Here is a 57,671-nt window from a genome sequence, read left to right as displayed (position 1 = left end):
ATTTTCCCGGTAAGCGCAATGTAAATACCGTGGAATGTTTAAACAAGTTACAGAGTATATTGATATGTTATGAGGATAGTATGAGAAATATAGATGAAATCAATTTGTGGCCATTCAAAATCATGATACTGGATTTCGAACGCATATAAGCTGTAAGCGCCAGAGGGGCTTACGCGTAAACAAAAAAGGAAATGTGACAGTGTAAAAACAGATCACATTTCCTCTTATTTTATCAAAGCTAAAATAAAGTCAGGCCTCTTTTTTCTTATAGGAAAGATTCCTGAAGCTGCTGCCGTCAGAAGCTGTGCTTCGGGTAACTGCCGGTGTATCGGCTACGGTATTCCGGTCTGCACTGATCAGCCATACAGCATAGAAGGCAGGAACCAGACAGAGCCATACGCCTGAGAGACCGCAGGTCATATACAGGATCAGAGACAAAGCTGCACCTGTATGAAAAGAAAGCAGCGTCATTCCGTAGAATTTTGCTTTATCGCACTGTGCGCTGTCCTTTTTCATAAGGAACTGAGTGACAGCTGTGGTGAACTGGCGAAGGTTGTTGGTGGAAAAGATCGTGGAGCTGTTATATCCGCCGGGAGCCTTGAAGGTACACCACTGGAAAGGCATTGCAAAGAACACGGGGTAAAGAGCCACAACCGGAGACATTCCGGAAGGAAAGAATCCCAGGAGCAGGATCGCAAAGATATCGATCCCGATACTGATAAAACGAAGATCTGCGGAAAAATGCTCTGGGATCCAGACCGTAAGGATAACAGCAGCCATATATATGAGAAGCGCACCCACACGCAGAAGCATATCCGAAAAATTCCTGCCTATGAGATCCCGCACAACACCAATAAGATTGGCTGTCTGGGCATTGCCGAAAAGATCTGCTCTTGACACAATGGCATAAAGCCCCAGGTATCCACCGATAAAAGATAAGGTGTAATGTATCAGAAAACGATATTTCATTTCCGTATGCATATGTAAAGATTCCTTTCATTAAAATAGGCAGATTCCATATGTCTGCCGGACTTTGCCACCCATTATAATACAGCCTGTAAAAAAAATCAAAAATTTTTTTAATTTTTTCTTGCATTTCAGGAAAACAGGTGTTAGTATATATTTCAAGCGCGCAAATACTGTGTATGAGTGCGCCTGTGAAACTGCAGATATGAGACTAATTTACGGAAGGAGGATTTCCAGTGAAAGTAAGATCATCTGTAAAGCCGATCTGCGAGAAGTGCAAGGTCATTAAGAGAAAGGGATCCATCAGAATCATCTGTGAGAACCCGAAGCACAAACAGCGTCAGGGTTGATTTCCATATCGGGACTTCTTTGGAATGTTTGTGAAACGTGCGGCTGCAGTATGAAACACCCGGCAGGGTTGTTCTACTGAACAGATAATAAGCATGTATTGCCTAATACCGAGAGGCAACAGCGGTTAAGATCCGCAATTTCGGAAAGGCTGTGATTCGCCAATTACAGCTGGGTGTTTTACCGAGGCACCCCAATTAGGAAACTAGAAAAGAAAGAGGCAGGTCGATATGTCCCATTTCACCTTGCGAGAGCAAGTGACATACGATATGCGGAACTTTCAGAAACAGAAAATGGAGGAAACAGTACATGGCTCGTATAGCTGGTGTAGACTTACCAAGAGAGAAACGTATTGAAATCGGTCTTACCTACATTTATGGAATTGGTAGACCAAGCGCAGACAAAATTCTTGCTAAAGCAGAGGTTAATCCTGACACACGTGTCAGAGATCTGACTGATGACGAGGTTAAGAGACTGAGTGCTGTTATTGATGAGACAATGACAGTAGAAGGTGATCTGAGAAGGGAAATCGCCCTTAACATCAAGAGACTGCAGGAGATTGGATGCTACAGAGGTATCCGTCATCGTAAAGGACTCCCGGTTCGTGGTCAGAAGACTAAGACAAATGCGAGAACTCGCAAGGGACCGAAGAGAACTGTTGCAAACAAGAAGAAATAATTTATAGATATAACTAATTAATTTCAATAAAAGGAAAGTGTAGGTTAGTTTTAAAATGGCAAAAGTTACAAAGAAAACGACAAAACGTCGTGTCAAGAAAAACGTTGAACACGGACAGGCACACATTCAGTCTTCCTTCAACAATACAATCGTCACACTGACAGATAACGAAGGAAACGCTCTTTCATGGGCAAGTGCCGGTGGTCTTGGATTTAAAGGTTCAAGGAAATCTACCCCTTATGCAGCACAGATGGCAGCAGAGACTGCAACAAAGGCTGCTTTAATTCATGGATTAAAAACAGTAGACGTTATGGTAAAAGGCCCGGGCTCAGGCCGTGAAGCTGCAATCCGTGCGCTTCAGGCATGCGGACTTGAAGTAACCAGCATTCGTGACGTAACTCCGGTTCCTCACAACGGATGCCGTCCACCAAAACGCAGAAGAGTCTAATTAGGAGGTAGTTGAAATGGCAGTAAATAGAGTACCTGTTCTGAAAAGATGCAGATCCCTTGGCCTGGATCCGATTTACTTAGGAATTGATAAGAAGTCCACAAGACAGTTAAAACGTGCAAACCGCAAGGTGTCTGAGTATGGTCTTCAGTTAAAAGAGAAACAGAAAGCAAAATTTATCTACGGAGTTCTTGAGAAACCTTTCCGTAACTACTACAAGAAAGCCGACAGAATGCAGGGCCAGACAGGTGAGAACCTTATGGTTATGCTTGAGAGCAGACTTGACAACATCGTTTTCCGTATGGGATTTGCCAGAACAAGAAGAGAGGCTCGTCAGATCGTAGATCACAAGCACGTACTTGTTAACGGAAAATGTGTAAACATTCCGTCCTACCTGTGCAAAGCAGGAGACACAATTGAGATCAGAGAGAAGAGCAAAGGCTCTGAGAGATATAAAGGAATCCTTGAGATCACTGGCGGAAGACTTGTTCCGGAGTGGATCGACGTTGATCAGGAGAACCTGAAGGGTGTAGTTAAAGAGCTTCCTACAAGAGAGCAGATCGATGTTCCTGTAAACGAGATGCTTATCGTCGAGCTGTATTCTAAATAATTAGTAACTGTTTACTGTGTCTACAGTTATAAAAATTGGTAATACCCTCGAATGTTGATTAACCCAGAAGGAGGGAACCTTATAGTGTTTGATTTCAATAAACCAAAAATCGAAATTACCGAAATATCCGAAGATAAGAAGTTTGGAAGATTCGTTGTAGAGCCTCTGGAAAGAGGTTATGGTACTACCCTTGGCAATTCTTTAAGAAGAATTATGCTGTCCTCCCTTCCGGGAGCTGCAGTAAGCCAGGTGAAGATCGATGGTGTACTTCATGAATTCAGCTCCATTCCGGGCGTGAAGGAAGATGTGACCGAAATCATCATGAATCTGAAATCTCTTGCCATTAAGAATCACAGCAGTGACAATGAGCCGAAGACCGCATACATTGAGTGTGAGGGCAAAGGTGTTGTTACAGCAGCTGATATCCAGGCAGATCAGGATATTGAGATCATGAACCCGGATCAGGTGATCGCAACCCTGAACGGTGGAAAAGACTGCAGACTGGCCATGGAGCTTACCATTACCAAGGGTCGTGGCTATATCAGTGCAGACAAAGGCAAAACCGATGACATGCCGATCGGTATGATCGCAGTGGATGCGATCTACACACCGGTAGACAGAGTCAACATGATCGTAGAGAATACACGAGTTGGTCAGGTAACTGACTTCGACAAGCTTACACTGGATGTCTATACCAATGGAACACTTGATCCGGATGAGGCAGTCAGCCTTGCAGCGAAGGTTCTCAGCGAGCATTTAAACCTGTTCATTGATCTTTCCGAGAATGCTAAGACCGCAGAGGTTATGATCGAGAAAGAAGACAATGAGAAGGAAAAGGTCCTGGAGATGAGCATTGATGAGCTTGAGCTCTCTGTTCGTTCCTACAACTGCCTTAAGAGAGCCGGTATCAATACGGTTGAAGAATTATGCAACAAGACTTCTGACGATATGATGAAGGTTCGTAATCTGGGCCGCAAATCCTTAGAGGAAGTACTTGCAAAACTCAAAGAGCTGGGACTTCAGCTCCAGCCTACAGAGGAATAATCCGGAAACAGAGTAATGAGTGGGGTGTCAGCAGCAGGGCAGTAAGACCGAACAAGCATGTCCTGGTGTCCCACAGATGGAGGATAATAAAATGGCAAAATATAGAAAATTAAGCAGAACATCTAACCAGAGAAAAGCACTTCTCAGAAATCAGGTTACAAACCTTCTTCATCACGGAAAGATTGTGACAACAGAAGCTAAGGCTAAAGAGATCCGTAAGATCGCTGAGGGACTTATCGCTATGGCTGTACGTGAGAAAGACAATTTCGAGACAGTTACAGTAACAGCTAAGGTTGCTCGTAAAGATGCTGACGGAAAACGTGTAAAAGAAGTCGTAGACGGCAAAAAGAAAACAGTTTACGATGAAGTTCAGAAAGAGATCAAGAAAGATGCTCCTTCCAGACTTCATGCACGTCGTGAGATGATGAAAGTTTTCTATCCTGTAACAGAGGTTCCTGCTAAGGGCGCTGGCAGAAAGAAAAATACAAAAGAAGTTGACATGGTTGACAAGATGTTCAGCGAGATCGCTCCGAAATACGCAGATCGTAACGGTGGTTACACAAGAATCGTTAAGATCGGACAGCGTAAAGGCGATGCAGCAATGGAAGTTCTTATCGAGCTTGTATAATTTACTTCTGACCGATTTAAAGGACATTTGCAGAAATGCAGATGTCCTTTTTTTATATTCCAAAAAACTCGAAAAAATGCATAAATGGTGGGTTTTCGACCATAAATTACATTAAGATATCATAATTTGAATAACAAATCATGGTATAATATATAGAACAAAAAGTAACAATGATGGAGTAAAAGGGGATACATAAATATGACGATGATGACCATTGCCATTTGTGATGATATGCAGGCGGATGCGAGAAGACTTCACAAACAGCTTGAGCGGATCGTTCCAGGGTCAGAAATTCGGATATTTAAAAGCGGTGAGCTTTTATTGGAAGAATTGGAAAAGAAAAGGAAACCTTATGATGCAATCTTTGTGAACATTGATTCAAAGAAAGTAGACGGACTGGAAACAATACGGAAGATACGTGAAAAAGAAATGTCAGTGGCAGTGCTTTTTATGAGTAGAAGCGATGAATATTACAGAAATGCTTTTGACCTGTTTGCATATAACTATTTACTGAAACCTGTAACCGAAGAAACTTTGGAATATGTAATGGAACCACTGAAGAAGCGACTTAGCGGCGGGAATGATGAGCGGGTGATCCATTTTCAGTATCGTGCCCGTGTGTATACTTTACGCTACAGTCAGGTTAGCTATATTACCAGCAGTCTCCATATCGTGAATTTCCATAGGACAGACGGAAGTATACTCCAGTGCAGAGGTAAGCTGAAAGACTTCGAAAAACAGCTTGACGACGGTACATTTTTGCGGTGTCATCAGAGCTTTATAGTAAATATGGAACGGGTCACAGGCGCTGAAAATGACAGCTTCCATATCGGAGAGCATGTAATACCGATCTCCCGATCCTATAATCGGAATGCACACGAGAAATATGATGAATATCTGAGGCTTCAGCAGGAATATGACGAGGAAGAAGAGGATTAACTTGATTATTATCCTTTTTTAGCGTACAATCGGTAATGTATGAAATACGACTACACGTATGCGAAAGGATGATAAACATGGTCGGTGGGACTTTTGGTATTACCGGACAGAAACAATATAGGAATGATTTGGGACAGGTTCCCGGATATGATAAATTTGCAGAAGATAAAAAGGAAAGCAGCGAGGAAATGTTTTCCTTTACGTCTTGTGCATTTTTTTGTTGCCTGAGATGATGCGACGTTTTATACTGACATTGGAAATACTGTTTGTATCACTTTTTCTTCTGGGAGGTAGTTTCCCGGAAACAGAAACTGCCCGGAATACATCAGGAGGATTTAGCTGGAAGGACTACAGGACCATTGCACATGCTCTGGGAGGTATGGACGGAAAGGATTACCTGAATTCCAGAGAGGGATTTCTGTTCATGTATGAACAGGGAGTTCGTCTTTTTGAATTGGATCTTTCCAGGACATCCGATGGAGTATGGGTCTGCAGGCATAACTGGAACGATCCCATGGGACAGTGGGATGGCAACGGAAAAAAAGTCCTTACAGAAAAGGAATTCAGACAAAGTAAAATATATGGGAAATACACCCCCATGACACTGGAGGATTTTTTCCTTCTTCTGAAAGATTATCCGGATGCATATGTGCTGATCGATTCCAAACAGTATTCTCTTCGCAATTATCAGAGAACACTGGAGGATTACAGTGATTATGTGGAAATTGCCAGGAATGCAGGTGCCGGTGAGACGCTGGATCGGATCATTCCGGAAATCTACAATGAAGCAATGTTTCCCGGAACGGCCATGCTCTATTCTTTTCCTTCCTATGTATATTCACTGTGGCAGGAGTATTCTGTGGAAGAGCTGGAGTATATTGCATCCTTCTGTAAAGAAAAGGGAATTCCGGCAGCAACAGTATACTGGGAGTATTGGTCAGAAGAAACGGAGAAGATCTTTGAAAAAAACGGGATCAGTCTGTATGTTTATACGGTCAATGACCGTGACCAGGCCAGAAGATACATTTCGCAGGGAGCAGAAGGAATCTGTACCGATTTCCTGACAGCGGAAGATCTGTGGTAAGAGAAATAAAAACAAAGGAATCAGAAGATTATGAAAATAAGAACAACCATTGCTGTGATGGCAGCAAAGATCACAGGACATGTCTGTAAGCTTATGGGCCGGCAGGGTGTGACCTGGGCCGGTAAGGTCGCGATGAAGATCTGTCCGGATATCCTGGAAGAGCTTTCTTCTCAGGTAAGAGAAAAAATATTTGTAGTATGCGGAACCAACGGAAAGACCACAACCAATAACATGCTGTGCGCAGGCCTTGAGGCAGAGGGAAAAAAGGTCATCTGCAATCATACCGGTTCCAACATGCTCAACGGAGTTGTGGCAGCCTTTGTATTGGGGGCAAAATTCAGCGGAAAACTGGATGCGGATTATGCCTGTATCGAGGTGGATGAGGCATCCACAAGACATGTGTTCACAAGGATCAGACCGGATTATATGGTTATGACCAATCTGTTCCGTGATCAGCTGGACCGTTATGGCGAGATCGATATCACTATGAACATCCTGGAAGAAATGATGAAAAAGGTTCCGGATATGAAGGTCATTGTCAATGGTGATGATGCACTGTCTGCATATCTTGCCATGGACTGCGGAAATCCTTTTGTAACCTACGGGATCAGCAAACCGGTGATCGAGAACAAAACAAACGAGATCCGTGAGGGCCGGTTCTGTAAGTGCTGTGGAGAAAGGCTGATCTACAGCTTCTATCATTACAGTCAGCTGGGAGACTACAGATGTCCGAAATGCGGCTTTAAACGTCCGGAGATCGACTTTGATGCCACAGATGTGAAGGTGAATGATCAGATTGCCTTTACAGTGGAGGATAAACGGATCGTGGCCAATTATAAGGGATTCTATAATGTGTATAATATTCTGGCTGCCTATGCGGGAATTCGTACCGCAGGCTTTAAGGCGGAGCATTTTAATGAGATGCTCCGGAAGTTTAATCCGGAAAACGGACGCAATGAACAGTTTCGGATCAAGGGCACCAGTGTTGTTCTGAATCTTGCCAAGAATCCGGCCGGTTTTAACCAGAACATTTCAGCTGTGATGCAGGACGGATCACCAAAGGATATCATCATTGTGATCAATGATAATGCACAGGATGGAAAAGATATCTCCTGGCTCTGGGATGTGGATTTTGATCTTTTCGGAGGGGACAATATCAATTCCATCACAGTCAGTGGTATCCGGTGTCAGGATATGCGCCTCCGTCTGAAATATGTGGATATCCCGTCCATACTGGAAAATGATGTGGAGACAGCCATCCGCAAACGAATCGGGGATGGATGCGGCAATCTTTATGTACTTGTAAATTATACGGCGCTGTTTGGCACCAGAAATATCCTGAAGAAACTGGAGGGTGAGAAATGAAGATAACGATAGGGCATTTATATCCGGATCTTCTGAACCTTTACGGTGACAGAGGAAATATCCAGTGTCTGATGAAGCGCTGTCTCTGGAGAGGAATCGAGGCAGAAACCATAGCTTATGAACTGGATGACAGAATCGATTTTTCCAAACTGGATATCGTACTTCTTGGCGGTGGCTCCGACAGAGAACAGATGCTGGTATGTGAAAAGCTGAAGGAAATCCAGAAGGATTTCAAGGCGTATGTGGAAGACAATGGAGTTGTGATCGCAATCTGTGGAGGGTATCAGCTCCTTGGAAATTATTATAAGACGGATCAGGGAATGATCGAGGGTCTGAAGCTTGTAGATATGAGCACTGAGCAGGGAAAAGGCCGCCTTATTGGAAATATTGTGATGCAGAGCGCTCTTTTTGATATGCCCATCGTAGGTTTTGAAAATCATGGAGGGCGTACCACCATCGGAAACAACAGATCCCTGGGAAAGGTTCTGTCAGGATACGGAAATGACGGACAATCCGGTGAGGAAGGGGTTGTATACAAAAATGTGATCGGTACGTATCTTCACGGACCGCTTCTTCCCAAGAACCCGCAGCTTGCAGATCTTCTGATCAGCCGTGCACTGGAAAAGAAATACGGTAAAAAGATCGAACTTGAGAAACTGGATGACAGCGAGGAACAGGAGGCAAACTCCTATATTTTCCATCGCTTTGTAAAAAACGAAGGATAAGAGGGCAGTATGGCAAAATCAAACAATCAGAAGGCGAAGATCCTGTACCTTGAAAAAATGCTGCGGGAAACAGGGGAGCATCGGGTAATATCTATGCAGAAGATCCTTGAGAATCTTGAGAAACAGGGAATCCGTGCAGAGCGAAAGAGCATTTATGATGATGTGGAGGTATTACGTTCTTTTGGAATGGATATCCGTTATACAAGAGAACGGCCGGGTGGGTATTATCTTGCCGGTGAGAGTGCCGGAGAGGAACAGCCGTCTGAAGAACCCGGGCTGACTGCGGAAGCTAAGGAGATTCATGAAACTAAAGATATTCATGAGACCTCTGTGGCAGGGTACCGGAAGCTTCTTGAGGCTTCAGCCGGAACCATAAAAAAAGAAATAAAACTTCTCTGTACCGGAGCTGTACAGGCGGAGGTGCGTGACTTTTTCGGCACAGATGCAGAATATAAGATGAAAGATAGCGGAGATCTGACGGTAACTGCAGAGTTTCCGGAAAATGGAAAATTCTACGGCTGGCTGACCGGGATGGGCGGCAGTGTACGTATCCTGAAACCCAAGAAATCTGCAGCCGCCTACAGAGACTATCTGAAATCACTGGCAAAGGACTATAAAGGCTTATAGGAGAGATTTGATCATGAAGAAAAAAACAGCAATCCTGCTTGTGGGAGCTTTTGTCTTTACAGCAGCCTTTTCCGGCTGTGGAAAAAACAAAGAGGCGACAGAGGCAGCCAATGAAAGTGTGGAGTCTGAAGACCCGGAAGGAAAAGCCAAAAACAGCAATGATGCAGAGGAAGAAGAAAAAGAAGAAGCAAAAGAAACTGCGGCAGCAGATAAGAAAGTAGGTGTGTTTCTGCCTTCCTCAGCAGATGATCCCCGTTGGTCTGCTGATGGAGAAACTCTTCAGAATACACTGGAAGATGATGGATATGATGCAGAGATATTTTGGGCAGATGAAGACAGTGATACGCAGGTATCACAGATCCAGTCCATTCTGGACGATGAAGAGCTTTCTGCACTTGTCATCGCACCTTCAGATGCGTACAGCCTGAACGATGTGCTGGAGCAGGTGTATGAGAAATCTATCCCTGTGATTTCTTACGATCAGCTGATCATGGATACAGATAAGGTCAACTATTATGTTACCTTTAATACAAGAAAAGCCGGAAAAATGGTGGGAGATTCCATCATAAAAAAAATGGATCTGGAGAAAGCCCGGGAAGAAAAGAAAACTCTGACCATTGAGTTCCTTATGGGCTCTCCGGATGATCGTGACGCACTGTTCTTTTATAATGGCGTGATGGAGAAGCTTCAGGAATATTTCGACGACGGAACACTGGTATGTACTTCAGGAAAGCTGACCTTTGATGATACTGCAGTGATGCGTTCCGGAAGAAATACCGCAAAGAATGATATGGCGGAGATCCTTTCTCAGAATTATACAGAGGGTGCGCCGGATATTATCTGCACAGGTGCTGATGACCTTGCACTTGGGGCTGTGGATGCCCTGGAGGATGCAGGACATGTGTCTGGAGAGGATGGCTGGCCTATGATCACAGGAGGCGGCTGTGAGGCAGAAGCAGTGACCGCTGTGATCCAGGGAAAGATTGAGGATGATCTGCTGTTTGATAACCGTGTACTGGCAAATGACTGTGTGACGATGGTGGATGCTCTTCTGAAAGGGGAGAAGCCGGAGATCTCCGATTATGAGCAGTATGACAATGGGACCAAGATCGTGGGAACTGTGACCAGTGATATCCAGCTGATCGATGCAGATAATTATCAGATGCTTGTGGATGACGGATATTATGAAGAAAAAGAGATCATGCCGGAGGCAACTGCCACACCAACGCCGACAGTGACATCGGAAGCTACGGTGACGGAAGAACCGGATATAGATGAAAATACACCGGAAGCTGCATCGGCTTCATCGGAAAAGGAAGAAACGGAAATTTCCGGAACACCGACACCGGAGGAAACAGTAACTCCGACACCTTCAGAGAAAGCGGAAAAGGGTGCAGATGCATAGATCAGAAATGATATCATGATCTGGCTGTGATAAAAATAAAAATACTCCCGGAAACAATGTATATAAGTTTCCAGGAGTATTTTTTATGATAAATCTTATTCACGGAAAGTAAGTTTGCCATCAGCAATGGAATCAATGATAGCAAGGGATTCCAGATGGATACCCATGTCACGGATGGTCTGTCCGCCGGACTGGAAGCCTTTTTCGATAACGATTCCGGCTCCTTCAAGAGTTGCGCCGGATTTCTTAACGATGTCGATCAGACCGAGAAGTGCACAGCCATTGGCAAGAAAATCATCGATCAGGAGTACGTGATCTTCCGGTCCGAGAAATTTCTTGGAAAGGATCACATCGTAAACTTTCTTGTGGGTGAAAGACTCTACCTTGGTGGTGTACATCTCGCCGTCAAGGTTCACACTCTGTGCTTTCTTGGCAAATACAACCGGTACATGGAAATACTGTGCCGCAATACAGGCAATACCGATACCGGAAGCCTCGATGGTAAGGATCTTGGTGATTGGACAGTGGTCAAAACGTTTCTTGAATTCTTTGCCGACCTCGTTGATCAGGTCAATATCCATCTGATGATTCAGGAAGCTGTCCACTTTTAAAATATTTCCTTCTTTTACTACGCCGTCTGTCAGAATTCTGTCTTTTAAAAGCTGCATGAAATTTATCTCCTTTGATTTATCACATTAATATATGTTTACTGCCCACGGACAGAGCAGTAATATTTTTAATATGTATCATACGACAATATTTGCGTGAGTGCAATTATTTTTGACAAAAAAACATAAAATTATTATAATGGATAGGATGACTAAGAAAGGAACAGGCACAGATGAAAGAGTACGAAGTAATCTGGGAAATTTTTAACAAATGTCCGAGAAATCAGATGCGTGATGTATTTGTGGAAGAAGTGGAGATTGCAGATCCGGAAGCGTATGTGAAACAGAAATTTCAGGGGAAGGATGTCTCCTACGAGAAGACAGTACTGGAAGACGGAACCATCATTTTTGACATTCAGACATCTATGATCCGGCAGCGCTGTTCTTTCACGGAGATCTGAAGGAGGAAATACACATGAAAGAAACACATGTGCACGTTCTCGAGGATGGAACCGTTCTTGAACATACCCACGGGGATCAGGAACATGTGCATACTCACGATGGCACACATCCTCATCATCACAGCCACGCACAGACCAAGGCCGTACTCAACAGACTTTCCAGGGCCATCGGGCATATGGAATCCATTAAGCGTATGGTGGAGGAAGGACGTGACTGCAGCGAAGTGCTGATCCAGCTGTCAGCCGTAAAATCTGCGATCAATAATACAGGCAAGATCATCCTGCAGGATCATATAGAACACTGCATCGTGGATGCAGTGGAGCATGGAGACAGGGATGCTATCAAGGAACTGGAAAAAGCGATCGACAGATTTATGAAGTAAGGTAAGGAGTTCATGAGAGATCGTGAATGAGAAAAATATACGGACAGAGAGCCAGTTCTGTCTGTGTAAATACAAAGAATGAGAGGAATCTATTATGGCAAAAGAGTGTAGCAATACATCCTGCAACAAATCAAGCTGTGAAGGCTGCGGACAGAAACAGCCCCAGAGCCTCATGGCAGAACCAAACGTTTTTTCTGACGTAAAACATGTGATCGGAGTTGTCAGCGGAAAGGGAGGCGTGGGTAAATCCTTCGTAACAGGCTCCCTGGCAAACCTGATGGCTTCCAAGGGATATAAAGTGGGCATTATGGATGCTGATATCACCGGTCCGTCCATCCCGAAGATGTATGGCATCAAGGGCAATGCACAGGGCAGTGACAATGGGATCTATCCGATGCCAACTGCAAACGGAATCGAGGTTATGTCTGTAAACCTTCTTCTCCCGGATGAGGAGACACCGGTGATCTGGAGAGGTCCGGTCCTTGCAAATATGGTAAAACAGTTCTGGAGTGATGTGATCTGGGGTGAATTGGATTATCTTTTTGTAGATATGCCGCCAGGAACCGGAGATGTTCCGCTGACAGTATTCCAGTCCCTGCCGATCGAGGGTGTCGTGATCGTTACTTCTCCGCAGGATCTGGTCCGCATGATCGTCAAGAAGGCCTATAACATGGCTGATATGATGAAGGTTCCGGTCCTTGGAATCGTGGAGAACTATAGCTATGTGAAATGTCCGGACTGCGGAAAAGAGATCAAGGTCTTTGGCGAGAGCCATATCGATGAGATCGCTGCAGAACTGAAGGTTCCGGTCCTGGGCAAGATGCCGATTGACGTGAAGCTTGCAGAGCTTGCAGACAGCGGTCTGTTCAGTAAGATCGAGAATGAGTATATCACTGCGGCAGCAGACGTGATGCCGAAGGCTGAAGCGTAAGTAATAAGAATAATATCTGACCGATATCAATAACAGAAAAGACCACCGGAATTGAGTACATAAGGATCGTAATAATCTTATGGCAGATTCTGGTGGCTTTTTTACTGAATCAGGGAAGTATCCTGCTTCGATCGCGAAAAGCAGTAAGCGGAAGGAACTTGATCGTATCAGATCTGGGAAAAATATTTAAGAAAGCACTGGGCAGCCTGGGAAAGCTGCAGTGCTTCATGATGAGCGATCACGGCACTTCTTGCGGGCAGAGGTGTTTTCAGATGGACAGGTTCCAGACCCGGACGGTTGCGGAGCATATAATCCGGGATACAGGCAATACCAAGTCCGATCTCTGCAAGATCGATCAGCAGATCGTTGCTGTTCAGTTCAACCTCAGGCAGCAGTTTCAGTCCCTGGGCTGCAAACACCTGATGAAGATATTCGCTGGTGGTACTCTTTGGAGCGAGCATCAGGATGGGATAATCCAGAAGATTTTCCATGGAAAGAGGCGATTTGCCCATGGTGAAATAGTCCGGATTTGCCACGAAGATATCCCGGAATTCCAGCACAGTCTGAAGCTTGGTGTGGGCTGAAAGCCGGGAATTCGGGTAGTTGGTGACGATCAGCTCAGCCTGGCCGTTTTCCAGAAGCTCCGCACATCCGATGGAGGTACTGTTGATGATCTTGATCCGTACCTCCGGATGATCCTTGTGGAAACGGCGGAGATAGGGGATGAGAAAATAGCGGCACAGAGTATCGCTGGCACCGATCCGCAGCTGACCGGTAAGATTTCCTTCTCCGGAAAGGACAGCCTCTCCTTCGTTGAGCATGGAAAGGGCCGGCTTTACATGCTGGAGGAGAAGCTCTCCCTCCGGAGTCAGGATGACCCGTTTGGTACTGCGCACAAACAGAGTATGGCCCAGCTTTTTTTCAAGGTTTTTGACGGCCTGGCTTACTGCAGACTGTGAGATAAAAAGCTGTCTGGAAGCCTCCGAAAAGCTCAGCGTCGTGGCCACGTAATAAAACACTTTGTAAAGTTCAAGATTGATATCCATATGTGAAAAATCCTCCGCTTATAAATGATATAAGATATATTAATTTTACTAATGATATTTCCTATGATACTATATTTTCAGCAGAAAAGAAAGACTGAAATGCTTTCTGCACGTTTACCATCCTTATTATCGGATATAGAGAAAGGAGCCTTCTATGAGCAACGTAAGACGTGTGTATGTAGAAAAGAAACCTGCCTTTGCAGTAAAAGCAAAGGAACTGAAACATGAGATCAAACATTATCTTGGTATCAGCACTGTGACAGCAGTCCGTGAGCTGATCCGTTATGACGTGGAGAATATCTCCGATGAAGTATTTGAGAAAGCCTGCAAGACCGTATTTGCAGAGCCGCCGGTAGATGATCTGTATCTTGAAAAATTTGATGTGGCAGAGGGCGCACGTGTATTTTCCGTAGAATTCCTTCCCGGACAGTTTGACCAGAGAGCCGATTCTGCAGTGCAGTGTGTACAGTTCCTGGATGAGAATGCAGCACCGATCATCCGTTCAGCAACTACTTATGTAATCGAAGGAAACGTTACAGATGCAGAGTTTGAGGCGATCAAACATCACTGCATCAACCCTGTGGATTCCCGTGAGACAGGTCTTGAGAAGCCGGAAACACTGGTAACAGTATTCCCGGATCCTGAGAATGTGAAGATTTTTGACGGATTCAAGGATATGGCTGAGGCTGATCTGAAGGAGCTGTACGCTTCTCTGAACCTCGCCATGACATTTAAGGACTTCCAGCATATCCAGAATTATTTCAGAAATGAAGAGAAACGCGATCCTTCTATGACAGAAATCCGTGTTCTGGATACCTATTGGTCTGATCATTGCCGTCATACTACTTTCTCCACAGAGCTTACCAGCGTGAAGTTTGACGAAGGTGATTATAAGACTCCTATTGAAAAAACATACAAAGAATATCTGGATGCCCATAAGGATATGTACAAGGGCCGTGATGATAAGTTTGTCTGCCTGATGGATCTTGCACTTATGGCAATGAAGAAACTGAAAGCAGAAGGCAAGCTTGCAGACCAGGAAGAGTCTGATGAGATCAATGCCTGCAGTATCGTGGTACCGGTGGACGTGGACGGGAAAGAAGAAGAGTGGCTGATCAACTTCAAGAACGAGACACACAACCATCCGACGGAGATCGAGCCTTTTGGTGGTGCGGCAACCTGCCTTGGCGGAGCCATCCGTGATCCGCTTTCCGGACGTACCTATGTATACCAGGCAATGCGTGTGACAGGTGCAGCAGATCCTACCGTATCCGTAAAGGAAACTCTGAAGGGTAAACTTCCGCAGAAGAAGCTTGTCCGCAGCGCAGCCCACGGCTACAGCTCCTACGGAAACCAGATCGGTCTTGCAACCGGTGCTGTAAAAGAAATCTATCATCCGGACTACGTTGCAAAACGTATGGAGATCGGTGCGGTTATGGGTGCGGCTCCGAGACGTGCGGTTATCCGTGAAAATTCCGACCCTGGAGATATCATCATCCTTCTTGGCGGACGTACCGGCCGTGACGGTATCGGCGGTGCAACCGGTTCCTCCAAGGTCCACACAGAGGCTTCCATCGAGGTCTGCGGCGCTGAGGTGCAGAAAGGTAACGCGCCTACCGAGCGTAAGATCCAGAGAATGTTCCGCAGAGAGGAAGTCAGCCATATCATCAAGAAATGTAACGACTTCGGCGCAGGCGGTGTTTCCGTTGCCATCGGCGAGCTGGCACCGGGACTTCAGATCGACCTCGACAAGGTTCCGAAAAAATACGCAGGTCTTGACGGCACTGAGATCGCCATCTCTGAGTCTCAGGAGCGTATGGCTGTTGTAGTTGACCCGAAAGATGTGGATACTTTCCTGAAATTTGCAAATGAAGAGAATCTCGAGGCAATTCCGGTTGCAGTTGTAACGGAGGAGCCACGCCTTGTCCTTAACTGGAGAGGAAAAGAGATCGTAAATATCTCCCGTGCATTCCTGGATACCAACGGTGCACATCAGGAGACCTCCGTTGAGGTTGAGATCCCGTCAAAGGACGGAAATCTTTTCGAGGAACGTCCGGATGTAACAGATGTAAAGAAAAAATGGATGGATACTCTTGCTGACCTGAATGTATGCTCACAGAAGGGTCTTGTGGAGATGTTTGACGGCTCCATCGGCGCAGGCAGTGTATTTATGCCTCACGGTGGCAAATATCAGCTGACAGAGACACAGTCCATGGTTGCAAAGGTTCCGGTACAGAACGGAAAAACAGAGACTGTTACCATGATGAGCTACGGCTTTGATCCATACCTTTCCTCATGGAGTCCGTATCATGGAGCTGCCTACGCAGTAACCGAGTCTGTTGCCAAGATCGTTGCAACCGGTGGTGACTATAAGAAGATCCGTTTCACCTTCCAGGAATACTTCCGTCGTATGACAGAAGATCCTAAGAGATGGAGCCAGCCGTTCTCCGCACTGCTTGGCGCTTATGCGGCACAGATCGGATTCGGCCTTCCTTCCATCGGCGGTAAGGACAGTATGTCCGGAACCTTCAATGACATTGATGTTCCTCCGACACTGGTGTCCTTCGCAGTGGATGTTGCAAAGGTAAAAGATGTGATCACACCGGAGCTCAAAAAAGCAGGAAGCAAGCTGGTATGGCTCCGTGCACCGAAGGATTCCTATGATCTTCCGGATTACCCGGCTCTTATGGAGCAGTATGATAAATTACATCAGGATATCCAGGCAGGCCGTGTGATCTCCGCATATGCACTTGACCGTCATGGAATCGCTGCCGCAGTCAGCAAGATGGCCTTTGGTAACGGCATGGGTGTAAAGATCGAGCATAACCTTGATCCAAGAGATTTCTTTGCTCCGGCATTCGGCGATATCATCTGTGAGGTTCCGGATGGAAAAGTCGGTGAGCTTGCCATTACCTATACTGTGATCGGTGAGGTTACGGATAATGCGAAGTTCACCTACGGTGATACAGAGATCACTCTGAAAGAGGCGCTTTCCACATGGGAAGGAACTCTGGAGAATGTATTTAAAACAGCAGCAGGAACCGAGGACGTCAAGGCAGATGACGGTTCCCTTTACAAAGCAGACAGCATCTATGTATGCAAACATAAGGTTGCAAAACCGCGTGTATTTATTCCGGTATTCCCTGGAACAAACTGCGAGTATGACAGCACCCGTGCATTTGAGAGAGCAGGCGCCGAGGTAGACGTAAAGGTATTCAAGAACCTTACAGCAGAAGATATCCATGATTCTGTAGAGCTCTTTGAGAAAGCCATCGATCAGGCACAGATGATCATGTTCCCGGGCGGCTTCTCAGCCGGAGATGAGCCGGATGGATCCGCGAAATTCTTTGCTACCGCGTTCCAGAACGAGAAGATCAAGGAGGCAGTTATGAAGCTCCTCAATGAGCGTGACGGTCTTGCTCTTGGTATCTGCAACGGATTCCAGGCACTGATCAAACTGGGACTGGTACCGTACGGTGAGATCTGTGGACAGAAAGAGGATTCTCCGACACTGACCTACAACACCATCGGACGTCACGTATCCAAGATGGTTTACACCAAGGTTGTCAGCAACAAGTCTCCATGGCTTCAGAAAGCACAGCTTGGCGGCGTATACTGTAATCCGGCTTCTCATGGTGAGGGACGTTTTGTCGCAAACGATGAGTGGCTGAAGAAACTCAAGGAAAACGGACAGATCGCAACGGAGTATGTACCGGTAGATGAGACCGGATATGAGGGTGAGTTTAATGTAAACGGCTCTTATATGAACATCGAGGGAATCACAAGCCCGGATGGACGTGTTCTCGGAAAGATGGCACACAGTGAGCGTCGTGACGCAGGTGTGGCTGTCAATATCTACGGAGAGCAGGATATCAAGATTTTCGAATCTGGTGTTGAGTACTTCAGATAATACCAGGGGGAAAAGGTCAAAAAGTCGTTCGTGCTTGCACGATAAGACTTTTGAACTTGGACCCCGCCAAACATGAGGAAGTAGCAATTTACGTAGTAAATTAGCGGATTCCGAATGTTTGAGGATTGCGTGAGCTGCGTGCAGCGGAGCAATCCGGGAGTATCAGGTTATGGGCAATACTTTGCCCATAACATCCTTACAGTGGCAGGGGATTTCAGACCTCCCTGCCACTGTAAAAATACAAAAAAGCATATATTTTTTAAAAAATTAAAAAAAGTGAAAAAAACTGTTGACACAAGTCACAAACCATTATATAATAGCAAAGCGAGTTGCGGAACGGAAGAGTTCCTAAGACGAACAACTGTTATGGGATCTTAGCTCAGCTGGGAGAGCATCTGCCTTACAAGCAGAGGGTCATAGGTTCGAGCCCTATAGGTCCCATGTTACAAAAGAATATGGCGAGATAGCTCAGTTGGCTAGAGCACACGGTTCATACCCGTGGTGTCGAGGGTTCGAATCCCCCTCTCGCTACTTAACAAAAGGTCTGAAGATTCAATTTTATTGGGTTTTTGGACTTTTTTTGTTATAAAATTCCGGCTGCCTGTGGTAAGACCAGATGTGAAAAGTTAAGATTGACATTTTACATCGTTTTTTTTATCATAGTAAAAGAATAGACATAACGAATCATTTCGGGAAATGAGGATTGTATAGTGAAAAAAAGAATGCTTTTTGTTTTCAACCCCAAAGCAGGAAAAGGAAGAATCAAGATGCATCTGCTGGACATTGTGGATATCTTTAATAAAGGTGGGTACGAAGTGATCATCCGTGCCACGCAGGGACCGAAGGATGCTTATGAACAGGTGAAGGAATATGCAGATCAGGTAGATCTGATCGCCTGCAGTGGAGGTGACGGTACACTGGATGAGGTGGTTACCGGAATCGTGGAAGTGGGCAGCCAGACACCGATCGGGTATATCCCTGCAGGAAGCACCAATGATTTTGCCAACAGTCTGTTTATGCCGAAGAGTATGACTGCAGCTGCCTCCATGATCATGGAGGAGCAGATCTATCACTGTGACATCGGTAAATTTAATAACCAGACATTTGCCTATGTGGCTGCGTTTGGACTGTTTACCAATGTTTCCTATGAGACAGACCAGGATCTGAAAAATATCCTGGGACATGTTGCCTATGTGCTGGAAGGGATGAAGCAGCTTTTTGAGGTGAAATCCTATCATCTGAAGGTAACCTCCGATGAGCTGACAGTGGAGAATGATTTTATCTACGGTATGATCAGCAATTCCAGATCTGTAGGCGGATTTAAGAATCTTACCGGAAAAAACGTGGATATGAATGACGGACTGTTTGAGGTGACACTGATCACCAATCCGAAGAATCCGCTGGAGCTTCAGGAGATCATGACTGCGCTTCTTACTGCAGAGGATAATACAGATCTGATCTATTCTTTTAAGTCTGCGCATGTTGTGATAGAGTCAGAGGAGGCTGTTCCGTGGACGCTGGATGGAGAGTTCGGTGGAGATCAGACCCGTGTGGAAATCGATAATCTTCATGAGGCCATGAACCTTTATCTTACCAGCAGTAAGAAACAGAAAAAAAGCCGGCTGAACCAGAAAATGCAGGAGATCAAGGAGATTACCCAGAAGAGCGAAGAATGATCCGAGTATCCGAAGACAAGGTGATCATACAGAGGTGAAAATGTCTTTCCTCATAAGAAAGACTGGATATACAGGAACGAAAAGGAGGAAGAAATGGGAGATTATATCAACGTAAAGGAAATCTTTGGCTGCGATGTATTTAACGATTCTGTTATGCAGGACCGTTTGCCGAAGAAGGTATACCGCGAACTGAAAAAGACAATAGAAGAGGGTAAGGAGCTGTCCATGGAGATCGCTGATGTGGTTGCACATGAGATGAAGGAATGGGCTATTGAGAAAGGTGCTACTCATTATTGTCACTGGTTTCAGCCGCTGACAGGTGTTACTGCCGAGAAACATGACGCATTTGTCACAGCGCCAAGAGAGGACGGCAAGGTACTCTTAAGCTTTTCTGGCAAGGAGCTGATCAAGGGTGAACCGGATGCATCCTCATTTCCATCCGGAGGACTTCGTGCAACATTCGAGGCAAGAGGCTATACAACATGGGATTGCACATCACCTGCCTTTGTACGTCATGACGCAGCCGGCGGGATCTTATGTATCCCCACAGCATTCTGCTCCTACACAGGAGAGGCGCTTGACCAGAAAACACCGCTTCTTCGTTCCATGGAAGCGGTCAATACACAGGCGCTTCGACTTCTTCGTCTTTTCGGAAATACAACATCAAAAAAAGTAACTCCTTCCGTTGGAGCTGAGCAGGAGTATTTCCTGGTTGATAAGGAGAAATGGCTCCAGAGAAAAGACCTGATCTATACAGGAAGAACTCTTTTCGGTGCTATGCCGCCGAAGGGACAGGAGATGGATGACCACTATTTCGGAACCATCCGTCAGAGAATCTCCGCATACATGAAGGAAGTCAACGAGGAGTGCTGGAAGCTGGGCGTAACAGCAAAGACACAGCACAATGAGGTTGCACCTGCACAGCATGAGCTGGCACCGATCTACGCACCGGTAAATATTGCAGCAGATCACAACCAGATCATGATGCGTATCCTCAAAAAAGTTGCAAGCCGCCATGGTATGCGCTGCCTGCTTCATGAGAAACCGTTTGCAGGAGTTAACGGTTCCGGTAAGCACAACAACTGGTCCCTGACAACGGATGACGGGATCAACCTTCTTGAGCCGGGAAAAACTCCTCATGAGAATATCCAGTTCCTTCTTGTTCTCACCTGTATCCTGAAAGCCGTTGATGAGCATGCAGATCTTCTGAGAGAGTCTGCAGCAGACGTTGGAAACGATGAACGTCTCGGAGGAAACGAGGCACCGCCGGCAGTTATCTCCGTATTCCTTGGTGAGCAGCTTCAGGATGTTCTGGAGCAGCTGATCAGCACAGGTACCGCCACACACAGTAAGACCGGCGAGATCCTGGATACCGGTGTTAAGACACTTCCGGATTTTATGAAGGATGCTACAGACCGAAACAGAACATCACCGTTTGCGTTCACAGGAAACAAATTTGAGTTCCGTATGGTTGGTTCCCGTGATTCCATTTCCGAGTGCAACGTAGTTCTGAACACGATCGCAGCAGAAGTATTCCGCGATGCATGCGACCGTCTGGAAGCAGCAGACGATTTTGATACTGCAGTACATGACCTGATCAAGGAGTATGCGATCCAGCATCAGCGTATTGTATTCAACGGAAACGGATATGCACCGGAGTGGGAGGCAGAGGCAAAGAGACGTGGACTTCCGATCCTTCCGTCCATGGTAGATGCCATTCCTGCGCTGACTACAGATAAGGCTGTGAAGCTTTTTGAATCCTTTAATGTATTTACAAGAGCAGAGCTTGAGTCCAGAGCAGAGATCCAGTATGAAGGCTATGCAAAGGCTATCAACATTGAGGCCAAGACCATGGTGGATGTAGCTACCAAGCAGATCATCCCGGCAGTGATCCGTTATACAACGGTTCTTGCAGAGTCCATCAATTCTGTGAAAGCAGTGAGCGCAGCGCTTGATGTCAGTGTACAGACAAGTCTTCTGGAAAAATCCTCCGCACTTCTTGCTGAGACCAAGACAGCTATGGATAAGCTTTCCGGACTGATCGCTGAGTCGGAATCCCATGAAGAGGGACGTGACCGTGCTGTATTCTTCAGAGAGAGCGTGGTACCGGCAATGCAGGCTTTAAGAAAACCTGTAGACGAGCTTGAGATGATCGTAGATAAAGATATGTGGCCGATGCCATCCTACGGTGATCTGATCTTTGAGGTATGATCGGTTAAATAAAATACAGGAAATAAGAGATGTTCCCTGGGTGCAGCGGCATCTTTGAAATCAAATGACGGGACAGATGTAAGATCTGTCCCGTTTTTTACCTGGTGGAGAAAAAATCTGTAAGCGGTTATCCGTCATAGGATCATATAATAACTGCGGATGAGGATATCTGCGGTATTCAATCAGATTCAGGAGTAAGTATATATGATAGAATTAGAATTTTTAAAAGAACAGAACGTTTCCGAAAGCCTGATCCACGGCATCGAGGAATTTCGAAAAAATTATAACGTTGATAAGGGGGCTGCAGCCAGAGTTACCAGACCGTCTATACCGTTCTACGGAAAAGAAATCCTGGAAATGGCCATTGCAGGACTTTTGGAAGGAGAAAATCTTCTTCTTGCAGGCCCAAAGGCCACGGGAAAAAATATCCTGGCAGAAAATCTGGCATATGCTTTTGGCCGCCCGGTTTATAATGTATCTTTCCATGTCAATACAAACAGCGGAGACCTGATCGGAACGGATACCTTTGTAAACAATGAAGTCTGCCTCCGAAAGGGCAGCATCTATCAGTGTGCCGAGTATGGTGGCTTCGGTATTCTGGATGAGATCAATATGGCAAAGAACGATGCGGTCTCTGTCCTTCATGCAACTCTGGACTATCGCCGCTCCATTGATGTTCCGGGCTATGACCGGATCGACCTTCATCCTGCGGCACGTTTTATCGGAACCATGAACTACGGATATGCAGGAACAAAGGAGCTGAACGAAGCTCTGGTTTCTCGTTTCCTGGTGATCGATATGCCAGCGCAGACAGAAGAAACCCTGGGATTTATTTTCCGCAAAATGTTCCCGGAGGCAAAGGAAAAGGCAGTGGAACAGTTTATCGGTGTATTTATGGATCTTCAGAAGAAATCCGTAAACAGTGAGATCTCCACAAAAGCGCTGGATCTTCGAGGACTTCTGGCTGCCATGAAGATTGTTCGTGCAGGACTTTCTCCCCTGGCAGCAGTGCAGATGGGAGTGGTGAACAAAACCTTCGATATTTTTGAAAAGGAGATCGTGGACGATGTAGTCCGTACAAGGATCCCGGAAGAGTGGACAAAGGACGATGTCTATGCATAAAGATCTGACAGAAGAACTTTCTATAGAAGATTACAAGATGGAGCTGGAAAACCGGATCCGTAATCTCCTCTGGACGGTAAGCGGCGACTATACACTGGATGTGAAGCCGGATGTATCGCTGTTTCTCCGCTCAAAAGAGATCGCTCTTTACGATGGGATCAAACAGGGGGCTTTTGCCAGATATTTTGACAAAAATCTGCTTGGCCTTTATCTTGTAAAAAAAATCTATCTGGATGCCTCTGAGACGGAGCTGACCGGGCTGACACAGCTCTGTATCGAAGCGGCAGTGGGAGAGCGGATCTGTGAAGAGCGCCCCGGGGTTCGCCGCATGAGAAAAAAAGCTCTGGAAGATATCCTGGATCAGGAATATGAAACCCTGCCTTTCTACGATAAGCTGTTAGACAGGCTGAAAATTGCAGTATTCCGTGATGTACTTACAGGAAGCGTACAGCCTCTGGAGAAAAAACTGTCTGTATTCCGGGATCAGATCTATGCCTGCGCAGAAAGCAGAGACACCATGGAACTGATTCGGATCATCGACAGCCTCTATAATGCGGTCATCGATCCGGACTTTGAGAAGAAAAACGGTTCCCTTGAACGGGTAATGGCGGTGACGCTGGAAGAACTGACGGAATTTGGATGGGAAGACTATCTTAATGAAGAGATGTATGAGGAAGCTCTGGAAAATTACGTGGAAAAGCTCACAGACCGGATGACAGATATTGAAGATTCCTCACTGACACAGGATATGGAAGAAAAACGTAAGGTGAAAAACAAGATCACGGTGATTTCAGAGGAAGCTCTTCAGAAAGCTCATACCTATGTGGAACTGAATTTTGGAAAAACCTATCTCACACCTGCGGAAGAAAAAAGAATGAACCATCTTATGTGCCGGGGAATACACGGAGACTGCAGCCTGTATTTTACAGAAGGAATCCTGAAAAATCCGGTTCGTGATAATTATCAGTACCAGTATGCAAAGCGTCTGCGTAATAAGAACATATGGGTCTATCATGACAAGCACAGAATTGCAAAACGAAATATTGCCATATTGACTGAACTCCTGAAAAAAGCACTGGTGATCCGAAGTGAAAACCAGGAAGTCCTATCAGACCGGGGAACTATCGTTCCTTCCAGGCTGTGGCGTATAGGCAGAAGCGGTGAGGCAAATCTTTTTAAGAGGATTCTTCGTGGAGACAATACGGATTTTGTGGTGGATATACTGATCGATGCCAGTGGTTCACAGATGAGCCGACAGGGAGATGTGGCACTGCAGGCTTATATGATCAGCTCTGCCCTGAGTAATGTGGACATTCCTCATCGGGTTATGAGCTACTGCACATTCTGGGATCATACGATCCTGCACAGGTTCCGGGAATATGATGATCCGGTTTCGGCGGATGAGGATATTTTCAATTATGTGACTTCCTCCAATAATCGGGACGGGCTTGCCATAAAAGCAGCGGGATACAGTCTTTTGCAGAGGGAAGAGGAAAAAAAGATCCTGATCATCTTAAGTGACGGACGCCCCTACGATGTGATCATAAACCGCCCCAATGCAAAAAATCCGGCCCCTTATCAGGGAAAATATGCCATTTCAGATACTGCAACAGAGGTGCGGCGTCTTCGGAGCCAGGGCGTCAGTGTTCTGGGGGTATTTGCAGGTGAAGAGAAGGATCTTCCGGCGGAAAAGAAGATTTTTGGAAAGGATTTTGCCTATATCCGGGATATCGGAAATTTCTCGAAGATCGTAGGGCGATATCTGACAAAACAGCTGGAAACGGACAACTGAAAAAAAAAAGTATTTTATTTTAAATGTATAATATTCAATTGTAAGGAATAAGGTCACTATGTTAGCATAAAAGCTGCATAGTGACCAATTATTTGCTTATAATTATACAGAAAATTGTAAATAATATATAATATCTCAGATATAATTTCTTGCAAAATACTGCGAAATTTGCTATACTATATAACGTTACTAATTTACTAGATAAAGGGAGAGGAAATATGAACAAAAACACAGAGTTCAAACCTTACATTCCTGCGGAGAAAATCACTCCGGAGCTCACAGTTACATCTGTGATCATGGGATGTATTCTTGCTGTCATCTTCGGCGCAGCCAATGCTTACCTTGGTCTTCGTGTTGGTATGACAGTATCTGCCTCCATTCCGGCGGCAGTTATCTCCATGGGTGTTATCCGCGTGATTCTTCGCAGAAACTCCATTCTGGAGAGCAATATGGTCCAGACTATCGGTTCAGCCGGTGAGTCTCTTGCAGCAGGTGCTATCTTCACCATGCCTGCACTGTTCCTCTGGGCAGAGGAAGGACTTACAAGCAAACCAGGCATCGTTGAGATCACTCTGATCGCACTTTGCGGTGGTATCCTTGGTGTACTTTTCATGGTACCCCTTCGTAATGCCCTCATTGTTAAAGAGCATGCAACTCTTCTCTATCCGGAAGGAACTGCCTGCGCAGACGTTCTTCTTGCCGGTGAGGAAGGCGGAGCAAATGCTTCCACAGTATTCTCCGGTATGGGACTTGCAGCTGTCTTCAAATTTGTTGTTGATGGACTGAAGCTTCTTCCGGCAGATGTTTCTGCAGCATTTAAATCCTTCAAGGGTGAGATCGGTATGGAGGTTTATCCGGCACTTCTCGGTGTTGGTTATATCGTAGGACCGAAGATCGCATCCTACATGTTTACCGGTTCTCTTATCGGCTGGATGGTCATCATTCCGCTGATCTGCCTGTTCGGACCTGATACATGGATGTATCCGGCAGCAGAGGGAACGACCATTGCCCAGCTTTACGCAAACGGCGGAGCATCAGCGATCTGGTCTACTTATGTTAAATATATCGGCGCAGGTGCTATCGCAACAGGTGGTATCATTTCCCTGATCAAATCCCTGCCGCTGATCGTTACAACCTTCCGTGACTCCATGAAGAGCATGAAGGGAAGCAAGAACACAAGCACAGAGAGAACCGCACAGGATCTTCCGATGCAGTTCATCCTTCTCGGTGTTATAGCAATGGTATTTATCATCTGGATCGTTCCGGCAATCCCGGTAACTCTTCTTGGTGCATGTATCATCGTAGTTTTTGGATTCTTCTTTGCAACAGTATCTTCCCGTATGGTAGGTCTTGTAGGAAGCTCCAACAACCCGGTTTCCGGTATGGCTATCGCTACTCTTCTGATTGCTACATTTGCGATCAAGAGCTCCGGTAAAACAGGTATCGACGGAATGACAGCAGCGATCGCTGTTGGTTCTGTTATCTGTATCATCGCAGCGATCGCCGGTGATACCTCTCAGGACCTTAAGACAGGATACCTTCTCGGTGCTACACCTAAGAAGCAGCAGATGGGCGAGATGCTCGGTGTTGTTGTTTCCGGTCTTGCTATCGGCGGTGTTCTGTATCTTCTGGATGCAGCATGGGGCTACGGTACAGCAGAGATCCCTGCGCCACAGGCTCAGCTTATGAAGATGATCGTTGAGGGAATCATGGGCGGAAACCTTCCATGGGGACTTGTATTTGTAGGTGTATTCCTTGCAATCTGCCTTGAGATCCTCCGTATCCCGGTAATGCCTTTCGCAATCGGTCTTTACCTTCCAATCTACCTGAACGCAACCATCATGATCGGTGGTATCGTTCGTGGATTACTTGACAGCAGAAAAGGTGTTGACGAAAAAACCAAGACAGCTCAGTCCACAGATGGTACCCTGTACTGTGCTGGTATGATCGCCGGCGAGGGTCTTGTTGGAATTCTTCTTGCGATCTTTGCAGTTGTCGGTATCAGCCTTGATATGTCCGGCGTTGTAAACCTTGGAAATATCGGCGGCGTTGTGCTGATGATCATCATGATCCTGTCACTGCTTAAATTCTCTATCTGGAGAAAGAAGAAAGCCTGATGAGAAAAAACAAAAAGGATAAGAAACAGGATATCAACTATCTTGATCTGATCCCGGAAACAAACCAGTCGATCCGGTGGCACCGGGACCTGAAGCAGCGGATCATTCTTGAGATAGAGAATAAGGGTATGTTCAATACCATCGCGCAGAAGGTTTTTGGCAAGCCAAGGTTTTCCAAGGTTCATCTTGATGAAATGGGAACTTTTATCTGGCCTGAGATCGATGGAGCCAAAACCGTGCAGGAGCTTGCCCTGCTGGTGAAAGAGCATTTCGGAGATAAGGCAGAACCGCTTTATCCGAGAATCGTAAAATACTTTCAGATAATGGAAAGCTATGAATTTGTTCATTTTATAAATAAAAAGACAGAAAAATAGCATGGAGAACGGGAACGGACGCAGAATAGTGTACGGTCCCGTTCTTTTTATGACACGTCAGTGCGGGAAACTGATGCAGTTGTCATATGATACTATAGCATTTCCGGGATTTTCACAGCGGAATAGAAATATTGAGGACACTTCAAGACAGAAATTCCGGGAATTGCTGTAAAAAATGAAAGGAGCACTTTATGAGTCTTGTGAAAAAAAAGGACTGGTATCTGGATTATCTTCTGATCATAGTAGGAACCGGGCTGATGGCACTTGCCATCAATTCCGTTTTTGATGCAACCGGGCTGGTAACAGGCGGCTTTTCCGGTATAGCGATCCTGGTGAAGCACTGGACCGGTGAGATCATAGATGGCGGGGTTCCGCTGTGGCTTACCAATATCACGCTGAACATTCCGCTGTTTTTTCTGGGATGGCGGATCAAAGGCTTTTCCTTTGTAAAAAAAGCTCTGATCGGTGAGATCTCCCTCTCAACCTGGCTTGCCATTCAGCCGGTGTGGAATATTGCGGGAGATGATCTCCTTCTGGCTGCTGTATACGGTGGTGTGATCCTGGGAATCGGCATTGGAATGGTTTTCCTTGGACAGGGAACCACAGGCGGAACGGATATGATGGCAGCACTGATCCAGAAGTATATGCGTCATTATTCCATCGCACAGATCATGCAGTTTATTGATGGACTTATTGTGATCGTAGGAATGTATGTGTTCGGTATCCAGCGGGCCCTGTATGCCATCATTGCGGTTTATCTGGTAACAAAAGTATCCGACAGTCTGATCGAAGGTCTGAAGTTTTCCAAACAGACATTTATCATCACGGAGAAGCCGGATGAGGTTGCCAGAGTCATTATGGAAGACCTGGATCGCGGAGCGACAGGGATCTGTGGCAAGGGGATGTATTCCGGTCAGGAGAAGACGATCATCTTCTGTGTGGTAAACAAAAAGGAAATTGTGAAGCTGAAAGAGCTGGTAGATGATATTGATCCCAACGCTTTTGTGATCGTTTCCGATGCAAGAGAAGTTCATGGAGAAGGTTTTATAGAGAAAAATTAGGCGGATTTCAACAAAAATTTGTAAATTTTTTCAGTTTTACTCTTTCATTTTTGGTGATTTTGTATTAAAATAGCCATAGATAGAGAGGGAAAGACAGAAGATAAGCATACACATAAGTGAGAAGGGATTGAACGGAATGATATCGAATCAGGTGTTACAGAATACGCTCGAGGGACTTAAAGAAATATCAAGGACGGAATTTTGTGTCATTGACACAGACGGCAAGGTACTTGCGTCTACCTTTTCTGATTTTGAGATCCAGCCGGCAGATATCCAGGCTTTTGTAGAATCCCAGGCGGACAGCCAGCTTGTCAAGGGATTTCAGTACTTTAAGGTCTGTGATGATTATCAGTTGGAATATGTCCTGGTAGCCCACGGAGATGATGAGGATACTTATATGGTAGGCAAGCTTGCAGCCTTCCAGATCCAGAATCTGATCGTTGCGTACAAGGAGCGTTTTGACAAAGACAGCTTTATCAAGAATCTTCTTCTTGATAATCTTCTTCTGGTGGATATTTACAACAGAGCGAAGAAGCTTCATATTGAAGCAGATGTCCGTCGTGTAGTTATGATCCTGGAACTGAACCAGGAGAAAGATCACAGCTCTGTAGAGAGCGTGAAAAGCCTTTTTGGCGGAAAGAGCAGAGATTTTATCACTGCTGTTGATGAGAAGAGCATCATTATAGTCAAGGAACTGGAAGAGGGAGAGGGCTATCCGGAGATGGATAAGCTGGCTCATACGATTATGGATACTCTGGATCTGAATAAAGACGGTGAGGATGTCCACATGGCATACGGTACCATTGTCAATGAGTTGAAAGAAGTTTCACGTTCCTACAAGGAAGCGCGTATGGCCCTTGATGTAGGTAAGATCTTCTTCGGAGACAGGGAAGTTATCGCATACAGCTCACTTGGAATCGGACGCCTGATCTATCAGCTGCCTATTCCTCTGTGTAAGATGTTTATCCGCGAGATCTTTGACAACAAATCTCCGGATGATTTCGATGAGGAGACACTTGTCACCATCGATAAATTCTTTGAGAACAGTCTGAACGTATCTGAAACTTCACGTCAGCTGTATATCCACAGAAATACGCTGGTATATCGTCTGGATAAACTCCAGAAGAGTACAGGCCTTGATTTGAGAGTGTTTGAGGATGCCATTACATTTAAGATCGCGCTGATGGTTGTTCGATATATGAAATATATGGAAACCTTAGAGTATTAATAGCATTCGGAATGCAAGATGATAGTTTGCTATATTAAGGTAACATATTAGAACTTTTAAACTGCCGCTTATTCCTTCCCGGAATAGGCGGCAGTTTTTGTATGAGCGTTTTTCATCATGGAATATTGTGTAAATGTCCCTCCTGTTTGGAAGCATTCACGAAGTGTGTTACTGAGAACGGAGTGAGCAGTAACGAATTCACATGAACTTCACAGATAACATCCATGACTCTATTGTAATTTTGGTATTTTTACGTTAAAATAAATAATTTGAAGAGGGCTGTTGATTACTGTTCACTGGTAATATTCCGCGGAGCGCATTAATGAGAATGGAGTGAACAGTAACAGTTGTAGGGCCCGGGAAATTTATTCTTGCATTTAAACAGAAAATATATTACAATAATGTTACAAAAAAATTAAGAAAATTATGCTTTTATAATATAGAGGAGGATATATATGATCGATCTTGTAGATGTGAGCAAATCTTACGGCCCGGGTCTTCCGGCTGTGAATCATGCGAACTTACATGTTGACAAAGGGGAATTCGTATTTGTAGTAGGAAGCAGTGGCTCCGGTAAATCCACACTGATCAAGCTTCTGATGAAAGAACTGGATTCTACCAGCGGAACGATCACAGTCAGCGGGGAACGTCTGGAGAAGATGAAACACAGACGCGTTGCCAAGTATCGCAGAAAGCTTGGGGTAGTATTTCAGGATTTCCGTCTTTTAAAAGACCGTAATGTATATGAGAATGTAGCATTTGCGCAGCGTGTTATAGGAAGACCTACCCGTGTGATACGCAAACGTGTGCCGGAGGTTCTCCAGGAGGTAGGACTTGCAGGAAAGTATAAGGCATACCCGGATGAGCTTTCCGGTGGTGAGCAGCAGAGAGTTGCTCTTGCCAGAGCACTGGTAAACCGCCCAGACATCCTTCTGGCAGATGAGCCGACCGGAAACCTGGATCCGAAAACCTCTGAAGAGATCATGGCTCTGATGGAGCAGATCAATGACAGAGGAACCACAGTTCTGGTAGTTACCCACAATAAGGACATCGTCAATGCCATGCGCAAGCGAGTAGTCACCATGCACAACGGCAAGATCATCAGCGATGAGAAAGAGGGAGGATATCATGAGGCCTAGTACGATCTGGTATACCCTGAAGCAGGGCTTTAAGAATATAAAAAGAAACTGGATGTTTTCCCTGGCATGTATCATCACGATGGCAGCCTGCATTTTTCTGGTAGGCATTTTCTATTCCATCGTGAACAACGTCGGTAATATTGCCCATAAGGTGGAAGAAGAAGTACCGATCACAGTATTCTTTGATGAGGGCACTTCAGAGGAAGAGATCCAGGCGATCGGCGATGCTATTCAGTCCAGGCCGGAAGTGGCCAGGATGGACTATCAGTCCGCAGATCAGGCATGGGAAGAATACAAACAGAAATATTTTGGAGATGAAGATGCGGCAGATGGATTTAAAGATGATAACCCTCTTGCCAATTCATCCAATTATCAGGTATATCTTAATGATATTACCAAGCAGACAGAACTGGTGAATTATATCCAGGGACTGGAACATGTCCGGAAGGTAAATCAGTCTGAACAGGCATCCAGGACACTTGGTTCCATTAACAAGCTGGTTTCTTATGTGTCGATTGCCGTGATCGCAATCCTTTTGATCATTTCCATATTCCTGATCAGCAATACAGTATCTATGGGTATTTCTGTCCGCAAGGAAGAAATCGGAATTATGAAATACATAGGAGCTACAGATGCTTTTGTACGACTGCCATTCCTTCTGGAAGGTATGATCCTCGGTGTGATCGGTGCGGCGATACCGCTGATCTGCCTGTTTTTCCTGTATAATTCCGCTGTAGAGTTTATTCTGACAAAATTCAATGTATTGACAGGAATCGTGGATTTCATTCCAATCTGGCAGATTTATGAGGGTCTGGTTCCTATGGGACTTGGACTTGGTGTGGGAATCGGTCTTTTGGGAAGCTTTTTCACAACAAGAAAACATCTCAGAGTATAACCAAATAGCAGAGAATCTTATGTATCCGCATGATGTGTGATCATAAGATATACAGCGGCTGTCGGAATATCGGCAGCCGTTTTCGGTATATAAAAACCGGACGGCGCACAGAGGAGTACAGAAAATCTGTGATCTTATCGGCTTTACCGGCTGTGCAGAAGAAAGGAAAAATATGAAAAATAAAGAATTCAAAAAAGGTATAGCCATTGGAGTGGCAGCAACGCTGGTTGTGACAGGCGCTGTTTTTACCAGCTATCAGAAAGTACTGTTTCCGAAAGGCAATGCGCTTTCCGATGTGAAAACGGTTCAGAAGCTGAATTACCTGGAAGAACTGATCGATGAAGAATATCTGGATGAAAAAGACGAAAGCAGCCTGCGTGAGGGGCTTTATGTTGGCCTGCTTGCCGGCCTGAAGGATCCGTACTCCACCTATTACACAGCAGAACAGTATAAAGAGCTGAATACTTCCAATGAAGGCTCCTACGTAGGGATCGGTGCCGTTCTTCAGAAGGATGACACCGGAGGGGCAAAGATCATACAGCTTTATGAGGGTGGCCCTGGAGAACAGGCGGGACTGAAAAAGGGAGATGTGATCAAGGCAGTAGATGGAGCTGATGTTACAGACAAAGAAACTTCCGATATTGCTGCCATGGTCCGTGACAGTGAGAAAGATTCCGTAATGCTGACCATACAGCGGGAAAACGAAGAGAAAACCCGGGATGTCAAAGTGGAGATCCGGGATGTGGAGATCCAGACGGTTTCCCATGAGATGCTTTCCGGAGACACCGGCTATATCCGGATCTCCGAATTTTCTGAGGTGACCAGCGATCAGTATAAAAAAGCATTTGCAGATCTGAAGGAACAGGGAATGAAGAAGCTGGTTGTGGATCTCCGTGATAATCCGGGCGGTCTTCTTACTGCAGTCTGCGGCGTGCTACGCCAGATTCTTCCGGAAGGACTGATCGTCTATACAGAGGACAAAAATGGAAAAAGGGAAGAGGAGACCTGCGACGGAAAAAATGAACTGGACATGCCGCTGGCTGTTCTGGTAAACGGAAACAGTGCCAGTGCATCGGAGATCTTTGCGGGGGCGGTAAAGGACTACGGGATTGGAACGATTGTAGGAACAACTACCTATGGGAAGGGCGTGGTGCAGACCATCCAGCCTCTTACCGATGGCAGTGCGGTAAAGATCACCATCGCAAAATATTTTACGCCAAAGGGCAATGATATCAACAAAAAAGGAATCACTCCGGATGTGGAAGCAGAGCTTTCCGGAGACATCACAGACTGGACAGAACTTACACATAAAGAAGACGCGCAACTTCAGACAGCCCTGAAAGAGATAGGACAGAGCTGACGCGTTCGGAGGGGAGAAAAAATGATAACTTTACAATTATTGCAGCAGATCGTCGTATTTTTTCTGATGATGTCCTGTGGATTTACAGTGGTAAAATGCGGACTTATCGATGCAAAAAGCAGCAGGACACTTTCAGTCATCTGTATCTACATCATCATGCCCTGTGTAATGATCAATGCTTTTCAGATCGAATATTCCAGAAGCATCCGGAATGGCTTCCTTCTGGCAGTGGCAGCAGCCATCCTGATCCATATTTTTCTTCTGGTATTTGTACAGATCATCGGCAAGCCACTGAAATTAAGTGTGGTAGAAAAAGAATCCATCATCTATTCCAATTCCGGAAATCTGGTGATCCCTCTTGTAACGGTAGTCCTTGGGGAAAAATGGGTGATCTATGCCAGTGCTTTCCTGAGTGTGCAAATGATCCTGATGTGGACCCACGGACAGTCGCTGATGGAGGCGAAGGCCGGCATCAACTGGAAAAAAATCCTCTGCAACATCAATCTGATCGCTATTATCCTTGGAATCGTTCTGTTCTTCACGCAGATCAGACTGCCGGTGATCCTTGGAAACACCATGAGCCAGATTTCAGCCACCCTGGGACCTGTATGTATGATCATGCTTGGAATGACCATGACGGAGGTAAAATGGAAAGATATTTTCAGTCATTCCAGGATCTATCTGATCACAATCTTGAAAATGGTGGTGACTCCGCTGCTCATACTGTTGTTTTTGAAGTATCTGCCCTTGGCTTCAATGGTAAAGGATGGAAAAACCATTCTGCTTATCAGTCTGATGGCAGTGATCACACCGTCGGCAACAACGGTTGTACAGCTGGCACAGCTCTACGATCAGGACCCGATCTATGCCAGCACCATCAATGTAATGACAACGCTGGTAAGTATCATAACCATGCCACTGATGGTCATGTTGTATCTTGCCTGAGCATCTCAGGGAATCGTTACGGATAACTTTGTGTCAGGCAACATGCTTTGCGGATATTACCTGTGAACAGTGATCGGAAATCCTGCCCTCATAATTGTAAAAACAAAATAAAAGTGATAGAATCAAATCATATGAGGGCAGAAGAACTATATCTGCTCATAGTGAAAAACATAGCACAGGATCATCAAAACAGGAGGATAGCATAAATGGAACGACATGCTTTTGCAATGAAAGTAAAAGAAGGAAAAATGAACGATTACCGTAAGACCTTAGGCGAAATCTGGCCGGAGCTTACCGCATATCTGGATCGCAACGGCATTCATAATTTCAGCATCTGGAATGCTGCAGACCTGATCTTCGGATATTATGAAAATGCAGACGGAGCTGTGATCTCTCCAAAAGAGGAGAAAGTAAAAGCAGCACTGACTGAAAAAATCCAGGATACATTTACCTGGATCTCCACTCCTGGAAAAGACATGCGTCTGATGTATCATAATTTTGGTGTTGTGAGAGAAAACAAAGAGCTGATCCGCCACAGAATGTTCATGACAAAATTAAAAGACGGCTGTGAGGAAGAATACAAGGCTCGTCATGACGGACTTGTAGCACAGAGAGGCGATACAATAGATCCGGGCCCGGACAGTAACTTCAGCATCTGGAGCTCAGGCGGATATATTTTTGGATACGATGAGATCGACACCACCATGGAAGTGGAAGAAACACCGGAAGCAAGAGAGGCGACCATCGCATGGGAGACACGTCAGCTGGGGATCATGGACTGGATCACCAACGATGTGGACTGGATGACAAAAGAAGTACATCCGTCCAGTGTACGTCTTGCATGGCATAATTAAAAAAATGGGGAAATAAAAAGGAAGGAGGCCGGGGCTTTGTTTGGAGGTAGCCCCGGCAGTATGAAAAAGAAAAAAGTGTTATCAAAGGTAGTACCCTTTGCACATCTAATAATATACTCACATTTTGTGGTCATTCTGTGACGTCATTCTGAAAAAAGTATGAACAAAAAAGAAAAATTAGCTGAACTGAAATCTTAACAATTCTTAAAATTCCCATATTTAGTTGAAACCATACGCCCCGACTGTTATACTGTGAGTAACAGAAAACATCAGGAAAAAATACGTTTTCTTCCTGAGATCAATAAAATAATGAGGCGTGAATTTATGAAACGTTTTTGGAAATATGTAACAGGGGTTGTACCTGCGTACGGGCTTTTTCCCCTTGTTTTTTCATTTGTATTTAACTGTCTTGTATATTCCGGTTCAAGGGCAATTGCAGGCGGTTGGTACCATCACAACATAGAAAGTAGTCTTGACCTGCGGCTCCCGTTTGTGCCGCAGTTTTTAATTGTCTATTTCGGATGTTATATATTCTGGGCAGTGAATTATATTCTTGCGGCAAGGCAGGAGAAGGAACAGGTTTACCGTTTTTTTACCGCAGATCTTATATCCCGCTGCGTGTGCCTGATCATATTTCTGGCATACCCCACCACCAACACAAGACCGGTGATCGAGGGGAGCGGTTTCTGGGATCTGCTGGCAGGATGGCTTTATTCCATTGATGCGGCGGATAACCTGTTTCCATCCATTCACTGCCTGGTAAGCTGGTTCTGTTTCCTGGGAATCAAAGACCAGAAAAGAATTCCGGCATGGTATAAAGGAGTATCTTTTGTGCTGGCAGTTCTGGTTTTTCTGTCCACCCTTTTTACCAAGCAGCATGTTCTGGTGGATGTGGCCGGTGGCGTGATCCTGGCACAGATATGTTTTATGCTGGGACAGAAAACGGAGATCTGGCATATTTATGAACGGGTCGGAAGTAAAATTGAGAAGAAGATCAACAGATATATAGAAGGTGCCAAGAGATGAAAAGCAGAAAAAAGATCATATTTAACGGAGTATTCCTGGCGGTCGTTTTTGCCCTGACCATCTACGGCGTTTTTCACGGAGAAGATCTGTCTTCCATGATGGATGCCATACACAGGGCTGACAAACGGTGGCTGATTCCGGGAATTGCACTGGTAGCGTTTTTTATCTGGGGAGAATCCATCATCATCTGGTACATGATGAGATCCAGTGGAATCCAGCTGAAAAAGAGAACCTGTTTTCTGTTCTCTTCCGTGGGATTTTTTTTCAGCTGTATCACACCGTCCGCCAGTGGCGGACAGCCCATGCAGATCTACTACATGAAAAAAGAAAAGATTTCCATTCCGGTGTCAACGGTAATTCTGATGATCGTAACCATCACCTATAAACTGGTACTTGTGGTGATCGGTATTGGAATCGCAATTTTCGGAAGGGGATTTCTCCATAAATATCTGGAAGGGATCCTGCCGGTGTTTTACCTGGGACTGGCACTGAATATTTTCTGCGTTACATTTATGACCATCCTGGTGTTCCATCCACTTCTGGCAAAAGCGATCATGGTAAAGGGAATGAAACTTCTGGAACGACTTCATCTGGTGAAGAAAAAAGATGGGCGTCTGAAAAAACTGGAAGATTCCATGGATACTTACCGAAATACTGCGGCATATCTGAAGAATAATCCTTTTGTGATCGTTAAAGTTATTGGAATCACTTTTATCCAGCGTATGGCACTGTTTGCGGTGACCTGGTTTGTATATCAGGCTTTTGGACTTCACGGCACCGGATTCTGGGAGATCCTTTTTCTCCAGGCCGTGATCTCGGTATCTGTGGATATGCTGCCGCTTCCGGGAGGAATGGGAATCAGTGAGACGCTGTTCCTTAATATTTTCAGCCCGGTGTTCGGGGGACTGCTGCTTCCGGGAATGGTACTTAGCAGAGGGCTTGGATATTATGGGGAGCTTCTGATCAGTGCGGCGTTTACAGTGGTGGCCCAGCTGACTATTGGAAAAAAGTAATTGAAAGAGAAAAATGAGGTGTGCAAATGATAGGATTTTATGATTACACGGTAATAATGACTTACATAAGCGTAGTGTCTTCCATGATCGGAATCTTCTGCGCTGTGACGGACCATATTTCAGCAGCAGTGTGCTGTCTGGCATTTTCCGGGTTGTGTGATATGTTTGACGGAAAGATTGCGCGAACCAAGAAGAACAGAACGGAGGAAGAGAAGTGCTTCGGGATCCAGATCGATTCTCTTGCGGATATTGTCTGTTTCGGAATCCTTCCCATTGTGCTGGGATTTAAGCTTGGCATGTATCATATTTACGGAATTGCCATTCTTCTGTTCTACGGTCTTGCAGGCCTGATCCGTCTGGCATATTTCAATGTTATGGAAGAAAAACGCCAGAATGAAACCTCCGAAAACCGGAAATATTATCAGGGACTTCCCATCACATCCATGTCCGTGATCCTGCCACTTCTGTTTGTGGTTTCCCTGCTTTTTCCGGAGTATAAATGGTTTGTGGTGCTCCTCCATATCACAATGCTGGCAGTAGGACTTCTGTTTATCCTGGATTTTAAATTCCGTAAGCCAACCAACCGGGAGCTGGTGATCATCGTTGCGGTAGTTGCAGTGGCAGTCCTTCTGGTTCTTTTCTATAATGAGGGATGGTGGAAATTCAATTATCTCTATAAACTTTCCATGGAAAGAGGCGGTAATTTATGATCCGGACGGCAGACCGAAAGGGAAACATTAAAAAGGAAGATTCTTTTCAGAATAATTTGCTGGAAAAAATCTACGGTTCTGTGGCCGGGCGTATGATGATCCGGCCGCTGGTTACCCCGGCTGTTTCCACGGTTGTGGGAAAGCTTCTGGATTCCAGGATTTCGGCAGCAGCAGTGGAACCGTTTATCCGGCTCAATCATCTGGATATGAGTGATTATGAAACGCGGAAATATATTTCCTACAATGATTTTTTCAAGAGAAAGATCCGGGAGGGTGCCCGCAGGATCGATATGGAACCTGGGCATTTTATCAGTCCCTGTGACTGCCGGGCCAGTGTATATCCTGTGGATGAAAAAGCCTGTCTTCATATCAAACAGACCCGATATACAGTGGAGGAACTTTTAAGGAACCCTTCCCTTGGGAAAAGATATCAGGGTGGCTATGTGTGGGTACTTCGTCTCTGTGTCCAGGATTATCACAGATATATTTATCCGGACAATGCAGCAGAGTCCCGGCGTATCAGAATCCCCGGGATTCTGCATACAGTCAACCCTGTGGCAAATGATGCCTATCCTATCTATAAAGAAAACAGCCGGGAATATTCCCTTCTGAAAACAGAAAATTTCCGCACGATGTTGATGATGGAAGTAGGCGCTCTCTTTGTGGGGAAGATCGAAAACCGGCCAAGAAGGGCATCTGTGAAACGTGGAGAGGAAAAAGGCAATTTTGCTTTCGGTGGTTCCACCATTGTGCTGATCACCGAAAAAAATGCGGTAAAGCCGGATGAAGATATTTTAAACAATTCCCGTGAAGGAATTGAAACAAGAGTATTCATGGGAGAAAAGATCGGAGAATCCTTTTAGAGGGTTCTCCTTTTTTGCGGATAAAATTAAAAAAATGAAATTACGTTCACACACACAACACAAACCTGTGATATATTATGAGCAGTAGCAAAGCGGAATGGAAATATCCGCTTTAGAATGAACCGGAAGTAAAAGCTCAGCTTTTTGTAAAGAGGGATGATACAGAGCATTTCGGGCTGTCAGCAGCTGTCCGGAACAGCGACTGAGAAACGGAGGAAGATAGAATGGATGCATTAAAAATTCTTGTAGTAGATGACGAGAGCAGAATGAGAAAACTGGTAAAGGATTTTCTCACCAAAAAGAATTTCCAGGTACTGGAAGCCGGTGACGGTGAGGAGGCCATGGATATTTTTTATAAAGAAAAGGACATTGCGCTTCTGATCCTGGATGTGATGATGCCGAAGATGGATGGCTGGGAAGTATGTCGTGAGATCCGCAAAAATTCCAAGGTTCCCATCATTATGCTGACAGCAAGAGGAGATGAGCGTGATGAGCTTCTGGGATTTGAACTCGGGGTGGACGAATATATCTCCAAACCCTTCAGCCCCAAGATCCTTGTAGCACGTGTAGAAGCCATTCTTCGAAGAACGGGACAGAGCAACCCGGATGAGATACTTTCAGCAGGTGGGATTGTCATTGACAAGGCAGCGCATCAGGCAACGGTAGATGATAAACCGATGGATCTGAGCTTCAAGGAATTTGAGCTTCTGACTTATTTCCTGGAGAATGAGGGAATCGCTCTTTCCAGAGAAAAGATCCTGAATTCTGTGTGGAATTATGATTATTTCGGAGATGCCAGAACCATTGATACTCATGTCAAAAAACTGAGAAGTAAAATGGGCGATAAGGGCGAGTATATCAAGACAGTCTGGGGGATGGGCTATAAGTTTGAGGTAGGAGAATGAAAAAACCGAAGGAAAAAATAAAAAAGATCCACAGTCTCCGCCATCAGATCACAGCATACTTTATCGGTCTGCTGTTTTTATCCATTCTGACTATTACCGTGATCAACGGAGCCTTTCTTGAAAAATATTATGTGACAAAAAAGATCGATGTACTTCTGAATCTCCGAACAACTCTGGAAAATACAGATATTGACAAGATGATGAACAGCAATAGCTCGAAAGGTATGGAGAGTATTCCCGATGAGATCCAGAGAGCCTGCTCCAGAAACAATCTTTCCTGGGTTATCATTGACAGCAGCAATACCAGCTGGCTTTCCTGGGGCGAAAATGAAAAAATGCTTCAGAGCAAGCTGTTCGGATATGTCTATGATCTGGATGAGGACGGAGATAAGAGCCGGACCTTGAAGCAGGGTGACAATTATACCATCCAGCAGTCGCATGACCGTTTTGCGGGAATGGATTATGTGGAATGCTGGGGACAGCTGGATGAGGAACATTATTTTATCATAAGGACACCCCTTGAGAGCATCCGGGAGAGCGCTGATATTTCCAATAAGTTTTACTTTGCGGTAGGTCTGATGATCATAATCTTAAGTGGTCTGGTCATTATGGTCGTGACCAGGAGGATCACCCGTCCCATCAGTGAGCTTACGGAACTTTCCAGAAAAATGTCAGATCTGGATTTTGAGGCAAAATACGAGAGCAAGGTCGGCAATGAGATCGATGTTCTGGGAGATAATTTCAACCGGATGTCCTCACAGCTGGAGACTACCATCAGTGAACTGAAATCTGCAAATAATGAACTGCAGCGTGACATTGAGGACAAGATCAAGATCGACAAGATGCGAAAGGAATTTCTGGATAACGTGTCCCATGAACTGAAAACTCCCATTGCCCTGATCCAGGGCTATGCAGAAGGCTTAAAAGAAAATATTTCTGATGATCCTGAGAGCAGAGAGTTCTATTGCGATGTCATTATGGATGAAGCCTCCAAGATGAATAAACTGGTAAAAAATCTTCTTACGCTGAATCAGCTGGAATCTGGTAAAGACGCAGTTGTGATGGAGAGGTTTGACATCGTATCCCTGATCCGGGGTGTGCTCCAGACCATGAATATCATGATCGGACAGAAAGAGGCAAACGTGATCTTTGAGGCGGAGAAGCCGGTTTATGTATGGGCCGATGAGTTTAAGATCGAAGAGGTTGTGACAAACTATGTAAGCAATGCCCTGAATCATCTGGATGGTGAGAAAGAGATCGAGATCAAACTTCAGGATGAGGATAACCGTGTGAAGATCAGTGTATTTAACACAGGAACTCCGATCCCTGAGGCAGATGTGCCAAATCTCTGGAATAAATTTTATAAAGTTGATAAAGCGAGAACCAGGGAATACGGTGGAAGCGGTATCGGTCTGTCCATTGTAAAAGCTATCATGGAAAGCATGAACCAGGAATACGGCGTGCAGAACTTTGACAATGGGGTGGAATTCTGGTTTACCCTGGATCGGAAATAATGAAACTTTAGTGTGATAATGCGAAAAAACGGGCGGCAGCAGAGAAAAGTCTTTGCAACCGCCTGTTTTTGCGTTATACTAAATCAATGTAAATCGAAGGTGAGAGAGGAATATCGAGATACAAAAGAGCAGGAGGAAGCATTATTATGATAGGAATCATTGACTACGATGCAGGAAACATAAAAAGTGTGGAAAAAGCACTTCAGTATCTGGGACAGGAGACTGTCGTCTCAAGAGATCCCCAGGTGCTTCTGAAAGCAGATAAAGTAATTCTTCCAGGTGTTGGAAGTTTTGGCGATGCTATGGAGAATCTCAATAAGTACGGACTTGTTCCGGTAATACATGAGATCGTGGAAAAAGGAACTCCGTTTCTTGGAATCTGTCTTGGACTGCAGCTGCTTTTTGAGAGCAGTGGTGAGACTCAGGGAGTGGAAGGCCTTGGAATCCTGAAGGGAAAGATCTTACGGATCCCGCCAAGCCCGGGACTGAAGATCCCGCATATGGGATGGAATTCCCTGCATCTTCAGAACAGCGGAAGATTATTTAAAGATATTCCAGAAAACACATACGTTTACTTTGTACATTCCTATTATCTTCAGGCAGAAGATGAAGAGATCGTGAAAGCCACCACGCAGTACAGTACATGTATTCACGCATCTGTGGAGAAGGGGAATGTATTTGCATGCCAGTTCCACCCGGAAAAAAGCAGCCGGTGGGGCTTGAAGATCCTTGAGAATTTTGCGGCACTTGAGGCAGGCACCGGAAAGGAGGCATAATCATGTTTACAAAAAGAATCATTCCATGTCTGGATGTAAATAAAGGACGTGTAGTAAAAGGCGTGAATTTTGTTGATCTTAAGGATGCCGGAGATCCGGTGGAAATTGCCAAAGCTTATGACGCAGCCGGTGCGGACGAGCTTGTTTTTCTTGATATCACGGCTTCCTGTGAAGAGCGTGATACGGTGGTAGATATGGTAAGAGCTGTTGCTGCCAATGTATTTATCCCCTTTACCGTAGGTGGAGGAATCCGTACTGTGGATGATTTCCGGAAACTTCTCCGTGAAGGTGCAGATAAGATCTCTGTAAATTCCGCAGCCATCGACCGCCCGGAGCTGATCCATGAGGCTGCACAGAAATTCGGAAGCCAGTGTGTGGTAGTTGCCATTGATGCCAAGAGAAGGCCGGATGGCGGCTGGAATATCTACAAACATGGCGGAAGACTGGATACCGGTATCGATGCTCTTACATGGGCAAAGAAGGTGGAAGAACTTGGCGCAGGTGAGATCCTTCTTACCAGCATGGACTGTGACGGAACCAAGGCAGGATATGATATTGAACTTACAAGAGCTGTTGCAGATGCGGTTTCCATTCCGGTGATCGCTTCCGGTGGTGCCGGAACTCTGGAGCATTTTTATGATGCACTGACTGAAGGCGGAGCAGACGCGGCACTGGCAGCATCTCTGTTCCACTACAAAGAACTGGAGATCCGGGAAGTGAAGGATTACCTTGCGGAAAAAGGAATTTCCGTGAGAAGATAAGTTGGATGAGAGGTGAAGGATATGGCTCCTATAGCGGGAGACTGGCAGGAGGCGCTGAAAGGTGAGTTTCACCAGCCTTACTATGCCAAACTTTATAAAACCGTGATGACAGAATACAGAACAAGAAAGATTTTTCCGCCTCCGGAAGATCTGTTCAATGCGTTTCATTTTACGCCGCTGCATCAGGTGAAGGTTGTGATCCTGGGACAGGACCCCTATCACAATGACGGACAGGCCCACGGGCTTTGTTTTTCCGTAAAAAAAGGTGTGGAAACACCGCCATCCCTGGTGAATATTTATAAAGAACTTGAGGATGATATGGGATGTTACATCCCAAACAACGGTAATCTGGAAAAATGGGCAAAGCAGGGCGTGCTTCTTTTGAACACAGTGCTGACTGTACGTGCACATCAGGCCAATTCCCACAGAGGGATCGGCTGGGAACAGTTTACCGATGCGGCCATCCGGATCCTGGACCAGGAGGATCGCCCGATCGTGTTTCTTCTCTGGGGGCGGCCTGCTCAGATGAAGGCATCCATGCTTCATAATCCGAAGCATCTGATCCTGGAAGCACCACATCCAAGTCCCCTTTCTGCCTACCGGGGATTTTTCGGATGCAAGCATTTCAGCAAGGCTAATGAATTTTTGAAAGCCAATGGGGTAGAACCTGTTGACTGGCAGATTGAGAATATTTAAGTTAAGGAAAGTAAAATGGGTAAAAAAAATGATAACACACTTGTGAAAAACGCATCTTTTCTTATGGTTGCGGCGCTGATCTCCAAGATCATCGGAATGCTGTACAAGAGTCCGCTTTCAACTACACTGGGAAGTCAGAGCTTTGCACTTTTCCAGTTTGCACAGAATGTATATTTTATTCTGCTGATGATCGCGTCCTTCAGTATTCCTCAGGCTGTATCCAAGATCATGGCGGAGAAGATCGCTTTTCACAGATATAAGGATGCACAGAAGGTATTTTACGGTGCATTGATCTATGCGGCAGTTGCCGGCGGTATCGTGGCGCTGATCTGTGTATTTGGTGCAGGAATCCTGGTTCCGGACAGTATGGCTAACGCCCGTCTGGCACTGCAGATGCTTGCGCCCACAATTTTCATGTCCGGTCTCTGCGGTGTATTCCGTGGATATTTCCAGGCATACCGCAATATGATGCCTACATCGATCTCGCAGATCATTGAGCAGATCTTTGTGGCAACCTTTGCGCTTCTGATGTCACATGTATTTATCCAGCATTTTTCCGCAACAGGAGATATGGATCTGGTCCATCGCTGGGGTGCGGCAGGTGCTACCATGGGTACCGGAGCAGGTGTGGCTTCTGCGCTGATCTTTATGCTGATCGTTTATGGGGTAAACCGTAAGATCATCCGGAAAAGGATCGTCAATGACCGCCATTCTATAAATGAGAGTATGGGTCATGTAATGAGTAATATCGTGCTCATCATCATGCCGATCATTCTCAGTGCTTTTATTTATAATGTAAACGGATATATCAACAGTTATATGTATTCCGGTATCATGGATATCAAGGGTGCTGCCAAGGACGTGATCCAGACCTTGTATTCCGAGTACGGATATTATATGACGCTGATCAATATCCCGCTTACCCTGGCAAGTACAGCACCGACATCTATGATCCCTGAGGTTTCCGCACATTATGCAATGCACGATATTGAAGGTGCAAATATGAAGACAGACCGTGCCACATGGATCAGTATGCTGATATCCATTCCGGCGGCAGTAGGTCTTGCAGTTCTTTCCGGACCGATCACGAGACTGATCTTCCCGGGAACCAATGGCGTAGGCGGACAGCTTCTGATCCTGGGAGGAATCACCATTATCCTGAATGGCAACTCCAATATCACCAACGGTGTACTTCAGGGAATCGGCAAGCCGAAGCTCCCGATGATCCATGCAGCCATTGCACTGGTGGCAGATGTGATAGCCATGGCCCTGCTTCTGGTATTTACCAATCTTGGTGTTTATACCATTGTCATCGCCCAGATCGTTTATGCAGTTGTGATGTGTCTTCTCAATGACCGTTCCATCAAGAAATATATGGGCTATAAGAATCCGTGGAGAAGTGCTTATTTAAGCCCGTTCCTGGCATCTATCCCGATGGGAGTTGTTGCGGGAGTGGTGTATTACGGATTGTATGCACTGATCCATTCCAATGTGATCTGTCTTGGTATTTCCGTGATGCTGGCAGCAGGTGTATACTTTATTGTATATCTGTTTGTAAGCAAGCCCGGTGAAGATGAGCTGGGTATGATGCCTGGTGGAAGATATATGAAGAAGCTGGCGAGAATGATGAAGATCATCTGATCTGTAAGTCCGATCAGTAAACGGCAATACAGTTATTCGGTGCAGAACTCAAAGTGAACATAGCTAGCACAGGAAAAAATACTCACAGATTTGTTCCGGCAGATTTCCAGCCGGAGGATCTGTGAGTATTTTTTCATTATATCAGATTTCAGGGAATGCAGACTTTCGAAGAAAAGTTTCTTTTCAGTCTTTTCTCTGTGAAAATAGTCTTATGATCTCCAGAGTAACGTTCACAGCGGCATCCATTCCTTCTGCTGTAATGTGCTCATAAGGCCCGTGATAGGCATGTCCGCCGGTTCCGAGATTCGGGCAGGGCAGTCCCATAAAGCTTAACTGTGCACCGTCTGTGCCGCCGCGGATAGGCAGGATCAGCGGTGTGACACCGCAACTGTGGCAGGCTTCTTCTGCCAGAGATATCAGCCATGGGCAGGTATCGATGATCTCTTTCATATTGCGATACTGCTGGGTGATGGTAAGAGTTACGGTACCTTCCCCCCATTTTTCATTGAGGATCTCCGTGATATGTGTGAGCGTTTTCTGACGGATCTCAAAAGAAGCGGCATCGTGATCCCGGACAATATACTGAAGCTCAGCCTGGGAAACATCTCCTTTCATGGAGCACAGATGGAAAAATCCTTCGTAATCATCTGTATTCCTGGGAGTATCTGCCGCCGGAAGCATGGAGTTAAATTCCATGGCAACGAGGGCTGCGTTGATCATGGTATTTTTGGAAGAACCGGGATGTACATTAACGCCCTGGAAGGTTACTTTTGCACTGCAGGCGTTAAAGTTTTCGTACTGGATCTCGCCTTCCGTATCACCGTCTAGGGTATATGCATAATCCGCACCGAATTTTTTTACATCAAAGTGTGCCGGTCCCATGCCGATCTCTTCATCCGGAGTAAAAGCAACGCAGAGAGGTCCGTGAGGTATTTTTTCCGTAAGGATATGCTCCAGCGCAGTGAGGATCTCTGCAATGCCGGCCTTGTCGTCTGCGCCTAGGATCGTGGTTCCGTCTGAGGTGATCAGGGTACGCCCGGCAAGTGAAGCAAGATGGGGGAACATTTCCGGGGAAAGAGTTCTGCCGCTTGTGCCGAGAGGAAGCTCTTTTCCATCGTAATCTTCTGTGACCACCGGTGTGACTGCATGGTCGCAGAAATCGGAAACCGTATCCATATGAGCGATAAAGCCCAGTGCTTTGCAGTGCTCCAGACCTTCTGTAGCAGGAAGATGTGCATAAACGTAACAGTGTTCATCCAGAGACACATCAGAGATCCCAAGGCCTTTCAGTTCCTCCACAAGAAGCCGGGCCAGGTCAAACTGGCACTGGGAAGAGGGGGAAGAAGAGCTTTCTTCATTGCTGGGTGTGGATATTTTTACATAGGATAGAAGTCGTTGGTATGCTTTCATAGAAGAATATTCCTTTCTGAAAAATTCCTTCCGGAACAGACGGCAGCTGTATTTATGGAATCCGCCTGTTTTTACGGAGATAATAACAGTATAACACACAATACCTGCATATTTATGTAAAAAATCTCCCACGATGTGAAAACCTGTGCTATAATCTGTGAGATAATAAAAAACAGGAGGATTTGAGAGTGGAAAAAAGAATCATACAGGTCGAAGAAAAAGTACCTGCAAAGATGCTGATACCGTTAAGTATCCAGCATATGTTCGCCATGTTCGGAGCATCCGTACTGGTGCCATTCCTTTTTGGTATCAGTCCGGCTATTGTGCTTCTGATGAATGGTGTGGGAACACTCCTTTTTATTTTCATCACAAAAGGAAAGGCACCGGCTTATTTGGGCTCCAGTTTTGCCTTCCTTTCACCGGCTCTTCTGGTGATCAGCAAGTATGGATATGAGTATGCCCTTGGTGGTTTCGTTGTTCTGGGTATTGCTGGTATGTGCGTGGCATTGATCGTCCGCCAGTGCGGAACAGACTGGATCGATATCGTGCTTCCTACAGCGGCAATGGGACCGGTAGTGGCACTGATCGGTCTGGAGCTTGCGGGAAATGCAGCAAGTACGGCAGGACTTCTGGACGAGAAGGTAGATCCGAAGAATGTGATCGTATTTCTGGTCACACTTGGAGTTGCGGTATTCGGGCAGATCCTGTTCCGGGGCTTCCTTTCTGTTATTCCGATCCTGATCGCGATCATTGTGGGATATGTGGCAGCAGGTGTATGCGGGCTTCTGGATTTTACACAGGTAAGGGAAGCGGCATTTTTGGCTCTTCCCAACTTTACATCTCCGAAATTTAATTTTGAGGCCATTATGACGATCTTTCCGGCATTGCTTCTGGTAACCTCCGAGCATATCGGCCATCAGATCGTAACCGGAAAGATCGTTGGAAGAAATCTTCTGAAAGATCCGGGTCTCCACAGATCCCTGTTTGCAGATTTCTTCTCTACCACAGTTTCCGGATGCCTTGGTTCTGTGCCGACAACTACTTACGGTGAGAACATCGGTGTCATGGCAGTGACAAAGGTTTACAGTGTACAGGTGATCGGTGGTGCGGCAGTGCTTTCTATCTGCTGTTCCTTCCTTGGTAAACTGGCAGCTCTGATCAGTACCATTCCCGGTCCGGTGATCGGTGGGATTTCCTTCCTTCTTTACGGAATGATCGGAACCTCCGGCCTTCGTATGCTGGTTGACAATCACGTGGATTACAGCAAGTCCAGAAATCTGACGCTGACAAGCGTTGTCTTTGTTGTAGGTCTTTCCGGAATTGCCCTGAAGCTTGGAAATGTTGAGCTTACCGGTATGGTGCTGGCATGTGTGGTTGCCATGGCATTAAGCCTTGTATTCTATATTCTGGACAAACTGAAGCTGACCAACGATCAGTGACAGGAAATATATTGCATAAAAAGCAGATGAAGAGGGAAATCTTTTTATCTGCTTTTTTGCATTCAGAGAGGAAAAAGAAATCATGTATGGGAAGTTTTTTGTCGGATTTTCAGAGATCCTGTCAACAAAAAAACAGAAGGATTTTCAAGTATCTTATTGACAATCATTCCGTTTTATAATACTATGTAATACAGAAAACACGAACAAAGGTTCGAATTAAAGGAAACCTGATTAGAAAGAGAATAAAGAATAGGAGATTACATAATGATCAGTGAAGAGAAGCAGAAGGCGCTGGAAGCGGCTCTTGGAAATATTGAGAAACAGTTCGGTAAAGGCTCTGTCATGAAGCTTGGAGATTCCAGTTCCCATATGCAGGTGGAGGCAGTTCCCACAGGATGCTTAAGCCTGGATATCGCCCTTGGTGTAGGGGGTGTTCCCAAGGGACGTATCGTGGAGATCTACGGACCGGAGTCCAGTGGTAAGACAACGGTAGCTTTACATATGGTCGCTGAAGTGCAGAAGAGAGGCGGAATCGCAGGATTTATCGATGCGGAGCATGCTCTTGATCCTGTTTATGCCAAGAGTATAGGTGTTGATATCGACAACCTTTATATTTCACAGCCGGATAACGGAGAGCAGGCGCTGGAGATCACAGAGACTATGGTACGTTCCGGTGCAGTGGATATCGTGATCGTGGACTCTGTTGCAGCCCTGGTCCCCAAGGCTGAGATTGAAGGAGATATGGGAGACAGCCATGTAGGTCTGCAGGCCCGTCTGATGTCACAGGCACTCCGTAAACTGACGGCTGTTATCAGCAAGTCCAACTGCGTGGTGATCTTTATCAACCAGCTTCGTGAGAAGGTTGGAGTGATGTTTGGCAATCCGGAAACTACAACCGGTGGACGTGCGCTGAAATTCTATGCATCTGTCCGTATGGATGTACGCCGTGTGGAAACATTGAAGCAGGGTGGTGAGATGGTTGGAAACCACACCCGTGTGAAAGTAGTTAAGAACAAGGTGGCTCCGCCATTTAAGCAGGCAGAGTTTGATATCATGTTCGGAACCGGTATTTCCAGAGAGGGAGATATCCTGGATCTGGCTGCAGAATGCTCCATCGTAAACAAAAGCGGAGCCTGGTATGCATATGAAGGGGATAAGATCGGACAGGGACGTGAGAATGCCAAATTATTCCTGAGAGAGCATCCGGAGATCCGCGATGAGATCGAGAAGAAGGTTCGTGTACATTATCATCTGGATCCGGCAGATGAGACAGCAGAAGCAGCAGTACAGGCAGAAGATACAGAGAAGGAAGAGTAATCCATGCTGGATCTGGAAGAACGAAACCGTGCAAGAAAGAAAGCCATGCGGCTTCTGGAACATATGGACCGCACAGAGAAAGGCCTGACGGATAAACTCCGTCAGGCTGAATTTTCACCGGAGGCAGTAGAAGATGCCATTGCTTATGTGAAGTCCTATGGGTATATCAACGATGCCCGTTATGCCAGAACCTATATCTCCTTCCGCATGGAAACCAGGAGCCGTCAGAAGATCCTCTCGGAACTTCAGTTAAAGGGTGTGGACCGTCAGATTGCCCTGGATGCCTGGAATGAGATGGAAGAGCTTATGGAACCGGACGAGCGGGAGGTATTACGCAGGACGATCGAGAAGAAATATGCGCCGGACACAGAGCTTGATGAAGGACAGATGCGAAGGCTGTATGGATATCTGGCCAGACGAGCGTTCCGGTATGAGGATATTTCCCATACCCTGGAAGAAATGAACATCCGGGTGAACCGTGATATGGAATGACTCTGCGGAGAAAAAGAGCCAGTTTATATATGCTAACCAAAATCTGCTTTTTCATGAGAAAAACTTGACATAAATGTGAAAAACAGCTAAACTTGTATTGTTGTATTTGTACAATGAAAACTAAATAAGGAGGTGCTCCTGTGGCAGGCACAATTATCGGTGTTATTGTCGCTGTGGTAGTCACGCTACTTATTGCAGTTCCTGTTACTTGCAAGGTTGCTGTTGACAAGAAAGTACGCAAGGATGCGGAAATCATAGGTACAGCAGAGGATAAGGCAAGGAATATTCTTGATGAAGCATTGAAAGCAGCAGAGACCAAGAAACGTGAAACTTTACTTGAAGTAAAGGAAGAATCTCTGCGAACTAAAAATGAACTGGAAAGGGAAACCAAGGAACGGAGAAACGAGCTGCAGAGATACGAGAAGCGAGTTTTGTCAAAAGAGGAATCTGTTGACAAAAAAGCCAATGCAGTGGAGAAGCGTGAGCTGGAATGTACAGCGAAATTTAACGAGTTACAAGAAAAAGAAAAACGAGTAAATGAACTTGAGGAAAAAGGAGTACAGGAACTGGAACGAGTTTCAGGTCTTACCTCCGAACAGGCAAAAGAAGAATTACTGAAATCTGTAGAAGATGACGTAAAGGTGGATGTTGCAAGACTCTATAAAGAGCTTGAGAACAGAGCAAAGGAAGATGCCAATAAGAAAGCCAGGGAATATGTAGTCAATGCCATTCAGAAATGTGCAGTGGATCATGTTTCCGAGACAACGATTTCTGTGGTACAGCTTCCAAGTGATGAAATGAAGGGAAGGATCATCGGTCGTGAAGGCCGTAACATCCGTACACTTGAGACACTTACCGGTGTGGATCTGATCATTGATGATACACCGGAGGCAGTGGTACTCTCCGCATTTGATCCGATCAGGAGAGAGATCGCCAGAGTGGCTCTTGAGAAACTGATCGTGGATGGACGTATCCATCCGGCAAGAATTGAAGAGATGGTAGAGAAAGCCCAGAAAGAAGTGGAAGCACAGATCCGGGAAGATGGTGAGAATGCTGCCATGGATGTAGGGGTACATGGAATCCATCCGGAACTTCTGAAGCTTCTTGGACGTATGAAATTCCGTTCAAGCTATGGACAGAATGCTCTGAGACATTCAATTGAGGTTGCACAGCTTTCCGGACTTCTTGCAGGAGAAGTTGGTGTGGATGTGCGTATGGCCAAGCGTGCCGGACTTCTTCATGACATTGGTAAATCCATTGACCATGAGGTAGAAGGTTCTCATATTCAGATCGGTGTGGATCTCTGCAAGAAATACAAGGAGTCCCCGATCGTTATCAACACGGTTGCGTCTCATCATGGTGATGTGGAGCCGGAATCTCTGATCGCGTGTATTGTACAGGCTGCTGATGCAATTTCCGCAGCAAGACCTGGAGCAAGACGTGAGACCCTGGAAACCTATACTAATCGTCTGAAACAGCTTGAGGATATCACCAATGAATTCAAAGGTGTAGAGAAATCTTTTGCTATTCAGGCAGGAAGAGAAATTCGTGTTATGGTCGTGCCGGATCATGTAAGTGATGCAGATATGGTTCTCCTTGCAAGAGATATTGCAAAGCAGATCGAGGCAGAGCTTGAGTATCCTGGACAGATCAAAGTTAATGTGATCCGTGAAAGCAGAGCGGTTGACTACGCAAAATAAGCTTTCAATGGAAGAAAGTTCTGGAAATATCAAAGGTCGGACAGCTTTTTAGCTGGCCGGCCTTTTTGTCATGTGGAAAAACGGTCATATTACCGGAAAAACAGGCGTAAACTGGTACAGGGTGAGTAAATGGAGAGTAAGACAGAGAACCGGAAGTGGAAAAATGCCGGACGTTTTCCGGCGGAGCTTCTTTTTATGACCGGATTTTTTGCGGGAAATGTGTTGCCAAATCTGATCTGGAAAATGGAGTGGAAACAGAAAACCCTGGCTTCTTTTTATCTGATCCGCAGCTTTGCAGGAAAAGATATTTCCGGCGGAGCTTATTTCCTGGAAGTGCTGCGACGAAGAGGAGGTTTTTTTCTTCTGTTGTTTTTATGCGGATTTACAATATTCGGAGTGCCTTTGACGGTCGCATATATGCTGTTTTTGGGAATGGAGACAGGAATGATCCTGGCATTATCGGTTCTGGAATTTGGTATTTATGGCGGTGTGGCCGGCGCCGGACTTCTGATGCCGCAGTATCTGGTCTATATTCCGGCGTATTTTTATCTTGCAGGTATCGTATACAGACAATCATATGGGATCTGGAAAAATTATGGACTTGTGCCGCAGAAAACAGGGGCTTATTTTCGGCAGGGGATCACAGTTTTTCTGCTGTATACAGGAGGAATCCTCTCAGAAAGTTTTCTGAATCCCTGGGTCGTAGAAAAAGTTATAAAGGGCCTGAAATTTTTTTGAGGAAAATTTCCACAATATCTAGTGATGGTTTCCATAAAATCTGCGATATTTGGTGGTTTGTGCCGGAAAGTGTTGAAATTGTGCGGTTTTACGATGAAAAACTGTTTGATTTTATGTAAAATTCACAGTATAATTCAGTCATAAACGAGTATGATTTTAGAGAAACGGGATGCAGAGAAATGGATATAGAGATACGGGAATTTATTACATATTTACATAATAGAAAAAGAACGTCACATAATACAGAAGTATCTTACCAGAGAGACCTGAAGAAGATGGCAGTGTATTTTGCAGATCGTGGGATTTATGATATCCGAGATGTAGGAGAACTGGAGCTGGAAGGCTATCTCAGCTATATGGAGAGAGGACAGTTCGCTTCCTCAACGATCTCCAGAAATGTAGCATCTATCCGTGCCTTGTTTCAGTATCTTTATCAGGAGAACAGGATCGAGAGGGATCCGTCTCTGGAACTGAAGCCGCCCAAGGTTGAGAAGCGGATGCCGGAGATCCTTACTGTGGATGAGGTAGACCGCCTTTTGAAACAGCCGGATCTGAATACACCGAAGGGAATCCGGGACAGTGCCATGCTGGAGCTTTTGTATGCTACAGGAATGCGCGTCAGTGAACTTTTGCGGCTGAATCTGGAGGATCTCAATCTGCGGCTTGGTTATGTAGTCTGTCACGATGAGGATAAGGAACGGGTGATCCCGATAGGAAATGTATGCAAAACAGCCATGGAGAAATATCTGAAGGAAGCCCGTGGAAAATTTGTGAAAGAAAATGAGACGGAGAGTCTTTTTACCAACTGTTCAGGAAAATCCATGAGCAGACAGGGATTCTGGAAAGTTCTGAAGGGATATGCAGAGGAAGCCGGGATTCAGCATGATATCACGCCGCATACACTGAGACATTCTTTTGCCGCACATATGCTGCAGAATGGAGCGGACGTGAAGAGTGTGCAGGAAATGCTTGGACATTCGGATATTTCCACCACACAGGTCTATCTGAATTTTGGCGTTGCGAAAATGCGAGACGTATATATGAAAGCACATCCGAGGCATTGATCTGTAAGAAATAATATAAAAAACGCGTTCAAAAAAGAACCGGCAGCTTCCAAAATGGGAGAATGCCGGTTCTTTTTTTGAACATAAAGTGTAAAAGGATCACAAATGTCTGTTCCCTGAAGTGCAGATCAGACAGAACTTAGCAATTTTCAGCGATCGTGTAAAGCAGCTTCTCAGACTCATCCCAACCAAGGCAGGCATCTGTGATGGATTTTCCGTAGATGTGATCTCCACCGATCTTCTGGTTGCCTGGCTCGATATAGCTCTCGATCATGAGACCCTTTACCATGGAGTGAAGCTCAGGATCTACCTGACGGCTGTGAAGAACCTCACTTGCGATACGAACCTGCTGCTCGTAATGCTTGTTGGAGTTGGAGTGGTTGGTATCCACGATCACTGCCGGGTTGGCAAGGTTCTTTGCATGGTATTTGTCATAGAGAAGACGAAGATCCTCGTAATGGTAGTTTGGGATTGCTTCCCCATGCTTGTTTACCGCACCACGAAGGATTGCGTGAGAGAGTGGATTACCGGTGGTCTCAACCTCCCAGCTTCTGTAAATAAAACGATGAGCGCCCTGTGCTGCAACAATGGAGTTCAGCATAACGCTGTAGTCACCACTGGTAGGGTTCTTCATACCAGCCGGAACATCCATGCCGCTGACAGTGAGTCTGTGCTGCTGATCTTCAACAGAACGTGCGCCTACAGCAACGTAGGAAAGCAGATCAGAGAGATAACGGTAGTTCTCTGGGTAAAGCATCTCATCTGCACAGGTGAAGCCGCTTTCGCGGATAGCGCGCATGTGCATCTTACGGATCGCGATCAGCCCGGCAAGAAGGTTCGGTTTTTTCTCAGGATCCGGCTGATGGACCATGCCCTTGTATCCTTCACCGGTCGTACGTGGTTTGTTTGTGTAAACACGCGGGATGATAAGGACTTTATCCTCGATCTTTTCCTGAACTTTGCGAAGTCTTAAAAGATAATCGCATACGGCATCTTCGTTATCTGCAGAACATGGTCCGATGATAGCGAGGAATTTATCGGATTTTCCGGTGAAAACGTCGCGAATCTCAGCATCGCGTTTCTCCTTGAGCGCCTGAAGTTCAGCATCGAGCGGATACTGATTGCGGATTTCCTCAGGAGTTGGCAGTTTTTTTATGAATTCAAAACTCATAGTACTTTATTCCTCCATAACTATAGACATTTCGATTATTTATTATAAACGATTATTGGCCGATTGTCGATAGGGAAATTTTAGCGCTTTCACGTGTAGAAGAGTAAGCAGCAGCTCACCCAGAAAAATTCCATAAAAATAGCCTCGGATCCCTGTTGCCGGAATTATAAAAACAACGGAGAAAATGCGGATGAGAATGCTGGCAATACTGTGGATCAGGCAGAGCCCCGGTTTTCCAAGTCCCTGCAGGATGCTGGTGAGCATGGTGTTTGTATAAAGAAAAGGACAGATAAAAGACAGGTACCGTATGTAGGTTCCGGCAGTCTGGCTGTGAAAAAGCAATGCTCCGAGGAATGGGCCAAAAAGAAAGAATCCGCTTCCGCATAGAAATCCCAGGAACATGCACAGAAAAAAGGTCTGATCTGTGACACGGCGAATCTGCTTCTGCTTTCCCAGTGCATCAAGCTGTGCGATGGAAGGCATCAGCATTACAGCGGCGGAAGACGTAAGTGTGGAAGGAAACAGGAGCAGGGGCAGTGCCATTCCTGTAAAGATCCCATAGATCTTCAGTGAGTCTGAGGCTGTCATGCCGGAACGCAGAAGCATCTGTGGGATCAGGACCGCTTCTATGCTGCCGAGAAGTGTCAGAAGGATCCTGTTCAGGGAAATGGGAAAAGACAGTGTGAAAAGGTCCTTTATCAGCGGAAAGATCCTGACGGGAGTCTTTTCGTGTACAGGGTGATTTCCGAAATGAAAGGAAACTACCAGCAGCGACACCAGCGAAGCGGCAGTCTCTCCGGCAAGGGAACCTCCCGCTGCGATCAATGCAGTGATCGGACGTCCTTCGGAAAGAAAGATCAGATACAGGATATAGGTAGTGCCGATCCGTGCAGACTGCTCCGAAAGCTGTACGACTGCCGGAACAGAGGCTTTTTTCCGGGCATAATAATAGCTGTTAATGCAGGAATGAATGGCACAGAGAGGAATACTGACAGCTGTTATGCGAAGAAGACCGGAAGTCTGCGGTGTTTTCAGAATTGCGGAAGCAAAAAAATATGCGTGCTGAAAAAGCAGAAAACCGGCTGCAGCAGAAAAAAAGACAGCCATAAGTGTTCCTGTGACCAGCGAAAAACGTGCCTCCTTTTTCTCCTGAAGGGCAAGTCTGGACGCGATCAGTCGGGAAAGGGCAGACTGGATCCCTGTATAGGATAAAGCGGCCATAAGTCCCTGGAGAGGAAGAACCAGCTGATACAAACCAAGACCTTCCGCACCAATGGCATGGGAGAGGAATATTCTATAAAAGAAACCTGCGATACGGCTGATAAGGCCTGTGCAGGCAAGAATCAGGGTTCCTTTGAGAAATATTTTTTTTGACATGGATAACCTTGAGTCTTTTTTGTCAGTATATGAAGAAGTTAGTCTTGACAGAACCATATGTTTCTGATAGAGTAAACATGAAATCCGAGGAAAACACTGGGAATTGAAAAAAGAGGTGAGCGGATGAAACTGTCAACAAGAGCAAAATACGGACTTAAGGCTTTGATAGACCTTGGTCTTTACAGTGAAAAAGAAGCGGTCTCGCTTCAGAGTATTGCGGGCCGTCAGAATATATCAGTCAGCTATCTGGAGCAGCTGATGGCACTTTTGAAGAAAGCGGGCCTTGTGAAGAGTGTCCGCGGCGCAGCCGGAGGATATTTCCTTGGAAGACCGGCAGAAGAGATTTCAGTGGGAGATATCCTTCGTGTCCTGGAGGGTGGCCTGGAGGCTGCAACATGTCCGGGAACAGAAGGTGACGGTGGCTGCCAGGGTTCCGATCTCTGTGTAGCTAAACTAGTGTGGAAGAGGATCAACGACAGCATCACAGATGCAGTGGATACCCTGATGCTCAGTGAGCTGATCGAAGAAAGCCGGAGAATACACGAAAAATAATTATCCTGAACAGGAGGAAAAGAAAATGGGAAAAATGATATATCTGGACAATGCGGCTACCACAAAGACCGCACCGGAAGTTGTGGAGGCTATGCTGCCGTATTTTACAGAGTTTTATGGAAATGCTTCAACCGTTTATGATTTTGCGGCAAACAGCAAGGCTGCCATCGCAAAGGCAAGACAGCAGATCGCAGATGTGATCGGAGCCAAAAAAGAGGAGATCTATTTTACAGCAGGTGGTTCCGAGTCTGATAACTGGGCTCTGAAAGCGACCTTTGAGGCATATAAAAATAAAGGAAACCATATCATCACAACAAAGATCGAGCATCATGCCATCCTTCATACCTGCGAGTACCTTGAAAAAGAGCGTGGTGCCAAGGTCACATACCTGGATGTAGATGAGAATGGTTTCATTGACCTGGATGAGCTTCAGAAAGCCATTACACCGGAGACCATCCTGATCTCTGTTATGGCTGCAAACAATGAGATTGGTACTCTTGAGCCGCTGAAAGAGATCGGACAGATTGCACATGAGCATGGAATCCTGTTCCATACAGACGCTGTTCAGGCATTCGGCCAGATCCCGATCAATGTAGATGAGTTCAATATTGATATGCTCAGCTCCAGCGGACATAAGATCAACGGACCGAAGGGAATCGGCTTCCTCTATATCCGTAAGGGTGTTAAGATCCGCTCCTTCGTACATGGCGGAGCACAGGAGAGAAAACGTCGTGCAGGTACAGAGAACGTTCCTGGTATCGTAGGATACGGTCTTGCAGCAGAGCGTGCAAACAAGTCCATGAAAGAGCGTACTGCAAAAGAAATCGAGATCAGAGATCATATGATCAGCAGGATCCTCACAGAGATCCCGTACGTACGTCTCAATGGAGATAAAGTAAAACGTCTTCCGAACAACGTAAATGTAAGCATCCAGTTCATCGAGGGAGAGTCACTTCTTCTGATGCTTGATAATTTCGGAATCTGTGCATCCAGCGGTTCCGCATGTACATCCGGTTCTCTGGATCCGTCACACGTTCTGTTAGCTATCGGTCTTCCTCATGAGATCGCACACGGATCTCTCCGTATGACCTTAAGCGAGGAGACAACTATGGAGGATGTTGATTTTGTAGTAGATAAGCTGAAAGATATTACTGCAAACTTAAGAAGCATGTCTCCATTATATGAAGATTTTATTAAAAAGCAGAAAAAATAATAAAAATACTTGCCAGGAGGAAAAAATAATGTATAGTGAAAAAGTAATGGATCATTTTCAGCATCCACGTAATGTCGGTGAGATCGAGAACGCAAGTGGCGTGGGTACTGTAGGAAATGCAAAATGCGGTGATATTATGAGAATATTCCTTGATATCGATGACGAAACTCATATTATCAAAGACTGCAAATTTAAAACATTTGGATGCGGTGCAGCAGTTGCAACAAGCAGCATGGCAACAGAACTTGTAATGGGCAAGACCATTGAGGAAGCTATGGAAGTAACCAACAAGGCCGTTATGGAGGCTCTGGAC

Annotated in this window: 54 protein-coding genes and 2 tRNA genes (1 of these 56 only partly in view); 50 read left to right on the top strand and 6 right to left on the bottom strand. The window is 45.6% G+C overall.

Going from position 1 to position 57,671, the window contains the following annotated elements; translation table 11 throughout:
- Window positions 1-249: 249 nt before the first annotated feature.
- Complete coding sequence (locus GPK58_RS01775) at window positions 250-981, bottom strand: YoaK family protein (RefSeq protein WP_215638103.1); 732 nt, start codon at window positions 979-981, stop codon at window positions 250-252.
- Window positions 982-1,202: 221 nt separating this feature from the next.
- Between GPK58_RS01775 and rpmJ the strand changes: the two genes are divergently transcribed.
- The 12 genes from rpmJ (at window position 1,203) to GPK58_RS01715 (ending at window position 10,867) form a co-directional block, all read left to right on the top strand.
- The gene (gene rpmJ, locus GPK58_RS01770; RefSeq protein ID WP_003022746.1) at window positions 1,203-1,316 is read left to right on the top strand and encodes a 50S ribosomal protein L36; all 114 of its coding nucleotides are present in this window, start codon (window positions 1,203-1,205) and stop codon (window positions 1,314-1,316) included.
- A 307-nt stretch (window positions 1,317-1,623) separates the two neighbouring features.
- Window positions 1,624-1,992 carry a 30S ribosomal protein S13 gene (gene rpsM / locus GPK58_RS01765; RefSeq protein ID WP_008707282.1) on the top strand — a complete coding sequence of 123 codons (369 nt, stop codon included), beginning with the start codon at window positions 1,624-1,626 and terminating at the stop codon, window positions 1,990-1,992.
- A gap of 55 nt (window positions 1,993-2,047) precedes the next feature.
- Window positions 2,048-2,440, top strand: a complete 393-nt coding sequence (gene rpsK / locus GPK58_RS01760) for a 30S ribosomal protein S11 (RefSeq protein ID WP_015526942.1) — start codon at window positions 2,048-2,050, stop codon at window positions 2,438-2,440.
- A 16-nt stretch (window positions 2,441-2,456) separates the two neighbouring features.
- Window positions 2,457-3,050 carry a 30S ribosomal protein S4 gene (rpsD, locus tag GPK58_RS01755; RefSeq protein WP_015526943.1) on the top strand — a complete coding sequence of 198 codons (594 nt, stop codon included), beginning with the start codon at window positions 2,457-2,459 and terminating at the stop codon, window positions 3,048-3,050.
- Between the two features lie 84 nt (window positions 3,051-3,134).
- Window positions 3,135-4,094, top strand: coding sequence for a DNA-directed RNA polymerase subunit alpha (locus tag GPK58_RS01750; RefSeq protein ID WP_059085345.1), 960 nt, complete (start codon window positions 3,135-3,137; stop codon window positions 4,092-4,094).
- Window positions 4,095-4,185: 91 nt separating this feature from the next.
- Window positions 4,186-4,722, top strand: coding sequence for a bL17 family ribosomal protein (locus GPK58_RS01745; RefSeq protein ID WP_021976084.1), 537 nt, complete (start codon window positions 4,186-4,188; stop codon window positions 4,720-4,722).
- A gap of 198 nt (window positions 4,723-4,920) precedes the next feature.
- Window positions 4,921-5,661, top strand: coding sequence for a LytR/AlgR family response regulator transcription factor (locus GPK58_RS01740; protein WP_215638102.1), 741 nt, complete (start codon window positions 4,921-4,923; stop codon window positions 5,659-5,661).
- Between the two features lie 379 nt (window positions 5,662-6,040).
- Window positions 6,041-6,745 carry a phosphatidylinositol-specific phospholipase C/glycerophosphodiester phosphodiesterase family protein gene (locus GPK58_RS01735; RefSeq protein ID WP_242981842.1) on the top strand — a complete coding sequence of 235 codons (705 nt, stop codon included), beginning with the start codon at window positions 6,041-6,043 and terminating at the stop codon, window positions 6,743-6,745.
- A 30-nt stretch (window positions 6,746-6,775) separates the two neighbouring features.
- Window positions 6,776-8,110 (top strand): MurT ligase domain-containing protein, encoded by a 1,335-nt coding sequence (locus tag GPK58_RS01730; RefSeq protein ID WP_215638101.1) that lies wholly within the window; start codon window positions 6,776-6,778, stop codon window positions 8,108-8,110.
- A complete protein-coding gene (locus tag GPK58_RS01725) occupies window positions 8,107-8,835 on the top strand; it encodes a type 1 glutamine amidotransferase (protein WP_215638100.1) in 729 nt (242 codons plus the stop codon). Before GPK58_RS01730 ends, GPK58_RS01725 begins: the two co-directional genes overlap by 4 nt.
- A 9-nt stretch (window positions 8,836-8,844) precedes the next feature.
- Window positions 8,845-9,462 (top strand): WYL domain-containing protein, encoded by a 618-nt coding sequence (locus GPK58_RS01720; RefSeq protein ID WP_215638099.1) that lies wholly within the window; start codon window positions 8,845-8,847, stop codon window positions 9,460-9,462.
- Between the two features lie 13 nt (window positions 9,463-9,475).
- Window positions 9,476-10,867, top strand: a complete 1,392-nt coding sequence (locus GPK58_RS01715) for a substrate-binding domain-containing protein (RefSeq protein ID WP_215638098.1) — start codon at window positions 9,476-9,478, stop codon at window positions 10,865-10,867.
- 95 nt (window positions 10,868-10,962) lie between these two features.
- Here the strand turns inward: GPK58_RS01715 and GPK58_RS01710 are convergent, their stop codons facing one another.
- Window positions 10,963-11,535: a xanthine phosphoribosyltransferase gene (locus tag GPK58_RS01710; RefSeq protein ID WP_015526955.1), complete on the bottom strand. Its 573-nt coding sequence runs from the start codon at window positions 11,533-11,535 to the stop codon at window positions 10,963-10,965.
- A gap of 173 nt (window positions 11,536-11,708) precedes the next feature.
- Here GPK58_RS01710 and GPK58_RS01705 point away from each other — a divergent pair, with 173 nt between their 5' ends.
- From GPK58_RS01705 to GPK58_RS01695, 3 genes are all read left to right on the top strand, one after another.
- Window positions 11,709-11,936: a hypothetical protein gene (locus tag GPK58_RS01705; RefSeq protein ID WP_015526956.1), complete on the top strand. Its 228-nt coding sequence runs from the start codon at window positions 11,709-11,711 to the stop codon at window positions 11,934-11,936.
- A 14-nt stretch (window positions 11,937-11,950) separates the two neighbouring features.
- The gene (locus tag GPK58_RS01700) at window positions 11,951-12,319 is read left to right on the top strand and encodes a metal-sensing transcriptional repressor (RefSeq protein WP_118752591.1); all 369 of its coding nucleotides are present in this window, start codon (window positions 11,951-11,953) and stop codon (window positions 12,317-12,319) included.
- Between the two features lie 94 nt (window positions 12,320-12,413).
- Window positions 12,414-13,250 (top strand): Mrp/NBP35 family ATP-binding protein, encoded by an 837-nt coding sequence (locus GPK58_RS01695; RefSeq protein ID WP_015526958.1) that lies wholly within the window; start codon window positions 12,414-12,416, stop codon window positions 13,248-13,250.
- A gap of 167 nt (window positions 13,251-13,417) precedes the next feature.
- On the opposite strand, the gene GPK58_RS01690 is transcribed toward GPK58_RS01695, so the two are convergent.
- Entirely contained in the window at window positions 13,418-14,296 is an 879-nt protein-coding gene (locus GPK58_RS01690; RefSeq protein ID WP_021650784.1) for a LysR family transcriptional regulator, read from the bottom strand.
- 154 nt (window positions 14,297-14,450) lie between these two features.
- Here GPK58_RS01690 and GPK58_RS01685 point away from each other — a divergent pair, with 154 nt between their 5' ends.
- From GPK58_RS01685 to GPK58_RS01560, 26 genes are all read left to right on the top strand, one after another.
- A complete protein-coding gene (locus tag GPK58_RS01685; RefSeq protein WP_215638097.1) occupies window positions 14,451-18,206 on the top strand; it encodes a phosphoribosylformylglycinamidine synthase in 3,756 nt (1,251 codons plus the stop codon).
- Window positions 18,207-18,574: 368 nt separating this feature from the next.
- Window positions 18,575-18,647, top strand: a tRNA-Val gene (locus GPK58_RS01680).
- Window positions 18,648-18,663: 16 nt separating this feature from the next.
- Window positions 18,664-18,737, top strand: a tRNA-Met gene (locus GPK58_RS01675).
- A gap of 179 nt (window positions 18,738-18,916) precedes the next feature.
- Window positions 18,917-19,882 (top strand): diacylglycerol/lipid kinase family protein, encoded by a 966-nt coding sequence (locus GPK58_RS01670; protein ID WP_059085348.1) that lies wholly within the window; start codon window positions 18,917-18,919, stop codon window positions 19,880-19,882.
- A 93-nt stretch (window positions 19,883-19,975) separates the two neighbouring features.
- Window positions 19,976-22,093, top strand: a complete 2,118-nt coding sequence (locus GPK58_RS01665; protein ID WP_110102533.1) for a glutamine synthetase III family protein — start codon at window positions 19,976-19,978, stop codon at window positions 22,091-22,093.
- 204 nt (window positions 22,094-22,297) lie between these two features.
- Window positions 22,298-23,215 carry an AAA family ATPase gene (locus GPK58_RS01660; protein WP_118608598.1) on the top strand — a complete coding sequence of 306 codons (918 nt, stop codon included), beginning with the start codon at window positions 22,298-22,300 and terminating at the stop codon, window positions 23,213-23,215.
- Window positions 23,208-25,007, top strand: coding sequence for a nitric oxide reductase activation protein (locus GPK58_RS01655; RefSeq protein ID WP_215638096.1), 1,800 nt, complete (start codon window positions 23,208-23,210; stop codon window positions 25,005-25,007). Before GPK58_RS01660 ends, GPK58_RS01655 begins: the two co-directional genes overlap by 8 nt.
- 218 nt (window positions 25,008-25,225) lie before the next feature.
- The gene (locus tag GPK58_RS01650) at window positions 25,226-27,124 is read left to right on the top strand and encodes an OPT family oligopeptide transporter (protein ID WP_044961039.1); all 1,899 of its coding nucleotides are present in this window, start codon (window positions 25,226-25,228) and stop codon (window positions 27,122-27,124) included.
- A complete protein-coding gene (locus tag GPK58_RS01645; RefSeq protein ID WP_021650789.1) occupies window positions 27,124-27,498 on the top strand; it encodes a PqqD family protein in 375 nt (124 codons plus the stop codon). Before GPK58_RS01650 ends, GPK58_RS01645 begins: the two co-directional genes overlap by 1 nt.
- Window positions 27,499-27,689: 191 nt before the next feature.
- Window positions 27,690-28,559, top strand: a complete 870-nt coding sequence (locus tag GPK58_RS01640) for a YitT family protein (protein WP_118608597.1) — start codon at window positions 27,690-27,692, stop codon at window positions 28,557-28,559.
- Window positions 28,560-28,695: 136 nt separating this feature from the next.
- Window positions 28,696-29,787: a PucR family transcriptional regulator gene (locus tag GPK58_RS01635; RefSeq protein WP_015526970.1), complete on the top strand. Its 1,092-nt coding sequence runs from the start codon at window positions 28,696-28,698 to the stop codon at window positions 29,785-29,787.
- 455 nt (window positions 29,788-30,242) lie between these two features.
- Window positions 30,243-30,926, top strand: coding sequence for a cell division ATP-binding protein FtsE (gene ftsE / locus GPK58_RS01630; protein WP_015526972.1), 684 nt, complete (start codon window positions 30,243-30,245; stop codon window positions 30,924-30,926).
- Window positions 30,916-31,821: a permease-like cell division protein FtsX gene (gene ftsX, locus GPK58_RS01625; RefSeq protein ID WP_015526973.1), complete on the top strand. Its 906-nt coding sequence runs from the start codon at window positions 30,916-30,918 to the stop codon at window positions 31,819-31,821. The genes ftsE and ftsX overlap by 11 nt, the downstream gene beginning before the upstream one ends.
- 172 nt (window positions 31,822-31,993) lie before the next feature.
- Window positions 31,994-33,181: a S41 family peptidase gene (locus tag GPK58_RS01620; RefSeq protein ID WP_110102528.1), complete on the top strand. Its 1,188-nt coding sequence runs from the start codon at window positions 31,994-31,996 to the stop codon at window positions 33,179-33,181.
- Between the two features lie 21 nt (window positions 33,182-33,202).
- Entirely contained in the window at window positions 33,203-34,126 is a 924-nt protein-coding gene (locus GPK58_RS01615) for an AEC family transporter (RefSeq protein WP_215638095.1), read from the top strand.
- Window positions 34,127-34,332: 206 nt separating this feature from the next.
- Window positions 34,333-34,980, top strand: a complete 648-nt coding sequence (locus GPK58_RS01610) for an L-rhamnose mutarotase (RefSeq protein ID WP_173772454.1) — start codon at window positions 34,333-34,335, stop codon at window positions 34,978-34,980.
- A 324-nt stretch (window positions 34,981-35,304) separates the two neighbouring features.
- Window positions 35,305-36,006 carry a phosphatase PAP2 family protein gene (locus GPK58_RS01605; protein ID WP_021976892.1) on the top strand — a complete coding sequence of 234 codons (702 nt, stop codon included), beginning with the start codon at window positions 35,305-35,307 and terminating at the stop codon, window positions 36,004-36,006.
- The gene (locus GPK58_RS01600; protein ID WP_021976891.1) at window positions 36,003-37,019 is read left to right on the top strand and encodes a lysylphosphatidylglycerol synthase transmembrane domain-containing protein; all 1,017 of its coding nucleotides are present in this window, start codon (window positions 36,003-36,005) and stop codon (window positions 37,017-37,019) included. The genes GPK58_RS01605 and GPK58_RS01600 overlap by 4 nt, the downstream gene beginning before the upstream one ends.
- A 26-nt stretch (window positions 37,020-37,045) precedes the next feature.
- Window positions 37,046-37,729 (top strand): CDP-alcohol phosphatidyltransferase family protein, encoded by a 684-nt coding sequence (locus GPK58_RS01595; RefSeq protein ID WP_021976890.1) that lies wholly within the window; start codon window positions 37,046-37,048, stop codon window positions 37,727-37,729.
- The gene (locus GPK58_RS01590) at window positions 37,726-38,592 is read left to right on the top strand and encodes a phosphatidylserine decarboxylase (RefSeq protein WP_215638094.1); all 867 of its coding nucleotides are present in this window, start codon (window positions 37,726-37,728) and stop codon (window positions 38,590-38,592) included. Before GPK58_RS01595 ends, GPK58_RS01590 begins: the two co-directional genes overlap by 4 nt.
- 224 nt (window positions 38,593-38,816) lie before the next feature.
- Window positions 38,817-39,497, top strand: a complete 681-nt coding sequence (locus GPK58_RS01585; RefSeq protein ID WP_015526981.1) for a response regulator transcription factor — start codon at window positions 38,817-38,819, stop codon at window positions 39,495-39,497.
- On the top strand, window positions 39,494-41,011 hold the full coding sequence (locus GPK58_RS01580; protein ID WP_215638093.1) for a sensor histidine kinase: 1,518 nt from the start codon (window positions 39,494-39,496) through the stop codon (window positions 41,009-41,011). The genes GPK58_RS01585 and GPK58_RS01580 overlap by 4 nt, the downstream gene beginning before the upstream one ends.
- Window positions 41,012-41,157: 146 nt before the next feature.
- Window positions 41,158-41,787, top strand: coding sequence for an imidazole glycerol phosphate synthase subunit HisH (hisH, locus tag GPK58_RS01575; protein ID WP_215638092.1), 630 nt, complete (start codon window positions 41,158-41,160; stop codon window positions 41,785-41,787).
- 2 nt (window positions 41,788-41,789) lie between these two features.
- The gene (hisF, locus tag GPK58_RS01570; protein ID WP_021976885.1) at window positions 41,790-42,548 is read left to right on the top strand and encodes an imidazole glycerol phosphate synthase subunit HisF; all 759 of its coding nucleotides are present in this window, start codon (window positions 41,790-41,792) and stop codon (window positions 42,546-42,548) included.
- 21 nt (window positions 42,549-42,569) lie between these two features.
- Window positions 42,570-43,244 carry a uracil-DNA glycosylase gene (gene ung / locus GPK58_RS01565; protein WP_118608592.1) on the top strand — a complete coding sequence of 225 codons (675 nt, stop codon included), beginning with the start codon at window positions 42,570-42,572 and terminating at the stop codon, window positions 43,242-43,244.
- 15 nt (window positions 43,245-43,259) lie between these two features.
- Entirely contained in the window at window positions 43,260-44,885 is a 1,626-nt protein-coding gene (locus GPK58_RS01560) for a putative polysaccharide biosynthesis protein (protein ID WP_092069576.1), read from the top strand.
- A gap of 183 nt (window positions 44,886-45,068) precedes the next feature.
- Here GPK58_RS01560 and pepT read toward each other — a convergent pair whose 3' ends face one another.
- Window positions 45,069-46,295 (bottom strand): peptidase T, encoded by a 1,227-nt coding sequence (gene pepT / locus GPK58_RS01555; protein WP_092069665.1) that lies wholly within the window; start codon window positions 46,293-46,295, stop codon window positions 45,069-45,071.
- Between the two features lie 188 nt (window positions 46,296-46,483).
- Here pepT and uraA point away from each other — a divergent pair, with 188 nt between their 5' ends.
- The 6 genes from uraA to xerD all read left to right on the top strand — a co-directional run bounded on the left by uraA (window position 46,484) and on the right by xerD (window position 53,045).
- Window positions 46,484-47,734, top strand: a complete 1,251-nt coding sequence (uraA, locus tag GPK58_RS01550) for a uracil permease (RefSeq protein WP_215638091.1) — start codon at window positions 46,484-46,486, stop codon at window positions 47,732-47,734.
- A 264-nt stretch (window positions 47,735-47,998) separates the two neighbouring features.
- The gene (gene recA / locus GPK58_RS01545) at window positions 47,999-49,051 is read left to right on the top strand and encodes a recombinase RecA (RefSeq protein WP_015526986.1); all 1,053 of its coding nucleotides are present in this window, start codon (window positions 47,999-48,001) and stop codon (window positions 49,049-49,051) included.
- A gap of 3 nt (window positions 49,052-49,054) precedes the next feature.
- Entirely contained in the window at window positions 49,055-49,543 is a 489-nt protein-coding gene (locus tag GPK58_RS01540) for a regulatory protein RecX (RefSeq protein WP_173722591.1), read from the top strand.
- 140 nt (window positions 49,544-49,683) lie between these two features.
- A complete protein-coding gene (gene rny / locus GPK58_RS01535) occupies window positions 49,684-51,243 on the top strand; it encodes a ribonuclease Y (RefSeq protein WP_021650814.1) in 1,560 nt (519 codons plus the stop codon).
- 129 nt (window positions 51,244-51,372) lie between these two features.
- The gene (locus tag GPK58_RS01530; RefSeq protein WP_118608589.1) at window positions 51,373-51,981 is read left to right on the top strand and encodes a stage II sporulation protein M; all 609 of its coding nucleotides are present in this window, start codon (window positions 51,373-51,375) and stop codon (window positions 51,979-51,981) included.
- Between the two features lie 179 nt (window positions 51,982-52,160).
- Window positions 52,161-53,045 (top strand): site-specific tyrosine recombinase XerD, encoded by an 885-nt coding sequence (gene xerD / locus GPK58_RS01525; protein WP_015526990.1) that lies wholly within the window; start codon window positions 52,161-52,163, stop codon window positions 53,043-53,045.
- A 139-nt stretch (window positions 53,046-53,184) separates the two neighbouring features.
- Here xerD and GPK58_RS01520 read toward each other — a convergent pair whose 3' ends face one another.
- Both GPK58_RS01520 and GPK58_RS01515 read right to left on the bottom strand, forming a co-directional pair.
- Window positions 53,185-54,216 (bottom strand): 3-deoxy-7-phosphoheptulonate synthase, encoded by a 1,032-nt coding sequence (locus tag GPK58_RS01520; protein WP_015526991.1) that lies wholly within the window; start codon window positions 54,214-54,216, stop codon window positions 53,185-53,187.
- Window positions 54,217-54,258: 42 nt separating this feature from the next.
- On the bottom strand, window positions 54,259-55,593 hold the full coding sequence (locus GPK58_RS01515) for a polysaccharide biosynthesis protein (RefSeq protein WP_118752580.1): 1,335 nt from the start codon (window positions 55,591-55,593) through the stop codon (window positions 54,259-54,261).
- Window positions 55,594-55,716: 123 nt separating this feature from the next.
- Here GPK58_RS01515 and GPK58_RS01510 point away from each other — a divergent pair, with 123 nt between their 5' ends.
- The 3 genes in view from GPK58_RS01510 to nifU are tightly spaced (at most 28 nt apart) and all read left to right on the top strand, a layout consistent with a single transcriptional unit that may run on beyond the window.
- On the top strand, window positions 55,717-56,145 hold the full coding sequence (locus GPK58_RS01510) for an RrF2 family transcriptional regulator (RefSeq protein WP_015526993.1): 429 nt from the start codon (window positions 55,717-55,719) through the stop codon (window positions 56,143-56,145).
- Between the two features lie 25 nt (window positions 56,146-56,170).
- Window positions 56,171-57,358: a cysteine desulfurase NifS gene (nifS, locus tag GPK58_RS01505; RefSeq protein ID WP_021650819.1), complete on the top strand. Its 1,188-nt coding sequence runs from the start codon at window positions 56,171-56,173 to the stop codon at window positions 57,356-57,358.
- A 28-nt stretch (window positions 57,359-57,386) separates the two neighbouring features.
- Window positions 57,387-57,671, top strand: the 5' portion of a protein-coding gene (nifU, locus tag GPK58_RS01500) for a Fe-S cluster assembly scaffold protein NifU (RefSeq protein ID WP_015526995.1). It continues 162 nt past the right edge of the window; 285 of the gene's 447 nt are visible here — the first part of the coding sequence; its start codon is at window positions 57,387-57,389; its stop codon lies off the right edge, out of view.

This window comes from Blautia sp. MCC270, assembly GCF_018785605.1.
Taxonomy (GTDB): Bacteria; Bacillota; Clostridia; order Lachnospirales; family Lachnospiraceae; genus Blautia_A; species Blautia_A fusiformis.
This window is presented reverse-complemented; position numbering and strand designations above follow the sequence as displayed.

Bases quoted from the DNA above. Each gene is read 5' to 3' on its own strand.
- GPK58_RS01740 (WP_215638102.1), top strand. From the start codon at position 4,921: ATGACGATGATGACCATTGCCATTTGTGATGATATGCAGGCGGATGCG.
- GPK58_RS01640 (WP_118608597.1), top strand. From the start codon at position 27,690: ATGAGTCTTGTGAAAAAAAAGGACTGGTATCTGGATTATCTTCTGATC.
- GPK58_RS01660 (WP_118608598.1), top strand. From the start codon at position 22,298: ATGATAGAATTAGAATTTTTAAAAGAACAGAACGTTTCCGAAAGCCTG.
- GPK58_RS01595 (WP_021976890.1), top strand. From the start codon at position 37,046: ATGATAGGATTTTATGATTACACGGTAATAATGACTTACATAAGCGTA.
- GPK58_RS01705 (WP_015526956.1), top strand. From the start codon at position 11,709: ATGAAAGAGTACGAAGTAATCTGGGAAATTTTTAACAAATGTCCGAGA.
- GPK58_RS01600 (WP_021976891.1), top strand. From the start codon at position 36,003: ATGAAAAGCAGAAAAAAGATCATATTTAACGGAGTATTCCTGGCGGTC.
- GPK58_RS01620 (WP_110102528.1), top strand. From the start codon at position 31,994: ATGAAAAATAAAGAATTCAAAAAAGGTATAGCCATTGGAGTGGCAGCA.
- GPK58_RS01710 (WP_015526955.1), bottom strand. From the start codon at position 11,535: ATGCAGCTTTTAAAAGACAGAATTCTGACAGACGGCGTAGTAAAAGAA.
- GPK58_RS01655 (WP_215638096.1), top strand. From the start codon at position 23,208: ATGCATAAAGATCTGACAGAAGAACTTTCTATAGAAGATTACAAGATG.
- hisF (WP_021976885.1), top strand. From the start codon at position 41,790: ATGTTTACAAAAAGAATCATTCCATGTCTGGATGTAAATAAAGGACGT.
- hisH (WP_215638092.1), top strand. From the start codon at position 41,158: ATGATAGGAATCATTGACTACGATGCAGGAAACATAAAAAGTGTGGAA.
- recA (WP_015526986.1), top strand. From the start codon at position 47,999: ATGATCAGTGAAGAGAAGCAGAAGGCGCTGGAAGCGGCTCTTGGAAAT.
- GPK58_RS01520 (WP_015526991.1), bottom strand. From the start codon at position 54,216: ATGAGTTTTGAATTCATAAAAAAACTGCCAACTCCTGAGGAAATCCGC.
- GPK58_RS01585 (WP_015526981.1), top strand. From the start codon at position 38,817: ATGGATGCATTAAAAATTCTTGTAGTAGATGACGAGAGCAGAATGAGA.
- xerD (WP_015526990.1), top strand. From the start codon at position 52,161: ATGGATATAGAGATACGGGAATTTATTACATATTTACATAATAGAAAA.
- GPK58_RS01745 (WP_021976084.1), top strand. From the start codon at position 4,186: ATGGCAAAATATAGAAAATTAAGCAGAACATCTAACCAGAGAAAAGCA.
- GPK58_RS01510 (WP_015526993.1), top strand. From the start codon at position 55,717: ATGAAACTGTCAACAAGAGCAAAATACGGACTTAAGGCTTTGATAGAC.
- GPK58_RS01735 (WP_242981842.1), top strand. From the start codon at position 6,041: ATGGACGGAAAGGATTACCTGAATTCCAGAGAGGGATTTCTGTTCATG.
- GPK58_RS01685 (WP_215638097.1), top strand. From the start codon at position 14,451: ATGAGCAACGTAAGACGTGTGTATGTAGAAAAGAAACCTGCCTTTGCA.
- GPK58_RS01720 (WP_215638099.1), top strand. From the start codon at position 8,845: ATGGCAAAATCAAACAATCAGAAGGCGAAGATCCTGTACCTTGAAAAA.
- rpsK (WP_015526942.1), top strand. From the start codon at position 2,048: ATGGCAAAAGTTACAAAGAAAACGACAAAACGTCGTGTCAAGAAAAAC.
- rpsM (WP_008707282.1), top strand. From the start codon at position 1,624: ATGGCTCGTATAGCTGGTGTAGACTTACCAAGAGAGAAACGTATTGAA.
- ftsE (WP_015526972.1), top strand. From the start codon at position 30,243: ATGATCGATCTTGTAGATGTGAGCAAATCTTACGGCCCGGGTCTTCCG.
- GPK58_RS01715 (WP_215638098.1), top strand. From the start codon at position 9,476: ATGAAGAAAAAAACAGCAATCCTGCTTGTGGGAGCTTTTGTCTTTACA.
- GPK58_RS01560 (WP_092069576.1), top strand. From the start codon at position 43,260: ATGGGTAAAAAAAATGATAACACACTTGTGAAAAACGCATCTTTTCTT.
- GPK58_RS01645 (WP_021650789.1), top strand. From the start codon at position 27,124: ATGAGAAAAAACAAAAAGGATAAGAAACAGGATATCAACTATCTTGAT.
- GPK58_RS01590 (WP_215638094.1), top strand. From the start codon at position 37,726: ATGATCCGGACGGCAGACCGAAAGGGAAACATTAAAAAGGAAGATTCT.
- GPK58_RS01690 (WP_021650784.1), bottom strand. From the start codon at position 14,296: ATGGATATCAATCTTGAACTTTACAAAGTGTTTTATTACGTGGCCACG.
- ung (WP_118608592.1), top strand. From the start codon at position 42,570: ATGGCTCCTATAGCGGGAGACTGGCAGGAGGCGCTGAAAGGTGAGTTT.
- GPK58_RS01635 (WP_015526970.1), top strand. From the start codon at position 28,696: ATGATATCGAATCAGGTGTTACAGAATACGCTCGAGGGACTTAAAGAA.
- GPK58_RS01530 (WP_118608589.1), top strand. From the start codon at position 51,373: ATGGAGAGTAAGACAGAGAACCGGAAGTGGAAAAATGCCGGACGTTTT.
- pepT (WP_092069665.1), bottom strand. From the start codon at position 46,295: ATGAAAGCATACCAACGACTTCTATCCTATGTAAAAATATCCACACCC.
- rpsD (WP_015526943.1), top strand. From the start codon at position 2,457: ATGGCAGTAAATAGAGTACCTGTTCTGAAAAGATGCAGATCCCTTGGC.
- GPK58_RS01605 (WP_021976892.1), top strand. From the start codon at position 35,305: ATGAAACGTTTTTGGAAATATGTAACAGGGGTTGTACCTGCGTACGGG.
- GPK58_RS01700 (WP_118752591.1), top strand. From the start codon at position 11,951: ATGAAAGAAACACATGTGCACGTTCTCGAGGATGGAACCGTTCTTGAA.
- GPK58_RS01615 (WP_215638095.1), top strand. From the start codon at position 33,203: ATGATAACTTTACAATTATTGCAGCAGATCGTCGTATTTTTTCTGATG.
- GPK58_RS01730 (WP_215638101.1), top strand. From the start codon at position 6,776: ATGAAAATAAGAACAACCATTGCTGTGATGGCAGCAAAGATCACAGGA.
- GPK58_RS01775 (WP_215638103.1), bottom strand. From the start codon at position 981: ATGCATACGGAAATGAAATATCGTTTTCTGATACATTACACCTTATCT.
- GPK58_RS01580 (WP_215638093.1), top strand. From the start codon at position 39,494: ATGAAAAAACCGAAGGAAAAAATAAAAAAGATCCACAGTCTCCGCCAT.
- GPK58_RS01695 (WP_015526958.1), top strand. From the start codon at position 12,414: ATGGCAAAAGAGTGTAGCAATACATCCTGCAACAAATCAAGCTGTGAA.
- nifS (WP_021650819.1), top strand. From the start codon at position 56,171: ATGGGAAAAATGATATATCTGGACAATGCGGCTACCACAAAGACCGCA.
- GPK58_RS01665 (WP_110102533.1), top strand. From the start codon at position 19,976: ATGGGAGATTATATCAACGTAAAGGAAATCTTTGGCTGCGATGTATTT.
- GPK58_RS01650 (WP_044961039.1), top strand. From the start codon at position 25,226: ATGAACAAAAACACAGAGTTCAAACCTTACATTCCTGCGGAGAAAATC.
- GPK58_RS01515 (WP_118752580.1), bottom strand. From the start codon at position 55,593: ATGTCAAAAAAAATATTTCTCAAAGGAACCCTGATTCTTGCCTGCACA.
- GPK58_RS01540 (WP_173722591.1), top strand. From the start codon at position 49,055: ATGCTGGATCTGGAAGAACGAAACCGTGCAAGAAAGAAAGCCATGCGG.
- GPK58_RS01610 (WP_173772454.1), top strand. From the start codon at position 34,333: ATGGAACGACATGCTTTTGCAATGAAAGTAAAAGAAGGAAAAATGAAC.
- GPK58_RS01725 (WP_215638100.1), top strand. From the start codon at position 8,107: ATGAAGATAACGATAGGGCATTTATATCCGGATCTTCTGAACCTTTAC.
- ftsX (WP_015526973.1), top strand. From the start codon at position 30,916: ATGAGGCCTAGTACGATCTGGTATACCCTGAAGCAGGGCTTTAAGAAT.